51 protein-coding genes and 1 riboswitch are annotated in these 56,836 nt (G+C 71.9%); of the genes, 33 read left to right on the top strand and 18 right to left on the bottom strand.

Going from position 1 to position 56,836, the window contains the following annotated elements; all coding sequences use genetic code 11:
• Positions 1–76 precede the first annotated feature (76 nt).
• Together ACZ32T_RS29920 and ACZ32T_RS29915 are read left to right on the top strand one after the other, a co-directional pair.
• Positions 77–1,666 (top strand): pectate lyase family protein, encoded by a 1,590-nt coding sequence (locus ACZ32T_RS29920; protein WP_467370085.1) that lies wholly within the window; start codon positions 77–79, stop codon positions 1,664–1,666.
• Positions 1,667–2,054: 388 nt separating this feature from the next.
• Positions 2,055–3,263, top strand: coding sequence for a cysteine desulfurase-like protein (locus tag ACZ32T_RS29915; RefSeq protein WP_467370081.1), 1,209 nt, complete (start codon positions 2,055–2,057; stop codon positions 3,261–3,263).
• 45 nt (positions 3,264–3,308) lie between these two features.
• Here the strand turns inward: ACZ32T_RS29915 and ACZ32T_RS29910 are convergent, their stop codons facing one another.
• Positions 3,309–4,097: an IclR family transcriptional regulator gene (locus tag ACZ32T_RS29910; RefSeq protein ID WP_467267950.1), complete on the bottom strand. Its 789-nt coding sequence runs from the start codon at positions 4,095–4,097 to the stop codon at positions 3,309–3,311.
• A gap of 209 nt (positions 4,098–4,306) precedes the next feature.
• On the opposite strand from ACZ32T_RS29910, the gene ACZ32T_RS29905 reads away from it, so the two are divergent.
• Together ACZ32T_RS29905 and ACZ32T_RS29900 are read left to right on the top strand one after the other, a co-directional pair.
• On the top strand, positions 4,307–5,644 hold the full coding sequence (locus tag ACZ32T_RS29905; protein WP_467370079.1) for a gluconate:H+ symporter: 1,338 nt from the start codon (positions 4,307–4,309) through the stop codon (positions 5,642–5,644).
• Positions 5,645–5,690: 46 nt separating this feature from the next.
• Positions 5,691–7,019: an enolase C-terminal domain-like protein gene (locus ACZ32T_RS29900; RefSeq protein ID WP_467267947.1), complete on the top strand. Its 1,329-nt coding sequence runs from the start codon at positions 5,691–5,693 to the stop codon at positions 7,017–7,019.
• 14 nt (positions 7,020–7,033) lie between these two features.
• On the opposite strand, the gene ACZ32T_RS29895 is transcribed toward ACZ32T_RS29900, so the two are convergent.
• Positions 7,034–7,909, bottom strand: coding sequence for an SDR family NAD(P)-dependent oxidoreductase (locus ACZ32T_RS29895; protein ID WP_467267946.1), 876 nt, complete (start codon positions 7,907–7,909; stop codon positions 7,034–7,036).
• Between the two features lie 148 nt (positions 7,910–8,057).
• On the opposite strand from ACZ32T_RS29895, the gene ACZ32T_RS29890 reads away from it, so the two are divergent.
• A complete protein-coding gene (locus tag ACZ32T_RS29890; RefSeq protein WP_467267945.1) occupies positions 8,058–8,963 on the top strand; it encodes a LysR family transcriptional regulator in 906 nt (301 codons plus the stop codon).
• Here ACZ32T_RS29890 and ACZ32T_RS29885 read toward each other — a convergent pair.
• The gene (locus tag ACZ32T_RS29885) at positions 8,902–9,711 is read right to left on the bottom strand and encodes an ABC transporter ATP-binding protein (protein WP_467370077.1); all 810 of its coding nucleotides are present in this window, start codon (positions 9,709–9,711) and stop codon (positions 8,902–8,904) included. The genes ACZ32T_RS29890 and ACZ32T_RS29885 overlap by 62 nt on opposite strands.
• Complete coding sequence (gene leuA / locus ACZ32T_RS29880) at positions 9,708–11,525, bottom strand: 2-isopropylmalate synthase (protein WP_467370074.1); 1,818 nt, start codon at positions 11,523–11,525, stop codon at positions 9,708–9,710. The genes ACZ32T_RS29885 and leuA overlap by 4 nt, the downstream gene beginning before the upstream one ends.
• Before the next feature lie 192 nt (positions 11,526–11,717).
• Between leuA and ACZ32T_RS29875 the strand changes: the two genes are divergently transcribed.
• Both ACZ32T_RS29875 and ACZ32T_RS29870 read left to right on the top strand, forming a co-directional pair.
• On the top strand, positions 11,718–12,407 hold the full coding sequence (locus ACZ32T_RS29875) for a FadR/GntR family transcriptional regulator (protein ID WP_467267940.1): 690 nt from the start codon (positions 11,718–11,720) through the stop codon (positions 12,405–12,407).
• Positions 12,408–12,443: 36 nt separating this feature from the next.
• Positions 12,444–12,872, top strand: coding sequence for an NUDIX hydrolase (locus tag ACZ32T_RS29870; protein ID WP_467267938.1), 429 nt, complete (start codon positions 12,444–12,446; stop codon positions 12,870–12,872).
• A 35-nt stretch (positions 12,873–12,907) separates the two neighbouring features.
• On the opposite strand, the gene ACZ32T_RS29865 is transcribed toward ACZ32T_RS29870, so the two are convergent.
• Positions 12,908–13,855 (bottom strand): hypothetical protein, encoded by a 948-nt coding sequence (locus ACZ32T_RS29865; RefSeq protein WP_467370071.1) that lies wholly within the window; start codon positions 13,853–13,855, stop codon positions 12,908–12,910.
• A 187-nt stretch (positions 13,856–14,042) separates the two neighbouring features.
• On the opposite strand from ACZ32T_RS29865, the gene ACZ32T_RS29860 reads away from it, so the two are divergent.
• A complete protein-coding gene (locus ACZ32T_RS29860; protein ID WP_467370069.1) occupies positions 14,043–16,316 on the top strand; it encodes a heavy metal translocating P-type ATPase in 2,274 nt (757 codons plus the stop codon).
• Between the two features lie 73 nt (positions 16,317–16,389).
• Positions 16,390–16,842: a flavodoxin family protein gene (locus ACZ32T_RS29855; protein WP_356710459.1), complete on the top strand. Its 453-nt coding sequence runs from the start codon at positions 16,390–16,392 to the stop codon at positions 16,840–16,842.
• A 76-nt stretch (positions 16,843–16,918) separates the two neighbouring features.
• Here the strand turns inward: ACZ32T_RS29855 and ACZ32T_RS29850 are convergent, their stop codons facing one another.
• Both ACZ32T_RS29850 and ACZ32T_RS29845 read right to left on the bottom strand, forming a co-directional pair.
• The gene (locus tag ACZ32T_RS29850; RefSeq protein WP_467267932.1) at positions 16,919–17,314 is read right to left on the bottom strand and encodes a TOBE domain-containing protein; all 396 of its coding nucleotides are present in this window, start codon (positions 17,312–17,314) and stop codon (positions 16,919–16,921) included.
• A gap of 17 nt (positions 17,315–17,331) precedes the next feature.
• Positions 17,332–17,562: a hypothetical protein gene (locus tag ACZ32T_RS29845; RefSeq protein WP_362931166.1), complete on the bottom strand. Its 231-nt coding sequence runs from the start codon at positions 17,560–17,562 to the stop codon at positions 17,332–17,334.
• Positions 17,563–17,922: 360 nt separating this feature from the next.
• Positions 17,923–18,107, top strand: a riboswitch (cyclic di-AMP (ydaO/yuaA leader).
• Positions 18,108–18,109: 2 nt separating this feature from the next.
• Between ACZ32T_RS29845 and ACZ32T_RS29840 the strand changes: the two genes are divergently transcribed.
• Both ACZ32T_RS29840 and ACZ32T_RS29835 read left to right on the top strand, forming a co-directional pair.
• Positions 18,110–18,976, top strand: coding sequence for a transglycosylase SLT domain-containing protein (locus ACZ32T_RS29840; RefSeq protein WP_467267929.1), 867 nt, complete (start codon positions 18,110–18,112; stop codon positions 18,974–18,976).
• Positions 18,977–19,202: 226 nt separating this feature from the next.
• Entirely contained in the window at positions 19,203–19,808 is a 606-nt protein-coding gene (locus ACZ32T_RS29835) for a hypothetical protein (RefSeq protein WP_467370066.1), read from the top strand.
• 147 nt (positions 19,809–19,955) lie between these two features.
• Here ACZ32T_RS29835 and ACZ32T_RS29830 read toward each other — a convergent pair whose 3' ends face one another.
• A complete protein-coding gene (locus tag ACZ32T_RS29830; protein WP_467370064.1) occupies positions 19,956–20,849 on the bottom strand; it encodes an SIS domain-containing protein in 894 nt (297 codons plus the stop codon).
• A gap of 407 nt (positions 20,850–21,256) precedes the next feature.
• On the opposite strand from ACZ32T_RS29830, the gene ACZ32T_RS29825 reads away from it, so the two are divergent.
• The 17 genes from ACZ32T_RS29825 to ACZ32T_RS29745 all read left to right on the top strand — a co-directional run bounded on the left by ACZ32T_RS29825 (position 21,257) and on the right by ACZ32T_RS29745 (position 39,450).
• On the top strand, positions 21,257–22,246 hold the full coding sequence (locus tag ACZ32T_RS29825; protein ID WP_467267923.1) for an MBL fold metallo-hydrolase: 990 nt from the start codon (positions 21,257–21,259) through the stop codon (positions 22,244–22,246).
• A gap of 81 nt (positions 22,247–22,327) precedes the next feature.
• Positions 22,328–23,758: an ATP-binding protein gene (locus ACZ32T_RS29820; RefSeq protein ID WP_467370060.1), complete on the top strand. Its 1,431-nt coding sequence runs from the start codon at positions 22,328–22,330 to the stop codon at positions 23,756–23,758.
• Positions 23,755–24,177 carry a roadblock/LC7 domain-containing protein gene (locus ACZ32T_RS29815; RefSeq protein ID WP_467267920.1) on the top strand — a complete coding sequence of 141 codons (423 nt, stop codon included), beginning with the start codon at positions 23,755–23,757 and terminating at the stop codon, positions 24,175–24,177. Before ACZ32T_RS29820 ends, ACZ32T_RS29815 begins: the two co-directional genes overlap by 4 nt.
• Complete coding sequence (locus ACZ32T_RS29810) at positions 24,174–24,527, top strand: DUF742 domain-containing protein (protein ID WP_467267918.1); 354 nt, start codon at positions 24,174–24,176, stop codon at positions 24,525–24,527. Before ACZ32T_RS29815 ends, ACZ32T_RS29810 begins: the two co-directional genes overlap by 4 nt.
• Complete coding sequence (locus ACZ32T_RS29805; RefSeq protein WP_467370058.1) at positions 24,505–25,119, top strand: GTP-binding protein; 615 nt, start codon at positions 24,505–24,507, stop codon at positions 25,117–25,119. The genes ACZ32T_RS29810 and ACZ32T_RS29805 overlap by 23 nt, the downstream gene beginning before the upstream one ends.
• Entirely contained in the window at positions 25,116–26,423 is a 1,308-nt protein-coding gene (locus tag ACZ32T_RS29800; protein ID WP_467370056.1) for a cytochrome P450 family protein, read from the top strand. Before ACZ32T_RS29805 ends, ACZ32T_RS29800 begins: the two co-directional genes overlap by 4 nt.
• Before the next feature lie 75 nt (positions 26,424–26,498).
• Complete coding sequence (locus ACZ32T_RS29795; RefSeq protein ID WP_467267912.1) at positions 26,499–26,906, top strand: cell division protein SepF; 408 nt, start codon at positions 26,499–26,501, stop codon at positions 26,904–26,906.
• Positions 26,907–26,913: 7 nt separating this feature from the next.
• Positions 26,914–28,137, top strand: coding sequence for an AAA family ATPase (locus tag ACZ32T_RS29790; protein ID WP_467370053.1), 1,224 nt, complete (start codon positions 26,914–26,916; stop codon positions 28,135–28,137).
• Complete coding sequence (locus ACZ32T_RS29785; protein ID WP_467370050.1) at positions 28,134–28,544, top strand: nucleotide pyrophosphohydrolase; 411 nt, start codon at positions 28,134–28,136, stop codon at positions 28,542–28,544. Before ACZ32T_RS29790 ends, ACZ32T_RS29785 begins: the two co-directional genes overlap by 4 nt.
• Before the next feature lie 135 nt (positions 28,545–28,679).
• Positions 28,680–29,210, top strand: coding sequence for a DUF6099 family protein (locus ACZ32T_RS29780; protein WP_467370048.1), 531 nt, complete (start codon positions 28,680–28,682; stop codon positions 29,208–29,210).
• Positions 29,211–29,320: 110 nt separating this feature from the next.
• Positions 29,321–30,244: an LLM class F420-dependent oxidoreductase gene (locus tag ACZ32T_RS29775; RefSeq protein ID WP_467267905.1), complete on the top strand. Its 924-nt coding sequence runs from the start codon at positions 29,321–29,323 to the stop codon at positions 30,242–30,244.
• Between the two features lie 80 nt (positions 30,245–30,324).
• Positions 30,325–31,260 carry a homocysteine S-methyltransferase gene (gene mmuM / locus ACZ32T_RS29770; protein WP_467267903.1) on the top strand — a complete coding sequence of 312 codons (936 nt, stop codon included), beginning with the start codon at positions 30,325–30,327 and terminating at the stop codon, positions 31,258–31,260.
• Positions 31,261–31,303: 43 nt separating this feature from the next.
• Positions 31,304–32,779: a 3' terminal RNA ribose 2'-O-methyltransferase Hen1 gene (locus tag ACZ32T_RS29765; protein ID WP_467267901.1), complete on the top strand. Its 1,476-nt coding sequence runs from the start codon at positions 31,304–31,306 to the stop codon at positions 32,777–32,779.
• Positions 32,776–35,349, top strand: a complete 2,574-nt coding sequence (locus tag ACZ32T_RS29760) for a polynucleotide kinase-phosphatase (protein ID WP_467267899.1) — start codon at positions 32,776–32,778, stop codon at positions 35,347–35,349. Before ACZ32T_RS29765 ends, ACZ32T_RS29760 begins: the two co-directional genes overlap by 4 nt.
• 76 nt (positions 35,350–35,425) lie before the next feature.
• Complete coding sequence (locus ACZ32T_RS29755) at positions 35,426–36,658, top strand: arginine deiminase (protein WP_467267898.1); 1,233 nt, start codon at positions 35,426–35,428, stop codon at positions 36,656–36,658.
• Positions 36,659–36,779: 121 nt separating this feature from the next.
• Positions 36,780–37,796: an ornithine carbamoyltransferase gene (gene argF / locus ACZ32T_RS29750; protein WP_467267896.1), complete on the top strand. Its 1,017-nt coding sequence runs from the start codon at positions 36,780–36,782 to the stop codon at positions 37,794–37,796.
• 175 nt (positions 37,797–37,971) lie between these two features.
• Positions 37,972–39,450 carry an amino acid permease gene (locus ACZ32T_RS29745; RefSeq protein ID WP_467370046.1) on the top strand — a complete coding sequence of 493 codons (1,479 nt, stop codon included), beginning with the start codon at positions 37,972–37,974 and terminating at the stop codon, positions 39,448–39,450.
• On the opposite strand, the gene ACZ32T_RS29740 is transcribed toward ACZ32T_RS29745, so the two are convergent.
• A complete protein-coding gene (locus tag ACZ32T_RS29740; RefSeq protein WP_467370044.1) occupies positions 39,398–39,856 on the bottom strand; it encodes an ATP-binding protein in 459 nt (152 codons plus the stop codon). The two genes, ACZ32T_RS29745 and ACZ32T_RS29740, sit on opposite strands and share 53 nt — an antisense overlap.
• A gap of 286 nt (positions 39,857–40,142) precedes the next feature.
• Between ACZ32T_RS29740 and ACZ32T_RS29735 the strand changes: the two genes are divergently transcribed.
• Together ACZ32T_RS29735 and ACZ32T_RS29730 are read left to right on the top strand one after the other, a co-directional pair.
• A complete protein-coding gene (locus ACZ32T_RS29735; RefSeq protein ID WP_467370042.1) occupies positions 40,143–40,970 on the top strand; it encodes an enoyl-CoA hydratase family protein in 828 nt (275 codons plus the stop codon).
• Positions 40,971–40,974: 4 nt separating this feature from the next.
• A complete protein-coding gene (locus ACZ32T_RS29730; RefSeq protein ID WP_467370040.1) occupies positions 40,975–43,317 on the top strand; it encodes a bifunctional salicylyl-CoA 5-hydroxylase/oxidoreductase in 2,343 nt (780 codons plus the stop codon).
• Here the strand turns inward: ACZ32T_RS29730 and ACZ32T_RS29725 are convergent.
• The 4 genes from ACZ32T_RS29725 to ACZ32T_RS29710 all read right to left on the bottom strand — a co-directional run bounded on the left by ACZ32T_RS29725 (position 43,304) and on the right by ACZ32T_RS29710 (position 47,076).
• Complete coding sequence (locus ACZ32T_RS29725; protein WP_467267890.1) at positions 43,304–43,762, bottom strand: hypothetical protein; 459 nt, start codon at positions 43,760–43,762, stop codon at positions 43,304–43,306. The two genes, ACZ32T_RS29730 and ACZ32T_RS29725, sit on opposite strands and share 14 nt — an antisense overlap.
• Positions 43,759–44,580, bottom strand: coding sequence for a GNAT family N-acetyltransferase (locus tag ACZ32T_RS29720; RefSeq protein WP_467370038.1), 822 nt, complete (start codon positions 44,578–44,580; stop codon positions 43,759–43,761). The genes ACZ32T_RS29725 and ACZ32T_RS29720 overlap by 4 nt, the downstream gene beginning before the upstream one ends.
• Before the next feature lie 62 nt (positions 44,581–44,642).
• Positions 44,643–45,455 (bottom strand): PaaX family transcriptional regulator, encoded by an 813-nt coding sequence (locus ACZ32T_RS29715; RefSeq protein ID WP_467370036.1) that lies wholly within the window; start codon positions 45,453–45,455, stop codon positions 44,643–44,645.
• A gap of 4 nt (positions 45,456–45,459) precedes the next feature.
• Positions 45,460–47,076 (bottom strand): AMP-binding protein, encoded by a 1,617-nt coding sequence (locus ACZ32T_RS29710; protein WP_467370034.1) that lies wholly within the window; start codon positions 47,074–47,076, stop codon positions 45,460–45,462.
• 120 nt (positions 47,077–47,196) lie between these two features.
• Between ACZ32T_RS29710 and ACZ32T_RS29705 the strand changes: the two genes are divergently transcribed.
• Both ACZ32T_RS29705 and ACZ32T_RS29700 read left to right on the top strand, forming a co-directional pair.
• Entirely contained in the window at positions 47,197–48,309 is a 1,113-nt protein-coding gene (locus ACZ32T_RS29705) for an acyl-CoA dehydrogenase family protein (RefSeq protein WP_467267882.1), read from the top strand.
• 172 nt (positions 48,310–48,481) lie between these two features.
• Entirely contained in the window at positions 48,482–48,883 is a 402-nt protein-coding gene (locus ACZ32T_RS29700) for a RidA family protein (protein WP_467267880.1), read from the top strand.
• Between the two features lie 64 nt (positions 48,884–48,947).
• Here ACZ32T_RS29700 and ACZ32T_RS29695 read toward each other — a convergent pair whose 3' ends face one another.
• From ACZ32T_RS29695 to ACZ32T_RS29675, 5 genes are read right to left on the bottom strand one after another with little or no spacing between them, the layout of a single operon-like run.
• Positions 48,948–50,081, bottom strand: coding sequence for an FAD-dependent monooxygenase (locus ACZ32T_RS29695; RefSeq protein WP_467370032.1), 1,134 nt, complete (start codon positions 50,079–50,081; stop codon positions 48,948–48,950).
• Positions 50,082–50,133: 52 nt separating this feature from the next.
• Positions 50,134–50,703: a GTP-binding protein gene (locus tag ACZ32T_RS29690; RefSeq protein ID WP_356710519.1), complete on the bottom strand. Its 570-nt coding sequence runs from the start codon at positions 50,701–50,703 to the stop codon at positions 50,134–50,136.
• Between the two features lie 6 nt (positions 50,704–50,709).
• Positions 50,710–51,126 (bottom strand): DUF742 domain-containing protein, encoded by a 417-nt coding sequence (locus tag ACZ32T_RS29685; RefSeq protein ID WP_467370030.1) that lies wholly within the window; start codon positions 51,124–51,126, stop codon positions 50,710–50,712.
• Positions 51,123–51,560, bottom strand: coding sequence for a roadblock/LC7 domain-containing protein (locus tag ACZ32T_RS29680; RefSeq protein WP_145808438.1), 438 nt, complete (start codon positions 51,558–51,560; stop codon positions 51,123–51,125). Before ACZ32T_RS29680 ends, ACZ32T_RS29685 begins: the two co-directional genes overlap by 4 nt.
• Positions 51,557–54,370, bottom strand: coding sequence for a sensor histidine kinase (locus tag ACZ32T_RS29675; protein ID WP_467267872.1), 2,814 nt, complete (start codon positions 54,368–54,370; stop codon positions 51,557–51,559). Before ACZ32T_RS29675 ends, ACZ32T_RS29680 begins: the two co-directional genes overlap by 4 nt.
• Positions 54,371–55,061: 691 nt before the next feature.
• Here ACZ32T_RS29675 and ACZ32T_RS29670 point away from each other — a divergent pair.
• The coding region (locus ACZ32T_RS29670; RefSeq protein WP_467370027.1) for a proton-conducting transporter transmembrane domain-containing protein at positions 55,062–56,836 on the top strand (1,775 nt) is incomplete at its 3' end.

Raw genomic sequence — 56,836 nt, 5'->3', positions numbered from 1 at the left:
ACCACCGGGGGTCCCGCCGGTCCGCCGTTGCGACCGCGGCGAAACCCAGCACGTGAAGACGAATGGGGACACGAACATGAGACGACCTGTCGCACTGCGACTCAACGCCGCGCTGGCCACGATGGCCGTGGCGGCCGCGACCGGTGTGGTGATGTCGATGCCCGAGGCCTCGGCGGCGGTGGCCGGCAGCGCCACCGGCTACGCGAGCCAGAACGGCGGGACCACCGGAGGAGCCGGCGGTGAGACGGTGCGGGCCACCACGGGTACCGCGATCCACGCGGCCCTGTGCGGCCGGGCGAGCAGCAGCACCCCGATCACCATCGAGGTGCAGGGCACCATCAACCACGGCAACACCGCGAAGGTGTCGGGCGACAGCTGCAACACCGCCGCCGGCGTGATCGAGCTGAAGCAGATCAGCAACGTCACGATCGTCGGTGTCGGAAGCGGCGCGGTCTTCGATCAGCTGGGCATCCACATCCGGGAGTCCAGCAACATCATCATCCAGAACGTGACCGTCAAGAACGTCAAGAAGTCCGGCTCGCCGACCTCCAACGGCGGTGACGCCATCAGCATGGAGAGCGATGTCCGCAACGTCTGGGTCGATCACACGACCCTGGAGGCGTCGGGCGGGGAGTCGGAGGGCTACGACGGCCTCTTCGACATGAAGGACAACACCCAGTACGTCACGCTGTCCTACAGCACCCTGCGCAACTCCGGCCGCGGCGGCCTCATCGGGTCCAGTGAGTCCGACGTCTCGAACGGCTACGTCACCTTCCACCACAACCTGTACGAGAACCTCGACTCACGCACCCCCCTGCTGCGTGGCGGCATCTCGCACATCTACAACAACTACTACGTGAAGCTCAACGAGTCCGGTATCAACTCCCGGGCAGGCGCCAAGGCCAAGGTGGACAACAACTACTTCAAGGACTCCAAGGACGTCCTGGGCACGTTCTACACCGATGCGGCCGGATACTGGCAGGTCAGCGGGAACACCTTCGACAACGTGACCTGGTCGGCCCGTAGCGGCGACAACCAGCCCGCCGGGCCGAACCCGACGTCGAACACCACCGTCAGCATCCCCTACTCCTACAAGCTCGACGGTGCGAGCTGCGTGCCGGGGATCGTGGCCGAGACCGCCGGGGCGAACAAGGGCCTGAAGGTGTCGGACGGCAACTGCTCGCCGCAGACGCCGGACCCGACCGACCCCACGCCGGACCCGACCGACCCGACGCCGGACCCGACCGACCCGACGCCGGACCCGACCGACCCGACGCCGAACCCGACGGAGCCGCCCACCGGGACCAACCTCAGCATCGGCGCGGGCGCGGACGGTTCCAGCAAGGCCGACGGGACGAGTTACGGCAACGTGCGGGACGGTGACATGAGCACCTTCTGGTCACCGGCCGGCTCGACCGGTTCCGTATCGGTCAAGTGGGGGACCGCCACCTCGGTCGCCAAGATCAACATCCGCGAGGCGTCGGGCTCCACCGGCAGCATCGGAACCTGGAGGGTCGTCAACGGGGACACCGGCGCCGTCCTGACCTCCGGCAGCGGTGCGGGTGTCATCACGGTCCCGCGGACCTCGCTGAAGAAGATCACCTTCCAGATCACCGGCTCGACCGGTACGCCGAAGGTCGCCGAATTCGAGACGTACGCCGGATGACGTACCGCCGGATGACGTACGCCGGAAAGCGGTGAGTGAACGGGGGCCGTCGGACGCGACGGCCCCCGTTCCGTGTGGTGGTCCCCCCGGGAGGGACGCCGCACCTGAGCCCTGTGGTGGGATCGGCGGCACTCCTGGGCCCCGCCCGGCACCGAGGTCGACGTACGCCGCGTCACGCGCGGTACCGAGTCCGTCGGGTCCGAGCACGACGAGGCGCTCGCCGGCGTCCCTGTCGTCGACCCGACCGGTGCTGCCATCATGAGCCCCGAGTCCCAGGTCCGGCTCGGTGTCCGTCCGAGCCGCGTCTGCTACCTGCCGCCCCGGGCGAAGGAGCGTGTCGGCTGACGCGCACCGTTCCGGCCGCCGCCCTTCCCCTACGGAGTACCCCTTGAGCAGCGACACCCTCGACGTGCAGGCGATCCGTGCCTGCTTCCCCGCGCTGGAGGCGGGCAGCGCCCGCTTCGACGCCCCGGGCGGCACCCAGACGCCCCGGCAGGTCATCGACGCGATCACCGAGGCCCTCACCCGTCCGCTGGCCAACCGCGGCCCGCTCACGGAGGGCGGACGCAACGCGGAGGCGATCGTGACCGGCGCGCGGCGGGCGCTGGCCGACCTGCTCGGCTCGGAGGCCGGGTCGGTGGTGTTCGGGCGCAGCGCCACGCAGCTCGTCTACGACCTGGCGCGCACCCTGGCCAAGGACTGGGGCCCGGGGGACGAGGTGGTGGTCTCCCGGCTGGACCACGACTCGAACATACGTCCCTGGGTGCAGGCCGCCGAGGCCGTGGGAGCGACGGTCCGGTGGGCCGACTTCGACCCCGCGACGGGCGAGCTCGGCGCCGAGCACATCGAGGCCGTGCTGTCCGGCCGTACCCGGCTCGTCGCCGTCACGGCCGCATCCAACCTCATCGGCACCTGCCCCGACATCCCGGCCCTCGCGGCGCTGGTGCACGGAGCCGGAGCGCTCTTCCACGTCGACGCGGTGCACTACGCCTCGCACGCCACGGTCGACCTGGCCGCGCTCGGCGCGGACACCCTGGTCTGCTCGCCGTACAAATTCCTCGGACCGCACCTCGGCGTGCTCACCGGGCGGCGGGAACTGCTCCACAGCCTGCGGCCGGACAAGCTGCTGCCCTCCAGCGACGCCGTCCCCGAGCGTTTCGAACTGGGCACGCTGCCCTACGAACTGCTGGCGGGCGCGACGGCGGCCGTGGACTTCCTCTCCGCGCTCGTCCCGGGAACGGGCAGCCGGCGGGAGGATCTGCGCCGGGCGTTCACCGCGCTCGCCGCGCACGAGGACCGGCTGCACGGCCGCATGGAGGAGGGCCTGGCGACGCTGGACGGCGTCACGGTGTACTCGCGCGCGGCACGGCGCACCCCGACGACGCTGTTCACGGTGGCGGGCAGGAAACCCGAGGAGGTCTCCCGGCACCTGGCCGGACGCGGTGTCGACGCGCCGGCGGGCTCCTTCTACGCGTGGGAGGCGTCCCACCGTCTCGGACTGGGCGAGGAGGGCGGCGTACGGGCCGGTCTCGCGCCCTACTCGTGCGACGAGGACGTCGACCGCCTCCTGAACGCGCTCGACGTGCCCCGCCGCTGACAGGGCGGCAGGCACCGCGCGAGCGGCGCTCCCGGACGGCGCCGGTCAGCGCCAGTCGGGGGCGCCGGACGCGGGGGACGGGACGCTCTCGATCTTCGTCCGGATCTCCCGCATGACCGCCACGACCCGGGTCTCGTGCTCCTCGCTGAGCCGCGCCACCGGCACCGAGCAGCTGATGGCGTCGATGGCCGGGGAGTCGTACCGGAGGGCGAAACCGAAGCCCGCGATGCCCTTCACCGTCTCCTCGCGGTCGATGGAGTAGCCGCGCTCGCGCACCCCGGCGAGGTCGGCGACCAGGGTGGAGCGCTCGGTGTGGGTGTTCTCCGTACGGGCCGTCAGCGGGCCGTCGGGCAGCGGCAGGCGGTGGTCGGGGCGCTCGGCGAGCAGGGCCTTGCCGAGCGCTCCCGCATGGGCCGGGATCCGGCGGCCGACCCGGCTGATGGTGCGCGGGTACTCGTGGGACTCGCGCGTCGCGAGATAGACGACGTTGGTGCCGTCGAGCCGGGCCAGATGGATGGTCTCGCCGAGCGCGTCCGAGGCCTCGGCCAGATAGGGGCGGGCCGCGCGCACGTGCGGGTCGCTGTCCAGATAGCTCGTCCCCGTGTGCAGGGCGCGGATGCCGATGCCGTAGAGCGAGCCGGTGGTGTCGGTGCGCACCCATCCGCAGTCGACGAGGGTCCGCAGCAGCTGGTACATGCTGCTGCGCGGTACGCCCAGTTCCCCGGCGAGTTCGTCCAGGCGGGCCGGCCGGTCGCCCCGGGCGGCGAGGAGTTCGAGCAGCGCGACGGTGCGGGACGCCGACTTCACCCCACGTACCCCGTTGTTCTCCGGCATGTCCACATCCTAAATCCGCGTGGTCGGACCCATTGACCGCGTCGCGTTCACACGCCTAACCTCCGTTCTCATACATGTACGTCATCTGCATACAGGGATGAGCCCACGCGGTCACCGAAGGCGTGCCCCACGTCGGCGGCGCCGACGAGGAGCCTCCGCGGGCCGGGGTTCCACAGCCCGACAGTCCGACAGTTCAAAGGGGAACTGACATGCCGCTCCTCGTGGTCGGGATCAGCGTTCTGGTGCTGCTGCTCCTGATGACCCGCATGAAGCTCAACGGCTTCGCCGCACTCCTGCTCGTGGCGGTCGGCGTCGCGCTGGTCCAGGGCATTCCGGCGGTCGAGATCCCGGACGTCCTCTCGGCCGGCATCGGGGACCAGATCGGCGACACCATGCTCACGATCGGCCTGGGCGCCATGGTCGGCCGGGTCATGGGCGACTCGGGCGCCGCCCAGCGGATCGCGGGCAAGCTGCTCGACGCCTTCGGGCCGCGCGGTGTCCAGGTGGCCATGGTGGTCACGTCCATGCTCATCGGCGTGACCATGTTCTACGAGGTCGCCTTCATCATCATCGTGCCCATCGCGTTCACGCTGGTCAGGGTCACCGGGGTGAACCTGCTCTGGGTGGGCCTTCCGATGTCGATCGCCCTGTCCACCATGCACAGCTTCCTGCCGCCGCACCCCGGCCCGACCGCCGTCGCCGCGACCTTCCACGCCTCCGTGGGCCACACCCTCTTCTACGGTCTCTTCATCGCCGTGCCGGCCGGTGCGCTCATCGCGCTCCTGTGGCCGCGGCTGCCGTTCGTCAGGGCGATGAACCCCTCCATACCCAAGGGCCTGGTCAGTGAGCGCGAGTTCACCGACCAGGAGATGCCCGGCATGGGCTGGTCGCTCTTCGTGGCCCTCTTCCCGGTGGTCCTGATCGCCGGCGCCGCCGTCACCGACATGCTCACCTCCGGCGAAAGCGCCTTCCTGCACGGGGTCGCCTTCATCGGCTCGGCACCGGTCGCACTGCTGCTGGCCCTCCTCCTGGCGGCCTGGGCGTTCGGCCCGCGCATCGGCCGCAGCCTGGCCGACGTCAGCGCCTCCTGTGCCTCGGCGGCCCAGGCCATGGCGATGATCCTCCTGGTCATCGGCGCGGGAGGTGCCTTCAAGAACGTCCTCGTCGAAGGCGGGATATCCGACTACATCAAGGACATCACCGAGCACTGGGCCGTCTCACCGATCATCCTCGCCTGGCTCATCGCCGCCATCCTCCGCATCGCGCTCGGCTCCGCCACGGTCGCCGTGGTCACCGCCTCCGGCGTCGTGCTGCCGCTACTCGCGGGCAGTGGCGTCCACCCGGAGATGATGGTGCTCGCCGTCTCGTGCGGATCGATCGCCTTCTCCCACGTCAACGACCCCGGATTCTGGCTGTTCAAGGAGTACTTCAACCTCTCGGTCATCCAGGCCATCAAGGTCCGCACCGGCTACACGACGGTGCTCGCGGTCCTGGGTCTCGGTGGCGTCCTGGCAGCCGAGTGGGCCCTCGACGTCATCGGCCTCTGAACGCCCCGCCCCCAGCCCCCTCCCGTACCCAAGGAAACGGACCAGCATGAACCAGCCGACCGTCACCCACTTCGCCGTCTATCCCGTCGCGGGCCGCGACTGCATGGAGCTGAACCTCTCCGGCGCCCACGGCCCCTTCTTCACCCGCAACGTCGTCGTCCTCAAGGACTCCGAAGGCCGTACGGGGCTGGGCGAGGTGCCCGGGGGCGAGAGGATCACCCGCACCCTGCGGGACGCCGAACGGCTGGTCGTCGGCGCGAAGGTGGGCGACTACAAGCGCGTCCTGCGCGAGATCGGGAGCCGGTTCGCGGACCGCGACGCGGGCGGACGGGGCGCGCAGACCTTCGACCTGCGGACCACGGTGCACGCCGTCACGGCCGTCGAATCGGCCCTTCTCGACCTGCTGGGCCAGCACCTCGACGTACCGGTCGCGGCGCTGTTGGGCGACGGCCTGCAGCGGGACTCCGTACGCGTGCTGGGCTACCTCTTCTACGTCGGCGACCCGGACCGCACCGACCTGGACTACGTCCGCGAACCCGGCTCCGACGTCGACTGGTACCGCGTCCGGCACGAGGAGGCACTCACGCCCGGGGCGATCGTCCGCCAGGCCGAGGCCGCCCACGGCCTGTACGGCTTCCGTGACTTCAAGCTCAAGGGCGGGGTCCTGGCCGGCGCGGAGGAGGTCCGGGCCGTACGCGCGCTCAAGGACCGCTTCCCCGAGGCGCGGATCACCCTGGACCCGAACGGTGCCTGGTCGCTGCGCGAGGCGGTCGAGCTGTGCACCCCGCTGGTGGGCACGCTCGCCTACGCCGAGGACCCCTGCGGGGCGGAGGACGGCTACTCGGGGCGCGAGGTCCTCGCCGAGTTCCGCCGCGCCACGGGCCTTCCGACCGCGACGAACATGATCGCCACCGACTGGCGGCAGCTGACCCACGCCCTGGCCCTCCAGTCGGTCTCCATCCCGCTGGCCGACCCGCACTTCTGGACCATGCAGGGGTCCGTGCGGGTGGCGCAGTTGTGCAACGCGATGGGCCTCACCTGGGGCTGCCACTCCAACAACCACTTCGACATCTCGCTCGCCATGATCACGCACTGCGGCGCCGCCGCCCCCGGCGAGTACAACGCCCTCGACACACACTGGATCTGGCAGGAGGGACTGGAACGGCTCACCGTCGAACCGCCGCGCATCGCCGGTGGCGAGATCGCCGTCCCGGACGCCCCCGGCCTGGGGGTCGAACTCGACATGGACCGCCTCCTGGCGGCCCACGAGCTCTACCGCGAGCAGGCGCTGGGGGCGCGGGACGACGCCGAGGCCATGCGGTACCTCGTGCCCGGCTGGACCTTCGACGCCAAGCGGCCCTGCCTGGTGCGGTAGGGCGGACCGCCCCGTCAGGAGGCGCGTGCCGCCGTCGCCAGGAGCTGCGCCGTCCACCTGCGCACGGCCTCGGTGAGCTCCGGTGTGACGAACGCCAGGAGCGTGTCGTCCACGGTGCCGTCGGGCCCTACGACCAGGCCGGTCCGCCCTTCCAGGGCAGGATCGGTGGCGGCGGCCAGCGGGCCCCTCGCGGCCGAGGTGACCGGAGCCGAGACGCCCTTCAGGATCTGCTCCCAGTGAGGACGCAGCGCCGGCGGCAGGATGTCGATGGTCATGAGCGCGGCGTTGTCGGTCGCGGCCGCCCCGGGGTCCGCCGCGAACACCGCGACACCTCTGGACTCCAGACGCCCGGCCAGCTCCACGGAGTGTGCGAGATGGGCCAGCTTGGCCCGCCCCGTGGTGGCCAGACCGTAGTGGGGGCCCGCTGGTTCGGCGTCCTCGAACACGGTCTGGGCCGCGGCGATCGCGCTCGACGTGACGTTCACGATGCGGCTCGGGGCAGCGGCGGCCAGCGCGTCGAGAAGCGTCTCGGTGAGGACGTAGGGCGAAAGGTGGTTCAGGGCGATGCTCGCCTCGATGCCCTCGGGGCTCTCCCACCGCTCGGTCCACATGCCGCCCACGTTGTTCACCAGGAGGTCCAGGGCACCTTCGCCGGCGAGGCGCTCCCCGAGCCGCCGGGTCCCGGCGAGTGACGACAGGTCCGCGCGGACGAAACGTCCCGCGCCGCGCCCGGCGGCCTCGTCGACACGGGCCACCGCCGCCTCTCCCCGGGCCGGGTCGCGGGCGACGAGGGTGACGTCCCATCCTCGCCGTGCCAGCCCGACGGCGGTCTCCAGGCCTATGCCTCCGGTGCCGGCCGTCACCACTGCCTTCGGGGTGTGCTCAGTCATGTCCCTGCTCCTGTTTCGCCGTGTCGTCCGCGGGGCGGGTGGGCCCCGTCCGTGCCTCCAGCAGACAGGCTCCGCGCCGGTCATGGAAGTTCCGGTCCGGCATGGCCCCATGCGGCCGCGGCATGGCCTCAGGTGGGAGGATGTGCGCATGGGTGATGTGGAGATCCGGCAGGTCCACTACTTCGTCGCTGTGGCGGAGGAGGGCAACTTCACCCGCGCCGCTGAGCGGCTGTCGATGACGCAGCCCGCACTCTCCCGCGCGATCCTGGCCCTCGAGAGGACCGTCGGCACCACCCTGCTGCTGCGCACCCCGAAGGGCGTCACACCCACGGCCGCCGGTCACGCCATGCTCGAAGAGGGCAGGTCACTGCTGGCCCAGGCGGGGAACGTCACCTCGCGGGTACGCCGGGCGGCGGAGCAGCGGACCTCGGTGACGGTGACCGGGCCCGGCTGCGACGCGGCTCTGCTGGACGGCATGATCCGGGCGTACAACGGGACCGGTCCGCGGGACCCGGCCCGTATGACCGTCGGCACGATCGACGACCAGCTCGGCCGGCTGCGGTCGGGGCAGGCGGACGTCGCGCTCCTGCGCGCCGCCCTGCCCGGCCCCGGACTGGACAGTGTGGTGCTCCGCCACGAGCGCCTCAGCGTGCTGATGGGGAACCGGCACCGGCTGGCGGACCGGGAGACCCTGACGGTCGCCGACCTCGCGGGTGAACCGCTGCTCGGCTGGGTGGGCCCGGGCGCCCAGCTCGACGACCCGGTCCTCTGGCCTGACGGGCTGCCGGGCACACCGGGGCCGCAGGTGAGCGACGGCCTGCAGATGCTGGCGGTGGTCCGGCTCGGGCAGGCCGTCGCGCTCGCCTCCCCGCCGGCGGACGGCACCGGTGCGCCCGAGGGAACCGTCGGGATCCTCCTGGAGGACGGGCCTGCCGTACCCGTGCGGCTGGTCTGGCCGCGGGAGCGTACGACGCCGGCCGTGCGGCGCTTCGTCAGGTACGCCGTGGCGTCGGCCGGCTCGTCCGCACGCTCCACCGGCCCTCGAAACGGGTGAGACGGACCGGATGGTCGAAGCACTTGCTGATCTGATCGCTGGTCAGTACCTCGTCGACGGGGCCTGAAGCCAGGCACCGCCCGTCACGCAGCAGCATCACATGGGTCGTGCCGGGAGGAAGCTCCTCCAGGTGGTGCGTGACCAGGACCGACGCGAGCTCCGGTGAGCTCTGCTGAAGGGTGTCGATCCGTTCGATCAGCTGCTCACGGCCCGCGAGGTCCAGCCCCGTCGCCGGTTCGTCCAGGAGCAGCAGCCGGGGCCGCGGCATGAGCGCCCGGGCGATCAGGGCGCGCCCCCGTTCGCCCTGGGACAGGGTCGGCCACCTCGCCTCGCGCCGTCCGGCGAGCCCGAGCAGACCGGCGAGGCTGTCGGCCAGAGCCAGTTGTTCCGCTGTCGGCCGCCAACGGGGCACCGGCTCGATGCTGTTGGTCAGGCCCGTCAGGACGACGTCCCTGACCTTCAGCGGTGAGCGCAGCGCGTGACGCGGGTCCACGTGGCCGACGTACGTGCGCAACTGGCGCAGGTCGACGCGCCCCAGCTCGTGTCCGAGCACCTCGACCGTGCCCCGGGAGGGGTGCGCGAGGGCTCCGAGGAGACTGAGGAGCGTGCTCTTGCCGGCGCCGTTCGCGCCGAGCAGGGCCCAGTGCTCGCCGGCCCGTACGGTCAGCGACACCTCGCTGAGGATGTGGTTCCCGTCGCGTACGAGGTCCACCTCGTGGACGCGGAGGACGGGGGGCGTGTCGTTCATCGGGTCTGTGCTCCGGTGCGGTTGACGGCGGCCATGACGGCGTGGACGGAAGCGGCGAGGACCGAGGTGTCCCAGCCGGATCCCCAGCGGGTGACCCCGTCCACGCGGCACTCGGCGTAGGCGACGGCGGGGCTGCCCGGCCCGGTGGTGGTGGAGTGCTCGGCGTAGCCCAGGACGTCGACCGTGACACCGGCCGGGCGCAGGGCGTCCGTCAGGGCGGAGAGCGGGCCGTTGCCGGTGCCCCGGCAGGAGCGGGTCAGGCCGTCGGCCCGCAGCTCGCAGACGAACTCGTGCTCACCGGGCCCGGTCTCCGAGGTGGTCCAGGACTCCAGTGTGAGCGGACCGTCCTGCGCGGGGGCGATGTAGGTGGCGCGGAAGAGGTCCCACAGCTCCTTGTGGGAGAGCTCGCGCCCGGTGCTGTCCGTGACGTGCTGAACCGTACGCGAGAAGTCCGGGCGCATCGCCTGCGGCAGGTCGAGCCCGTGGCGGGTGCGGAGCAGATGCGCGATTCCTCCCTTCCCGGACTGGGAGTTGATGCGGATGACCTCCTCGTACGTACGGCCGATGTCCCCCGGGTCGATGGGCAGGTACGGCACCTCCCAGGGTGCCTCCCCGGCGCTCACCCCGGACTCGGCCGCCCGCTTGGCGTGGCGGGCCATGCCCTTGGAGATGGCGTCCTGGTGGGTGCCGGAGAACGCCGTGTGCACGAGTTCACCGCCGTAGGGGTGCCTGGGGTGGACCGGGAGCCGGTTGCAGTGCTCCACCACGTCACGGACCGCGTCGATGTCGGAGAAGTCGATCATCGGGTCGACGCCCTGCGCGTGGAGATTGAGCGCCAGGGTCACCAGGTCGACGTTCCCGGTGCGCTCGCCGTTGCCGAACAGGCAGCCCTCCACCCGCTGCGCGCCTGCCAGCACGGCGAGTTCGGCGCAGGCGACGCCGGTGCCCCGGTCGTTGTGCGGGTGCACGGAGAGGATCACGGAGTCGCGGCGTGCCAGATGACGGTGCATGTACTCGATCTGGTCGGCGTAGACGTTCGGCGTGGCGATCTCCACCGTGGCCGGCAGGTTGTGGATCACCGGCCGGTCCGGGCTCGCCTCCCACAGCTCGGTGAGGCCGTCGCAGATCTCCAGGACGAAGTCCGGCTCGGTGAGGTTGAAGACCTCGGGGGAGAACTCGAACCGGACGTCCCCGCCCCGCCGCTCCTCCACCCGGCGCATCAGGTGCGTGGCGGCGTCCCTGATCAGCGCCTGGACCTCGGCGCGGGACCGGCCCAGGACGACGTCCCGCCACACGGGCGCGGTGGCGGTGTAGAGGTGGATCAGAGTGCGGGGGAGCCCTTCGACGGAGTCGACGGTCCGGTCGATCAGGTCCTTGCGGGCCGGGGTGAACACGGAGACCGTCACGTCGTCGGGCACCGCACCGCTCCGCGCGAGGTGGCGTACGAAGTCGAAGTCGGTCCGGCTGGCGGACGGGTAGCCGACCTCGATCTCCTTGAAGCCCATGGTGACCAGGAGATCGAAGAGGCGGCGCTTGCGCTCGGTGTCCATGGGCTCGGCCAGCGCCTGATTGCCGTCCCGCAGGTCGACGGGGACCCACAGGGGAGCGTGCCGGAGCCGGCGCGAGGGCCAGGTGCGGTCGGTCAGGGGCAGCGCCACCCGGTCGTGGGCGGGACGGTAGCGGTGGTGGGGCATGGCGCTCGGGCGCTGGGGATTCCAGGCCGGCGCGGCCGCCGGGAGGTCACCGGACGGCGTGCGCAGGGTGGGGAAGGCCGTGGTCCCCGAGGGGGACGGAGTACCGGAGGAAGAAGTCATCGCGGGAGCACTGCTTTCGGTCGGCCATGAGATGACCGGCACAGCCCGACACCCGCTGCGGGGGGCCGGTCGGTCGTGTCAGGCCCCGCAGCGGCGGACGAGGAGAAGGAGCTCGTTCAGCGGCATGCCGGGTACAGTAGCCGGAAGCAACTCCTCAGACAACCTGAGGTGTAAACCGGGAAGTGACCTCACATGCCGTTGGGACCCCTGAGACCTTCGCCCCTGGTCGAGCAGGCCGCTGAACATCTGCGCGAGCAGATCAGCACGGGTGCCTGGCCGGTGGGGACGAAACTCCCCGGTGAGACGAGCCTGGCGGCCTCCCTGGGAGTCGGGCGTTCCACGGTCCGTGAGGCGCTGCGCGCACTCGCGGGGGCGGGGCTGGTGCGGGCGAGACAGGGGGCGGGCGTCTTCGTCATCGCGGCCGAGCCCGAGGAGGACTGGGCCACGCGGCTGCGCCGGGCGGCCGTCACGGACGTCTACGAGGTCCGTATCGGTATCGAGGTCGAGGCCGCGCGGCTGGCCGGGCGACGCAGGACGGACGACGACGTCGCGGCCCTCACCGCCGCCCTGGCCGGACGTCGCGCCTCCGCCGGCGCGGGCGACGCCGCGTTCGTCGACGCGGACATCGCCCTGCACGCGGCCGTGGTCGCGGCGGCACACAACCCCGTCCTCTCGGCGCTGTTCACCGAATTCGTCCCCACGCTGCGCCAGGGGCTGATCGACATGCTCGCACTGCTGGAACTGCGCTCAGGGGATCCGAACCACGGCGACGAGGGCCACGCCTCGCTGGTGGACGCCGTCGCACGGGGGGACGGCGACGCGGCGGGCCGTACGCTCCGCGAGGAGCTGGAGCAGACCCTGGCCCGGCTCACGTCGCTGTAGCGGGACTCACCGGGAACCGAGAGGAAGGGGCCGGGGATGGACAGGCCGAGAATCCGTGTCGCCGCGTATGTGATCCGTCGTCGCGAGTGCGCGGAGCTGCTGGTGTTCGATCACGTCGGCATGGCCGAGGCCGGGACCCAGATCCCCGCCGGGGGAGTCGAGCCGGGTGAGGCGCTGCCCCGCGCCGTCCTGCGGGAGGTCGCCGAGGAGACCGGCCTGCTGACCGCCGCCGTGGTCCGGCCGACAGCCGTCGACGAGAGGCCGCACCCGCAGACGCGGCAGCCGCGCCGGACCACCTTCTTCCTGCTGCGGGCACCGGAGGACACCCCCGACGCATGGGTCCACCGGGTCCGGGGCGACGGCGCTGACGCCGGCCTCACCTTCGCCTGCCGGTTCGAGGCCCTTCCACTGCGGCACCCTCTGGCCGACGGGCAGGACGCGTGGCTGGGGGACCTGGAGCTCTGAGCGGGACCGGGGAGCGCACCGCCGGCCGCCGTACGTCAGTGGCCGTGGCCCCCGTCCTCGTGCCCGTCCGAAGGCGTCGCCGGACGGGGGGTGTCCGCCGCCGCACCGGACCGGACGGTGAAGGCCGCCGTCCGGACGGTGTCGTCGTGCTTGAAGTCCAGGAACAGCCGGTAGGTGGCGGAGCCGGGTGCCGTCGCGGTGAACGAGACGTCCGGCCCGGGCTCCGTGGAACCGTCGCCGGGCTCCCCGTCCGGGTGCACGTGGAGATAGGCGAGGTCACCGGCGCGCAGGGCGACGAGATGTCCGTACGCCCCCAGGTGGGGCTGCAGATCGGTGACGGGCCGGCCGCCCTTCTGCACCGTGAAGGCGAGGTGCTCCGGCACGCCGGGGCGCAGGGTGCCGTTCAGGGAGACCGTGTACCCGTCGACCTCGGCCGTCAGGGCGGGCTTCGGGAGCTCCGCCGCCTTGTAGGGCCCGGACACGGCCAGATCCGCGCCCAGGGTCAGGTCCGAGGCGTTCCTGCCGGCGGGCGTGAAATCGGCGAAGACCCGGTAGTCGCCGGCCGCGGGCAGCTCCACCGGGGTGCTCCACGTGCCGTCGGCCGCCAGCGTGGGGTGCAGGTGGCGGTAGGTCGCCAGGTCGCGGGAGGCGAGGATCAGATGCATCTCCTTGTCGTGCTCACGCTGGAAGTCGGTGACCGGCCTGCCTGACCGGTCGAGAACGGCGAAGCGCAGTTCGCCGCGCCGGTCCGCCTCCACGCGTGGGCTCCTGAGGTCGAGCGTGTAACCGCCCTCGGAGATCTGGAGGCCCCCGGCCGGAGATCCGTTGCGACTGCCCTCGGCGTGCGGCGCCGCGCTCTCCGTGGGGGCGGAGGCCCGGGCGGTGCCGGCCCCGGGGGCCGTGACGGCTCCGATGCCGTATGCGGCGCCGAACGAAGCGGCGAGTGCGGCGGTGAACGCGGTGATCTTCACGACGGGATTCATGACTGCTCCTGGTGCCTTCTGTGCGGAGGGCTCGCAACGGTCCGACGTCTCACACCATATACCCGAGGGGGGTATGTGGATGTGGCGCTCCGGAGACTTGCCAAGTATACGGGTGGGGGGTATACCTGGCCGAGGTGGGGATACCCATGAGGGGTATAGTGGACACCGTTCGGACGAGGAGCAGTAAATGACTACAGCCACTCCCGGCGCCGACAGGGTCGAGCTCGCCATCGGCGGCATGACCTGTGCCTCGTGCGCGGCGCGGATCGAGAAGAAGCTCAACCGTATGGAGGGGGTCGAGGCCACGGTCAACTACGCCACGGAGAAGGCCAGAGTCGCCTTCGCCGAGGACATCTCGGTCGACGACCTGATCGCCATGGTCGAGGCCACCGGCTACACCGCCCAGCGCCCGGTCCCGCCCCTCCCCGAGCCCGGCGACTCCGGCGAGCCCGCCGCCGGCCGGGGCGAGGACGAGCGCGCCGACGGCGAACTGCGGTCCTTGCGCCAGCGGCTCGTCACCGCGGTGCTGCTCGCCGCGCCGGTCATCGCGATGGCCATGATCCCGGCCCTCCAGTTCGAGTACTGGCAGTGGCTCTCCCTCACGCTGGCCGCCCCGGTCGTCACCTACGCGGCCTGGCCCTTCCACCGCGCGGCCTGGACCAACGCCCGGCACGGTGCGGCCACCATGGACACCCTGATCTCGGTCGGTACGTCGGCGGCGTTCCTCTGGTCACTGTGGGCGCTCTTCTTCGGAACCGCCGGGATGCCGGGCATGACGCATCCATTCGAATTCACGATCAGCCGCGGCGACGGAGCGGGGAACATCTACCTGGAGGCCGCCGCCGGTGTCACGGCCTTCATCCTTGCCGGCCGGTATTTCGAGGCGCGCTCGAAGCGCAAGGCGGGCGCCGCTCTCAAGGCGCTCATGGAGTTGGGCGCCAGGGAAGTCACCGTGCTGCGCGAGGGCCGCGAGATCACCCTGCCCACGGCCGGTCTGCACGTGGGGGACCGCTTCCTGGTCCGCCCCGGCGAGAAGATCGCCACGGACGGGACCGTCGTCGAGGGGGCCTCCGCCGTCGACGTCTCGATGCTCACCGGCGAGTCGGTGCCCGTCGAGGTCTCCGTCGGTGACTCCGTCACCGGCGCGACGCTCAACGCCGGCGGCCGCCTGGTCGTCGAGGCCACCAGGGTCGGCGCCGACACCCAGCTGGCCCGGATGGCCACGCTCGTGGAAGAGGCCCAGAGCGGCAAGGCCTCCGCCCAGCGCCTGGCCGACAGGATCTCCGCGGTCTTCGTGCCCGTCGTCATCGGGCTGGCGCTCGCCACGCTCGGCTTCTGGCTCGGCTCGGGCGCCGGACTCACCGCGGCCTTCACGGCGGCCGTCTCCGTACTGATCATCGCCTGCCCCTGCGCACTGGGCCTGGCCACGCCCACCGCCCTGCTCGTCGGCACCGGCCGTGGGGCCCAGCTCGGCATCCTGATCAAGGGACCGGAGGTCCTGGAGAACACCCGCAGGGCCGACACGATCCTCCTCGACAAGACGGGCACCGTCACCACGGGCCGCATGACGCTGCTGAAGGTCCACGCGGCCGCCTCCACGGACGAGACCGAGGTGCTGCGCCTCGGAGGCGCACTGGAGCACTCCTCCGAACACCCGATCGCCCGGGCGGTCGCCGAGGGCGCCGCCGGGACCGTGGGCACGCTGCCCACGCCCGAGGACTTCGCGAACGTCCCCGGCCTCGGTGTGCAGGGCGTCGTCGAGGGCCACGCGGTCCTCGTCGGCCGGGAGAGGCTGCTGGCCGACTGGTCCATCGAGCTTCCCGAAGAGCTCAGGAAGGCCAAGGACCTGGCCGAGCAGGACGGGCGGACCGTGATCGCGGTGGCCTGGGACGGCGAGGCGCGTGCGGTCCTGGAGGTCGCCGACGCCGTCAAGGAGACCAGCGCCGAAGCGGTCCGGCGGCTGCGCGGCCTCGGGCTGACCCCCGTCCTGCTGACCGGCGACAACAAGGCGGTCGCCGCATCCGTCGCCGCCGAGGTCGGCATCGACGAGGTCATCGCCGAGGTGATGCCGCAGGACAAGGTCGAGGTCGTCAAGAGGCTCCAGGCGGAAGGACGCAGCGTCGCCATGGTCGGCGACGGGGTCAACGACGCGGCCGCGCTCGCCCAGGCCGACCTGGGCCTGTCCATGGGGACGGGCACGGACGCCGCCATCGAGGCCGGCGACCTGACTCTCGTACGCGGGGACCTGCGGGTGGCCGCCGACGCCATCCGGCTCTCCCGCCGGACGCTGGGCACCATCCGCTCGAACCTGTTCTGGGCCTTCGCCTACAACGTGGCGGCCCTCCCGCTCGCCGCCGCCGGCCTGCTCAACCCCATGATCGCCGGTGCTGCCATGGCGTTCTCGTCGGTCTTCGTCGTCGGCAACAGCCTCCGGCTGCGCGGCTTCCGCCCCGCCGGCTGAGAAGGAGCCACGCCCCGCCGCCCGCGCCCCTCGACAGGGGCGCGGGCGGCGGTGTGCGGGTAGGTTCGGGAGCGTGGCCACTCTGCTGATCGTGCATCACACGCCCTCGCCCAACTGTCAGGCGCTGTTCGAGGCGGTGGTCTCCGGCGCGACGACGGAGGACATCGAAGGGGTCCGGGTCGTGCGACGGGCGGCGCTCTCCGCCACGGCCTCCGATGTGCTCGCGGCCGACGGCTACCTGCTCGGTACCCCGGCGAACCTCGGGTACATGTCAGGGGCCCTGAAACACTTCTTCGACCAGGTCTACTACCCGTGCCTGGACGCGACGAAGGGCCGGCCCTTCGGCTACTACGTGCACGGCGGCAACGACGTCACCGGCGCCGTACGGGGCATCGAGACGATCACCACGGGCCTCGGATGGCGTCGCACGGCCGACGCCGTGACCGTCACCGGCGAGCCGGGCAAGGCCGACACGGAGGCGTGCTGGGAGCTGGGGGCGACCCTCGCCGCAGGGCTGATGGACTGACCGACTCCCGGCGCGCGCGCCTCCACGCTGTCGCACCGTCGGCGGGGACGGCCGCCACCCGGCGGCGGATGCCGCGTCAGGTGCGGTCGATGTGCACGCTGGTCGACTTCACTCGGGCCGTGGCCTGCATGCCGACCTCGAGTCCCAGTTCCTCCACTGCTTCCCGGGTCAGCAGCGAGACGAGGCGGTGCGGGCCGGCCTGGATCTCGACCTGGGCCGCCACGTCGCCCAGCTTCACCGCCGTGACGATGCCGGGGAAGGCGTTGCGCGCCGAGGTGTAGGGCACCTCCTCCTCGCCGGGGGTGGCCTGTCCGACCTCGATCGAGAACGCGGCCAGATCGCGGCCCTCGATGAGGCGGCGCCCGCCCTCGTCGCGATGCGTCGCGACGCGGCCGGCGTCCGCCCAGCGGCGGGCGGTGTCCGGGCTCACGCCGAGAAGACGTGCCGCCTGCCCGATGGTGTAGGTCTGCATGCGCTGCACCATATGTCTCAGCGCGGCTTCCAGGTGAGCTTGCCCCCGCCCACCCACCGGATGACGGCCGGGTCGTCGAGGTCGTGGACGGGAATGCCGGCCGCCGCCGCGGCGATCAGCACGTCCGTCATCGCCGTCGCGCTTCCGATCACCTCTCCGTCGATCTCCACGATCCGGAAGGGGGGATCCCCGGGCTGGACGGGCAGGACGGTGATCCGGGGTGCCGAGGCGAGAGGGCTTTCAGTCATAGGCGGATCGGTTCCACGCGGGCGCCCCCGGTATGCGTCTGGGTCCCAGCTGTGAGCCCTATGCCCGATTTGAAATAGTTTTTTGTAATTAATCCTGTAATCCATAAAAGGCCATTTCGTGCGACCTGGGGCCTTCGCGCGGGCGCAAATCGCCCGAATCGGACTCCGTGACCAGCGTCACCTCCGGGGCCCCGGACGCGGGGGCGTGGCAGTCGGTTCCCTTCTGCGCCAAGAGAAATGGCCGACGGGATGTGGGGTGGATTACATGAATTCCCGAGAATTGATCTTGCGAATGAATTGTGATCACCGTGCCAGGCTTGTTCCTTTCCCTATTTCTCGCCTACGGTCACCATCACTCCGGGCGGAACGCCGAATCCTGCCGCCGTCCGGTTACCCGACCACTTCTCGTACGGCAGGAGCGGGGGACCCAAGTAAGCGCCGATCCGGTTTCCGGAGCGGCTCGGGGTGAAGTCGCATTCGTGTGCGGCCGGGCATCTCCAGCCCGAACCCGACAGCTGACTTCGCAGGCGACGGAGAGGAATTCAGCATGCCCGAAAACGGTAAGCACCGTCGTTTCAGGACCAGTTCGTTCACCCGCGGCATCATCGCCGTGAGCACGGGCGGAGCCGCCCTGGCCCTCCCCGTGATCGGTGCGACCGGCGCCTTCGCGGCCCCGGCCCAGCCGGTCGCCGTGGAAAAGGCTGCGACGTCGACTGCCGCGTCCGGCAAGGGAATTGCCGCGCAGAAGTCCGAGTCCGCCACCTATTCCGTGATCTTGGGTGACACCCTTGCAAAGATCGCCCGCGAGCATTCCGTGGGCGGCGGCTGGAAGGCCCTGTACGAGGACAACGAGAAGGTTGTCGGCGGAAACCCGGACCTGATTCACCCCGGTCTGAAGCTGACCATCGGCGGCAAGGCCGAGAACAAGTCGGCGGACAAGGGTGAGAAGGCCGAATCCAAGGCCTCGGCCTCGTCCGACCGCGCCGCGGAGAGCGCCGACCGCGCCGACCGTTCGGAGCGCACGAGCACGCCCGTCGCCGCAGAGGGCGCACCCGCCGCAGAGGCCGCTCCGGCCGCCGAGCCGGTCTCGTACACGGACGACCTCGACGGCTGGATCAAGGAGTCGCTCGCCGTCATGGCCGAGCACGGTATCCCCGGCAGCTACGAGGGCATCCACCGCAACATCATCCGCGAGTCCGCGGGTGACCCCCAGGCCATCAACAACTGGGACATCAACGCCATCAACGGGGTCCCGTCCAAGGGTCTGCTCCAGGTCATCGACCCGACCTTCCAGGCCTACCACGTGCCCGGCACGTCGATGGACAGCTACGACCCGGTCGCCAACATCACGGCCGCGTGCAACTACGCCGCGGACCGGTACGGCTCCATCGACAACGTCTTCGGGGCCTACTGAGCCGTGCCGAGGCGGGACCGCTGACACACGGACCTGTGTGACAGGGGGACAGAAGTGACGGGTGGTGCGGGTTCGGCGGAACCCGCACCACCCGTCGTCCGTTTCCGGCGCCGGTCGGTCCGAAGGCCCCGCGCCGTCCGCGTCACGGCGGCCGAGGCGGCGCCGACAGGCCCGGTGGGGCACGGGTGACTGGTCTCGTACAGGTTCGTCGTCCATACTGCCCGCCGTGGAGCAGCGTATAGATTCGAAGACCAAGCCCGAGTTCGCCGCGGGGACAGACCCGGCGTACATCCCCGGCCTGACGGCCCCTGCCCCCGCGCGGACGGAGGCGGAGGCGGAGAAGGAGGAGACGGCGCCCCGGAAGGCCGAGAAGGCCGAGGAGACCCGGGAGACCGGGGCCGCGGACGCGCTCGGCGAGGAGGCCGTGGACGATGCCGCGGCCGCCCCCGACGACACCGCCGTGGACGCCGCGGCCTCGGACGGCGCGGCCGGGGACGGCGCCGCCCCGGCCGACGGAACGGCCCGGGAGGCCGGGACCGAGGGTGCCGTGGACGGCCCCGTCTTCGAGGTCAGCGACCGGCGCGGATCCATCAGAGTGGACGCGGACGGTGTCCGCTTCCGGCTCGACGACCAGGAGGCGGAGTTCGACTGGCCCGAGATCGGCGCGGTCGAGGTCAAGACCGGCCGCTTCGGGCGCCGGTTCACCGTGACGGTCCATCTGTCGAGCCGCCGGTGGTTCAACGCCGAGGTCGAGGCCGGGTCCCGGAGCGACCTCAAGGGGTGGACCGCGGAGCTCGACGAGGTGCTGGACGCCTACTTCGAAGAGGCCTGACCTCGTCGGGTACGCCTGTCACCGGGCCGGGCCACCGGCCCGGTGCTCAGTGCCGCTCGCCCGGACCATGCCGGACTCGCGTGCCGGCACCGCACTCGCGGCGCCGCCGTCGGCCGGCGGGGCTCCTTCCCGTGCCCCACGGGCACGTCAGGCTCCCGGAGCCGTGCCGAGCACCACCGACCGGGTCAGATGGCGCGGCAGGTCGGGGTCGAGGCCACGGGCCGCCGCGCGGGCGATCGCCAGCCGCTGGACCCGGACCAGGTCGGCCAGCGGGTCCAGTCCGCTCTCCACCCAGCGGGCCCCGGTCGCCTCGACCTGCTCCCGCAGCCCCTCCGGAGCGGTGCCGAACATCCAGGTCGCGGTCCCCGCCGTGGCGATGCTGATGGGGCCGTGGCGGTACTCCATCGCCGGATACGACTCCGTCCAGGACAGGGACGCCTCCTTCATCTTGAGCGCTGCCTCGTTGGCGATCCCCACCGTCCACCCCTGCCCCAGAAAGCTGAACTGGCCGCATTCCAGGAGGCCCTCGGGCAGCGGCTCCGCCAGCGCGGTCTCCGCGTCCCGTACGACGTCCTCGGTGTGCAGCCCGAGACGGGCGCGGAAGAGCGTCAGCGCGGTGGTCGCGAACCTCGTCTGCACCACGGACCGTTCGTCGGCGAAGTCGAGGACGACCACGTCGTCGGCCGCGTCCATCACCGGGGTCCGCGGGTCGGCGGTGACGGCGACGGTCCTGGTGGTGCCCCGCAGCCGTGTCAGCAGGCCGAGGACCTCCGTGGTCGTCCCCGACCGGGTCAGCGCGACGACCCGGTCGTACGAGCGCCCGAAGGGGAACTCCGAGGCGGCGAACGCGTCCGACTCGCCCTGCCCGGAATCCTCGCGGAGCGAGGCGTACGCCTGCGCCATGTAATACGACGTTCCGCAGCCGACGACGGCGATGCGTTCACCGGCGGCGGGCAGGGCCGTCTTCCGGTCGACGGCGACCTCCGCGGCGCGGCGCCAGCACTCGGGCTGGCCGGCTGTCTCGTTCTCGACATGCGACATATCCGCACTCCGCTTCCACTGCTGCTCGCACCTGGTGGGACGGGGGTGTGTGAAATCGACGCCCGCTTGTTTGATTCTGCATGTTACATGGGTCAATTGAGCAAGAACAAGCAAAGTGTTGACGCCGACGTCATGCGAGCAGGGTCGGTTTTCAGCCATGCTCGGTGGGTAGCCGACTCGATGCGGTTCTGTCGTGGCTGTGTGGGTATCCGTCGCGTGGCGCGAACTCCACGGCCGACATCCCGTACATCGGGCGGAAAAGCCCCCGGAGTGCGGCTCCTGGGCAACCCCCGGACGGTCGCCGGGTGGCGGCGGGTGGCTTCCCGGAGAGGCGATTTCACGTCATCCGGTCAGCGCGTTGGCCGAGTTCGAACACGCGGCCGGAATGTGGTCGGCATAATCAGCCCATGTCGATCACGGGGGACATCGTGGACCTCGGCAGAGGTCTGTACGCCTGGCTGCCGCCGGAGCGGGGCTGGGGCCTGGCCAACTGCGGTCTGCTCGTGTCGCCGCGCGGAGGGCTGTGGATCGACGCTCCCTACGACACGATGACGGCCGGTCAGTTCCTGGTGGAGAGCGAGAAACGGCTGCCCGACGGGGTGGGCGTCGACCGCGTGATCGTCACCCACGCCAACGGCGACCACTTCTGGGGCGCCGGGGTGCTCCCGGACGCGGAGATCATCGCGACCCGTGAGGCCCGGGAGCACATCCACTACGACCCCACCCCGCAGGAACAGCACGCCCTGGTGGCCGGAAGTGATCCCTCCACTCCCCTCGGCGCCTACCTCCGCCGTCACTTCGGCGTCTTCGACTGGTCCGCCACCGAGGCGGTGTCCCCGACGACCTACTTCACCGGAGAGCTCGAACTGACCCTGGGGGAGCACACGGTCCAGGTGTCGTCCCTGCCGCCCGCCCACACGGGGGGAGACCTGATCGTGTATCTGCCCGCCCAGCGGGCGGTGTTCAGCGGAGACGTCATCTTCTCGTCCACCCCTCAGCGACCCGGGGACCACCCGGTGCACTGGGCGGGACCCCTGGACAACGTGATCGACGCCTGCGAACGCGTCCTGGCCACCGGCGCCGAGGTGATCGTGCCGGGGCACGGGCCGGTGCTCGGCCCTGCCGGAGTGCGCGGGCACATGGACTACCTGGCGTACGTACGCGACCGTGCGCACGCCCTCCACGCGGCGGGCCTGCCCGTGGTCGAGGCGGCCCGCCGGGTGATCGCCGAGGGCCGGTACCCGGAGCTCGGCCTGTCCGAGCGGCTCGTGGTGACCATCGGGAGCGAGTACCGCCATCTGGACGGCACCGAACTCCCCGGCGTCCTCCAGGTGATGGCCGACGTGGCAGCCGTCGCCCGGGAGACCGACGCGGCGTGTACCGGGAGGCCGGCGTGACGGCCCGTCGGCACGGCAGCCGGACGCCCCGCACCGGCGCGGGCTGTCGACCTTCCCCGACAACAGAGACGCGGTGACGCCGTGGTGGCATGGATCGTGGCCCTCATCGCCGTCGTGGTGGCGGTCTGGTCGGCAGTACGCACGCACCGGGCCGGGCTGGACGCGTACGCCGCCTCGGCCCGCGCGGAGCTCACCGAGCGGCAGGCCAGGGCGGCCGACGCCCGGACACTCGCCCTCACCGAGGAGATCCGCCAGCTGGCCCGGAACCGGATACCCGCCGCGGCCACCGCACTCTCCCACCGCTCCGCACCCGTTCCCGGACTCCGGGAGGCAGCCGGGATCGAGGGTGACGCCGCGCGCCTGCTGACCGAGGCCGTGCAGGCCGCGCGCACAGCGGTCCTGGAGGAACGCCGACGCGTCGACGCGGCAGCGCGGTCGGCCATGCGCGGCACCTCCGCCAAGATCCAGTCGCTGCTCAACCAGTCGCAGCACCTGCTGCACGAGCTCCAGCACGAGTACGACGACCCGCGGATCCTCCAGCTCGACTTCCGTAACGAACTGGCGCTGCGCCGCACCCAGGCCACGGCCGTGCTGTGCGACGCCTGGCCCGGACTCGCCCGGCAGAACTCCTCACTCGTCGAGGTCGTGCTGGGCGCCCAGTCCCGGGTCCCGGGGTACGAGCGGATCAAGGTCGCGAACCATCTGCGCCAGGAGCGGCTCGCGCTGGCAGCCCGGGCCGCCGAACCCCTCGCGATCGCGCTCGCCGAGCTGCTGGCCAATGCCACGGCGTACTCGCACCCGGACACCGAGGTGCCGGTGACGGTCCAGCAGACCGCGGGGCGCGGCGCCATGATCCTGGTCGACGACGCCGGGATCGGCATGGACGACGACGCTCTCAAGCGGGCCCGCGCACTGCTGTCGGGCCCCTCCGAGGTGCTGCTCACCGAGCTGGGGGACCCGCCGCAGACCGGCTTCGCGGTGGTGGGGCGGCTCATCGCGCGCTACGGCTTCAGCTGCCACATCGAGTCGTCGCCGTACGGCGGGATGCGCGCGATGCTTCGCATTCCGGCCCATCTGCTGACCGTGATCGACGACGACCGCACCCTGTCCGTGCTCGCGCCCAAGCCGGTGCAGGCGCGCGCCGAGGGTGCCAAGCGGAGCGCCGTGACCACCGGGCCCCCGGCGGCCGCCCCCGCTGCACCCACTGCACCCGCTGAACCCGCAAGGCCCGCAGGGCCCGCAGAACCCGCAGGGCCCGAGCCCGCCCCCCAGGAAGCCGCGCGTCCGGCAGAGCTGCCCACCCGGCGGCGCAGATCCCGCCGGACGGCTGCCCCGGAGGCGTCGGCGGTCCGGCAGCAGCCGGCCGAGGAGCCCGTGCTCCGTACACCCGAGCAGGCCGGAGCGGCCTGGGCCGCCCTTCAGGAGGGCACCCTCAGCGGCCGGAACGCCCCCGCGCCCCCGGCGCCACCCTCAGCATCCCCATCGGACGACCAAGGAGACGACGAGACGTGAGCACCACCCCCACCGCCGGTGACCTCGCCTGGGTGCTGACCCCGCTGCTGGAACTGCCCGGTGTGCAGCACGCCGTGGTCGCCACCGGCGACGGACTCGTCGAGGGCGCGTCGCCCGGCCTGGACCGTGCGTCCGCCGAGCGCGTCGCCGCGATGACGGCCACCCTGCACGCGGCAGCCCGTGCCTTCACCACCGCGTTCACCGAGGCCGAGTCCCCGCGACTGGCGCAGACGGTCGTGGAGTCCGACCTGGGCTTCGCCGTCGTCGTACCGGCCGGCAAGAACACCACTCTGGCCCTGTTCGCGGCCCCCGACGCGCATCTGGGGAACATCGCCTACCAGATGCAGGTGCAGGTCACCGCGCTGACCAGGGCCATGCGCGCCCCCGCCCGCCAACCGGACGCTGCCACCCGGCCATGACCCCCGGCCCGGGCCGCCGCCTGATTCCCCCCTACCTGGTCACCGGTGGCCGCTCCACGCCCACCGGCCCCGCGCTCGACCGGCTCGCCGTGCTCGTCCGTACGGACTCGGCCCTGCCGGCGCACGCCGGTTCGGAGCAGCGCAGGCTGTGCGAGCTCCTCGAGCCGGGAGCCCTCACCGTCGTCGAGTGCGCTGCCCATCTGGACCTGCCGGTCAGTGCCACCGTCTTCCTGGCCACGGACCTCGTGGCCGCAGGACATCTGCTCGCTCGACCACCGATTCCCAGTGCCGGTGAGATCGACCGGTCGCTCGTCGAGAGGCTGCTCGTTGGACTCCGTTCCCTCCACTGACCGGGGCGGCATCGGCTATCTGCCGAGCGCCGCCGAGACCCTGATGAAGCTCGTCGTCACGGGTCCCTTCGGCGTGGGCAAGACGACCCTGATCCGTACCCTGTCGGAGATCCCGACCCTCCACACGGAAGAGGCGATGACGCAGTCCAGTACGGGACTCGACGACACCGCCGGGCTGCCGGAGAAGACCACGACCACGGTCGCCGTCGACTTCGGCCGGCTGACCGTCCAGGACGATCTGGTGCTGTACATGTTCGGCACGCCGGGCCAGGAGCGTTTCTTCCCCCTCTGGGAGGACATCGCGCGGGGTGCGCTCGGCGCCCTCGTCATGGTCGACACCCGACGGCTCGAGGACTCCTTCGCCGTGATGGACATGGTGGAGGAGCAGGGCCTCCCGTACGCCGTCGCCGTGAACCGCTTCCCCGATGCCCCCGCCCACCCGGACGAGGTCCTGCGCAAGCACCTCGACCTCGATCCCCGCACGCCGCTGGTGCAGTGCGACGCACGCGAGCGCGGGGGCGGCATCGGCGCCCTGATCGCCCTCGCCGAGCACGCGCTGACCTGCCTGCCCGCGCCCCAGGAATCGTCATGACGCCTCCCGTGACCGGCACTTCACCGGGCACCGCCCCTTCTCTCCACGAGCCCCTCGCGCTGTACGGAGCCGGCTTCGCCGCCGATCCGCACGGCCACTACCGCATGCTGCGCGACCAGGGGCCGCTGGCCAGGGTGCGGGTCGCCCCGGACGTCGACGCGCTGCTGGTCACCGACTACCACGCGGCCGTCGACCTGCTGCGGGACACCGAGACCTTCACCAAGGACCCACGTGCCTGGCAGGCGGGCGTGCCCGCCGACTCGCCGGTCCTGCCGGTGCTCGGTTACCGGCCCACCGCGCTCTTCACCGACGGCGCGGTCCACGCCCGTTACCGCGACGCCATCAACGACACCCTCGCCCTGATCGAACCGCACCTGCTGCGCGCGGAGGTCGCCCGGGTCGCCCAGCGGCTCGTCGCCGGGTTCTCGGCCACCGGCACCGGTGACCTCATCGCCCAGTACGCCCGCAGGCTGCCCCTGCACGTCTTCACCGCCTCCTTCGGCGTCGCTCCCGAGGACACCGAGCGGGTGGTCCGCGGTACGGCGGGAATGATGGACTCCGCGGGGGACGCGACAGCGGCCTACGACGACCTCGTCGGCGTCGTCACCGCTCTCGTCTCCGCACGGCGGCGCAACCCGGGCCGTGATCTCACCTCGTACCTGCTGGCGCACCCGGCCGGTCTCGACGACAACGAGGCCGTGCGTCAGATCACGCTCATCATGAGCACGGGGCACGACCCCACGACCAATCTGATCGGCAACGCGCTGCTGCGCATGCTCAGCGACACCGGTTACGGCGGCTCGCTGCACGGCGGCGCGATGACCGCGCACGAGGCGGTCGACGACGTGCTCTGGCGCGATCCGCCGCTGGCCAGCATGGGGGCGCACTTCCCGCGCCACGACACCGAGTTCCACGGCGTCCCGCTCCGCGCCGGGCAGTTGGTGCTGGTCTCCTTCGCCGCCGCCAACACCCAGTCGCCGCCGTCCGGCTCGGACCCCGCGCTGCGCTCCGGCGACGGTGCGCACCTGGCGTGGTCGACGGGTCCGCACCGCTGCCCCGCCAAGCAGCCCGCCCTGCTGATGGCGACGACCGCGATCGAACAGCTCACCAGCCAGCTCTGTGACCTGGAGCTCGCCGTCGAACCCGGCACACTGGTCTGGCGTCCGGGCCCCTTCCACCGCGCACTGGCCCACCTACCGGTCCGTTTCACACCGCTCGACACGCTCCCCGGACCGGACGGCGGGGACCCTCCGGACGCCGCCGATCCCGTTCCGACCCGTGTCGGTGGTACGCCGAACGGGTGAGGGGCGAGAGAATTGCCCGATGAACAGCGAGCGCAGCCGGCGCACAGCCAACCGGCATACGGACGGGGTGGTTCTGTGAGCAGGTACGACAGGTACGACAGGTACGACGCCACCGACGAACAGTGGGAGGGGCTCGCCCAGGTCGTACCCCTGAGGGGCCGCAACGAATGGCCCTCCCGGGTCGACCACAGGACGGTCCCTGACCAGCAGGAGTCGGCCGAGCAGCGGCGCATGGTCGTCCTGCGCGTCCAGGTGTTCGCGGACGCGCGCGAGGTGGCCGAATACCTGGTCGCCCAGATCCCGGTCCTGCTGGACCTGACCGGCGCCGAGAACGATGTGGCCAAGCGGATCCTGGACTTCAGCAGCGGCGTGGTCTTCGGGCTCGGCAGCGGGATGCACCGGGTGGACCGCAACGTCTTCCTGCTCGCGCCGGCCGGCATGGAGGTCGAGGGGGTCACCGCGGCGGGCGTACCTCAATCGTAGGCAGCTCGTGCGGGTGGAACGGTTCGCCGCTCACGGGCGTGCGTACGGTCCGCTCATGACTGTTGTGATCTCCACGGGGAGGGCGGCCTCCGCGCCGTCCGGCGCGGGCCGGCCCGCCCGCCCCTTCGTCAGCGAACTCCGCCTCCACGCCTTCGCCTCGCACCGCCGCACCGTCATCCCGCTCGGACCGCTGACACTGCTCACCGGAGGCAGCGGAAGCGGGAAGTCGACCGCCCTGCGCGGTTACGAGGCGCTCGCGCGCCTGGCCGCCGGTGATCCGCTGGAGGACGTCTTCCCCGAGCCGGCGGCCTGGGTGCCCGAAGGGGCCGGGGCCGACGAGCAGGGCCGGCGCGGATTCCGGCTGGGCTGCACGGTGGAGGGCCCGGCCGGCCCGGTGGGACTGGACATCGCCGTGCAGGCCGAGCCCACGCTGCGCGTCGTCGGCGAGCGGATGGCCGACAGCGGCGAGACGCTGCTGAGCACGGCGCTGCGGGATCCCCGGAGTTCCGCCGTCCAGGCAGCTTGGTACACGGCGGGAGCGGTGCCGGTGACGCGTGCTCCCTTCCCCGACGACCGGCTCGGCACGGCGCTTCTGCCGTTGCGGGTGGCGGGGACCACGGACGGGCAGCTCAGGGTGCTGGCCGCCGCTGAGCAGGTGGTGGTGGCCCTGCGGTCCGCGTTCGTCTGCGATCCTCAGCCGAACCGGATGCGTGCGCCGGTGCCGGTCGCGGAAGGGCGGCTGACCTCGTCCTGCGACAACCTCGCCGACGTACTGCTGCGTACCCACAGCCGGTACGCGCAGCCGCACGCCCGGTTGGTCGCCGGCGCGGACGCCGGGTGCGCGGGTCCGGTGACGGGGCTGACCGCCGAGCGACTGGAGGACGGCACCGTGCGGGCCCTGACGGTGCGCGGTTCCGGCCGGAGCACGCCCATCGGGCGCCTCGGTGACGGCGAGCTCCGGTATCTGGCTCTCACACTCGTCCTGCTGACGGGCCCCCATGTGCTGGCGGTGGACCCGGCGGCAGAAGTGCCCCCGGCCATGCAGGGCCTCACCGTGCTGGCCGACGGACTCGACCGGAGCCTGGACGCGCGGCAGACCGGGGAACTGCTGGCGCTGGCGGCCTCGACCTGTGTGAGCGGCCACATGCGTCTGCTGGGGACCGTCGGTGAGGCGGCCGCGGCGGTGGCCCGGCAGACGGCCGGTGCGACAGTGGTAGACCTGGCACGGTGAGCGAACTCGATGTAGCACAACTGCAGCGGCGGCTGGCCGACTTCGCGGCGGCCCGGGCCTGGGAGCCGTACCACACCCCCAAGAACCTCGGCGCCGCGCTGAGCGTGGAGGCCTCGGAACTCCTGGAGATCTTCCAGTGGCTGACGCCGGAGCAGTCGGCGAGGGTGATGGAGGACCCCGACACGGCGTTCCGGGTGAGGGACGAGGTCGCGGACGTCCTGGCGTATCTGCTGCAGTTCTGCGAGGTCCTGGGCATCGACGCGCTGGCGGCGCTGGCCGCCAAGATCGACCGGAACGAGGAGCGCTTCCCGGTGGTGGCGGCGGCGGACGCGGAGCCGGTACAGCCGGATGCCGCCGAACGGGGGCAGGCCGGGGCCGACATGACTGACTGTCACTCTTCGGAGTGATCGATTTGTTCACAATCGACTTCCTGTCCACAGATTTCCGATTTCCTCTGGCTTTCGTGTGCCACGGCCCTCACTGTGGGTAATGAAGAAGTGAGCGGGTTCTTCTACCGGTGGTGTCGGCGACGGGGGAGTGGCATGGAAGCGGAGCGACTGATCGAGGCGGGCCGGAGCGCGCTGGCGGAAAGCCGGTGGGTGCCGGCCGTCATGGCGGAGGCATGGCAGGCCCAGGCGCTGGCCCGGGCGGTCGGCGGCCATCTGGCGAGGTGCGGACCGGCGGAGTTACGGGCGGAGGCGCGCGAGCTCAGCGAGACCTGCGCCCTGGGAAGCGCCGTGCTCGACCACCCGATGGTTCCGGCCGGAGGTGTGCGGGCGTCCCAGCTCACCGAAGTGGATCATGTGCCCAGGGCGTTGGCCGCGCTCGCGCAGCTGCTCGGGGAGGCGGGCATCGCACTGGTGGGTGTTGCCTGCGGCACGGAGGAGGAAGGGCTCTACTGGCAGTGCATCGAGGCGATAGACGCCGTCGACGAGTCCGTGGACCGGGTGCACGGGATGCTGAGACGGCTTGCCGAGCAGGAGCGTGAGCACGAACAGGAGTTGGACCGGGAGCGGGACGGCCCCTTCGGAGTGGTCCACGGACCGGCGGGCTTCGTCGCCGGCCAGCCGTGAGTCGTGAGTCGTGAGCCGGGGGCCGGGGACCGGGGACCCGTCGGCCGCCCGGCGCGGGGGGAGAGGCCGAGAGAGGAGGCGCAGCGGTTTCGAAGGTGCAGGATGGAGGCATGGATCTTCGAATCTTCACCGAGCCCCAGCAAGGGGCGAGCTACGACACCCTGCTCACCGTCGCCAAGGCCACCGAGGACCTCGGCTTCGACGCCTTCTACCGATCCGACCACTATCTGCACATGGGCTCCGGGGACGGTCTGCCCGGCCCGACCGACGCGTGGATCACCTTGGCCGGACTGGCCCGCGAGACCAAGAGGATCCGCCTCGGCACGCTGATGACCGCGGGCACCTTCCGTCTGCCCGGCGTGCTGGCCATCCAGGTCGCCCAGGTCGACCAGATGTCCGGCGGCCGGGTCGAGCTGGGCCTGGGTGCGGGCTGGTTCGAGGAGGAGCACAAGGCGTACGGCATCCCGTTCCCGAGGGAGAAGTTCGGCCGGCTCGAGGAGCAGCTGGCGATCATCACGGGTCTGTGGGAGACGGAGACCGGCAAGACGTTCAGCTACGACGGGACGTACTACCAGCTCACCGACTCGCCCGCTCTGCCGAAGCCCGCGCAGACGAAGGTGCCGGTCCTGATCGGAGGCCACGGCGCGGTCCGGACGCCGCGGCTGGCCGCGCGGTACGCGGACGAGTTCAACATCCCCTTCGCGTCGATCGAGGACAGCGCGAAGCAGTTCCGCCGGGTCAGGGACGCGGCCACGGCGGCCGGGCGGACCCCCGACGACCTGGTGTACTCCAACGCCCTGGTGGTGTGCGTCGGGAAGAACGACGCGGAGGTGGCGCGGCGCGCGTCCGCCATCGGAAGGGAGGTCGAGGAGATCAAGGCGAACGGGCTGGCGGGCTCACCCGCCGAGGTGGTCGACAAGATCGGGCGGTACGCCGCCATCGGCTCGTCGCGGGTCTACCTCCAGTTCCTGGACCTGCACGACCTGGACCACCTGGAGCTGATCTCGTCGCAGGTCCAGTCGCAGCTGGGCTGACGGAAGGGGACCGGCCGCTGCGGGGCCGGGCCCGTGCGGCCGCAGGACCGCCAGGAACCACCCGACAGCGAGGAGCAGCTGTGCATTCCGCCCGGACACCGGACGCCCCGCCCGGCCGTACGCTCGGCGACGCGCTCGCCGAGGGGACGGTCCTGCTGGACGGTGGCCTCTCCAACCAGCTGGAGGCGCAGGGCTGTGATCTGTCCGACGCCCTGTGGTCGGCCCGGCTGCTGAGCGACGCGCCCCAGCAGATCGAGGCCGCCCACGCCGCCTATGCCCGGGCGGGCGCGCAGGTACTGATCACGGCCAGCTACCAGGCGACCTTCGAGGGATTCGCGCGGCGCGGGATCGGGCGGGCCCGCGCCGCGGAGCTGATGGCCCGCAGCGTGGAGTCGGCGCGCCGGGCGGGTACGGCGACGGGACGCGAGCTCTGGGTCGCCGCCTCGGTCGGACCGTACGGGGCGATGCTCGCGGACGGCAGCGAGTACCGGGGCCGCTACGGACTCACCGTCCGGGAGCTGGAGCGCTTCCACCGGCCCCGGGTCCGGACGCTGGCAGAGGCGGGGCCCGACGTGATGGCGCTGGAGACGGTGCCGGACATCGACGAGGCCGAGGCCCTGCTGCGGGCGGTCGAGGGGCTCGGGGTGCCGGTCTGGCTCTCGTACAGCGTGGCGGGGGACCGGACCAGGGCCGGGCAGCCGCTGGCGGAGGCGTTCGAGGTCGCCGCCGGCATCGACCAGGTGGTGGCCGTCGGGGTCAACTGCTGCGATCCCGCCGACGCGGACCGTGCGGTGGAGGTCGCGGCGTCGGCCACCGGCAAGCCGGTGGTGGTGTACCCGAACAGTGGGGAGGAGTGGGACGCCGGCGGCCGGGGCTGGACCGGGAGAGAGACGTTCGAAGCGGGCAGGGTGCGGGACTGGCAGCGGGCGGGCGCGCGGCTGGTCGGCGGCTGCTGCCGGGTCGGCCCCTCCAGGATCGCGGCGCTGGCCGAGCGACTGGAAGCTTCAGGAGTGTGAAAATCCCTGGTGGGAGGCCGGTCGCCGGACCATACTCGGACGCGTGTTCCTGACTATCAGTACGACCGGCACCCCTGAGCGTCCCGCCACCGATCTGGGATACCTGCTGCACAAGCATCCCGACAAGGCGCAGACGTTCTCCACCTCGCACGGGACCGCGCACGTCTTCTACCCCGAGGCGTCCGGTGAGCGCTGCACCGCCGCCCTGCTGCTCGAAGTGGATCCGGTGGCGCTGGTGAGGCGCGGGAAGGGCAAGGGCCGGGGCGGAGCCCCCGACGCGGCACTCGCGCAGTACGTCAACGACCGTCCGTACGCGGCGTCTTCGCTGCTCTCGGTCGCGATGACGACGGTGTTCAAGTCCGCGCTGAGCGGGGCGTGCCGGGCGATGCCCGAACGGGCCGAGCAGCCGATGCCGTTGCGGATCGAGGTGCCCGCGCTGCCCGCACGCGGTGGCGCCGAGCTGGTGCACAAGCTCTTCGCGCCGCTCGGCTGGACACGGGTGGAGGCAGCGGCCGTACCGCTGGACGAGCAGTTCCCGGAGTGGGGCGACTCGCGCTACGTACGGCTGGTGCTGGAGGGGGAGCTGCGGCTCGCGGACGCCTTGCGCCAGCTGTATGTGCTGCTCCCGGTGCTCGACGACGCCAAGCACTACTGGGTGGCGCCCGACGAGGTGGACAAGCTGCTCCGTGCCGGGGAGGGCTGGCTGGCCGGCCACCCCGAGCAGAAGCTGATCACCAGCCGCTACCTCTCCCGTCGCTGGGGGCTCACCCGGCAGGCGATGGAGCGGCTGGAGCTGGTGCGGCTGGCGGAGTCGGACGACCTCGAGGTGGAGAGCGTCGACAACGCGGTGGACGAGACGACCGACACGGAGGAGAAGCCGGTGCCGCTGGCGGAGCAGCGACGCGCGGCGGTCCTGGATACGCTCGGCGCGGCAGGGGCGACCCGCGTGCTCGACCTCGGCTGCGGGCAGGGCCAGTTGGTGCAGGCGCTGCTCAAGGACGCGCGCTTCACGGAGATCGTCGGGGTCGACGTGTCGATGCGTGCCCTGACCGTCGCCGCACGCCGGCTGAAGCTGGACCGCATGGGCGAGCGGCAGGCCGGGCGGGTCACCCTCCGCCAGGGCGCGCTCACCTACACCGACAAGCAGCTGAAGGGGTACGACGCCGCGGTGCTGAGCGAGGTGATCGAGCATCTCGACCTGCCGCGGCTCCCCGCCCTGGAGTACGCGGTGTTCGGCTCCGCACGGCCGCGCACCGTGCTGGTGACGACGCCCAACGTCGAGTACAACGTCCGCTGGGAGACGCTCCCCGCCGGGCACGTACGCCACGGCGACCACCGCTTCGAGTGGACCAGGGAGGAATTCCGGGACTGGGCGGAGCAGGTGGCCGGGCGCCACGGCTACACGGTGACGTTCGTGCCCGTGGGCCCGGAGGACCCCGAGGTGGGGCCTCCCACACAGATGGCCGTGTTCACGATGACCTCGGCCCAGGAGCCGACGAAGGAGGCGAAGGCCGCATGACCAGTACCTCATCCACGTTGCCGGTGACCGATCTGTCCCTCGTCGTCCTCGTGGGCGCCAGCGGGTCGGGCAAGTCCACCTTCGCCCGCAAGCACTTCAAGCCGACCGAGATCCTCTCCTCCGATTTCTGCCGGGGCCTCGTCGCCGACGACGAGAACGACCAGAGCGCCAGCCGCGACGCCTTCGACGTGCTCCACTACATCGCGGGCAAGCGCCTCGCCGCCGGCCGGCTCACCGTCGTGGACGCGACCAACGTCCAGCCCGAGAGCCGTAAACAGCTCGTCCAGCTGGCCCGGCAGTACGACGTGCTGCCCATCGCCGTCGTGCTCGACCTGCCGGAGGAGGTCTGCCAGGCCCGTAACGCCTCCCGGCCCGACCGCGCCTCCATGCCCCGCCATGTCGTGCAGCGCCACCGCCGTGAGCTGCGCCGGTCGCTGCGCGGACTGGAGCGCGAGGGCTTTCGCAAGGTGCACATCCTGCGGACCGAGGAGGAGGCCGACACCGCCGAAGTCGTCCTGGAGCGCCGCTACAACGACCTTCGGCACCTCACCGGCCCCTTCGACGTCATCGGCGACATCCACGGCTGCAGCTCCGAGCTGGACACCCTCCTCGGCAAGCTGGGATACAAGGACGGCACGCACCCCGAGGGGCGTACCGCCGTGTTCGTGGGTGACCTCGTCGACCGGGGGCCCGACAGCCCGGGGGTGCTGCGCCGCGTCATGTCCATGGTGGCGTCGGGCGACGCGCTGTGCGTGCCCGGCAACCACGAGAACAAGCTGGGGCGTTACCTCAAGGGGCGCAAGGTCCAGCACAGCCACGGTCTCGCCGAGACGGTCGAGCAGCTGGAGCGGGAGGACGCCGAGCACCCCGAGTTCCGCGGACAGGTCGTGGAGTTCATCGACGGACTCGTCAGCCACTACGTCCTGGACGGGGGCAAGCTGGTCGTCTGCCACGCGGGACTGCCCGAGAAGTACCACGGCCGCACCTCCGGGCGGGTCCGTTCGCACGCGCTGTACGGGGACACGACCGGCGAGACCGACGAGTTCGGTCTGCCCGTGCGCTATCCGTGGGCGGAGGAGTACCGGGGCAGCGCCGCGGTGGTCTACGGCCACACGCCCGTGCCCACCGCCTCCTGGGTGAACAACACCCTGTGCCTGGACACCGGGGCGGTCTTCGGCGGGAAGATGACCGCGCTGCGCTGGCCGGAGCGCGAGATCGTCGACGTACCGGCCGAGCGCGTCTGGTACGAGCCGGTGAAGCCGCTGACCACCGAGGCCCCCGGAGGCCGGGACGGCCGGCCGCTCGACCTCGCCGACGTACAGGGCCGCCGCATCGTGGAGACGCGGCACATGGGCCGCGTCGCGGTGCGTGAGGAGAACGCCGCGGCGGCACTCGAAGTCATGAGCCGCTTCGCCGTCGACCCCAGGCTGCTGGCCTACCTCCCGCCGACCATGGCCCCGACGGCGACCTCGCGCGAGGAGGGTTTCCTGGAGCACCCGGCCGAGGCCTTCGCGCAGTACCGCGCGGACGGCGTCGCCAGGGTCGTCTGCGAGGAGAAGCACATGGGCTCGCGCGCCGTGGCGCTGGTCTGCCGCGACGCCGAGACCGCCCGCGAGCGCTTCGGCACGGGGGACGTCCCGGACGCCCCCGGCGGTGGGGGAGGTCCCACCGGCGCCCTGTACACCCGCACCGGGCGGCCGTTCCTGGACGACACCGCACTCACCGAGGTCATCCTCGGCCGGCTCCGCGCCGCCGTCACCGCCGCCGGGCTCTGGGAGGAGTGGAACACCGACTGGGTGGTGCTCGACGCCGAGCTGATGCCCTGGTCCCTCAAGGCGGCCGGGCTGCTGCGCTCGCAGTACGCGGCGGTGGGCGCGGCCGCCGGCGCCGCCCTGCCCGTGGCCGAGGAGGCCCTGGCCGCGGCGGCCGCCCGCGGTGTCGACGTCGGCGCCCTGGCCGGCCGCCAGCGGGAGCGCGCCGAGGACGCCTCCGCGTTCACGGAGGCGTACCGCCGCTACTGCTGGAGCACCGAAGGGCTCGACGGCGTCCGGCTCGCACCGTTCCAGATCCTCGCGGTGCAGGGCCGCTCGCTCGCCTCCGTGCCGCACGACGAGCAGCTGGCGTGGCTGGACCGCCTCGTCGAGCACGACCCGACCGGCCTTCTCCAGGTCACCCGGCGCCTCGTCGTCGACACGGGTGACGAGGCCTCTGTGCGCTCCGGCATCGACTGGTGGCTGGAGATGACCGGCCGCGGCGGCGAGGGCATGGTCGTCAAGCCGCTCGGCGCCCTCGTCCGGGACGGGAAGGGCAGGCTCGTCCAGCCGGGCATCAAGGTGCGCGGCCGGGAGTACCTGCGGATCATCTACGGCCCCGAGTACACGCGACCGGAGAATCTGGAGAGGCTGCGCTCCCGGTTCCTCGGCCACAAGCGGTCGCTGGCCCTGCGGGAGTACGCCCTCGGGCTGGAGGCCCTCGACCGGTTGGCCGACGGCGAGCCGCTGTGGCGGATCCACGAGGCGGTCTTCGCCGTGCTGGCCCTGGAGTCGGAGCCGGTCGACCCCAGGCTGTAGGTGCCGCGGGACGGGCGACCGGAATCGGGTGGTGGTTCGCGGGGTGAACGGCGCTCCGCGCGGTGAGGATGAAGGCATGGGATTCCATGTCGATTCCGAGGCCGGGCGGCTGCGCCGCGTCATCCTGCACCGCCCCGATCTGGAGCTGAAGCGGCTCACACCCAGCAACAAGGACGCGCTCCTCTTCGACGACGTGCTGTGGGTGCGCCGCGCCAGGGAGGAGCACGACGGTCTGGCCGATGTGCTGCGCGACCGGGGGGTGGAGGTGCATCTCTTCGGGAAGCTGCTCCGGGAGTCCCTCGACATCCCGGTGGCGAGGAGGCTCGTCCTGGACCGGGTCTTCGCCGAGAAGGAGTACGGTCCGCTCGCGACCGAGCACCTGCGCGCCGCTTTCGAGGAGCTGCCCTCGGGGGAGCTGGCGGAGGCACTGGTCGGCGGGATGACGAAGCGGGAGTTCCTGGAACGGCACAACGAGCCGACCTCGGTCCGCTTCCACGTCATGGATCTGGACGACTTCCTGCTCAGCCCCCTGCCCAACCACATCTTCACCCGCGACACCTCCGCCTGGATCTACGACGGTGTGTCCATCAACGCGATGCGCTGGCCGGCGAGACAGCGCGAGACCGTGCACTTCGAGGCGATCTACCAGCACCACCCCCTCTTCACCGGCCCCGAGGCAGGCGTCTTCCACCACTGGTCACAGGGCCAGGAGGACTACCCGTCCACCATCGAGGGCGGCGACGTCCTGGTCATCGGACGGGGCGCCGTCCTGATCGGGATGAGTGAGCGCACCACCCCCCAGGCCGTGGAGATGCTGGCCAGGGGGCTCTTCGACGCCGGGTCGGCCCGGACGATCGTGGCACTCGACATGCCCAAGCGGCGGGCGTTCATGCACCTCGACACGGTGATGACCATGGTCGACGGGGACACGTTCACCAAGTACGCCGGGCTCGGCATGCTGCGCTCGTACACGATCGAGCCCGGTGCCGGCCCACGTGAGCTGAAGGTCACCGACCACCCCCCGGAGCACATGCACCGTGCCATCGCCGCCGCGCTCGGCCTCGACGGCATCCGGGTGCTCACCGCCACCCAGGACGTGCACGCCGCCGAGCGGGAGCAGTGGGACGACGGCTGCAACGTGCTGGCCGTGGAGCCCGGGGTCGTCGTCGCGTACGAGCGCAACGCGACCACCAACACGTATCTGCGCAAGGAAGGCATCGAGGTCATCGAGATCCGGGGCAGCGAGCTGGGGCGGGGCAGAGGCGGTCCCCGCTGTATGAGCTGCCCCGTGGTGCGCGATCCGGTGTGAGGCGGGGCCGGAGGCGCGGAGCGTGGGGAGGCGCGGTGCCCCTGTATAGCAATGCGGTTGCTCGTATACACTTCCAGGACGTCCGTCCGTATGCCCTCAGCCCGACCCAGGAGCAGTCACCATGGCCATAGACCTCACAGGCCGCCATTTCCTCAAGGAGCTGGACTTCACGGCCGAGGAGTTCCGCGGTCTGATCGCCCTGTCCGCCGAGCTCAAGGCCGCCAAGAAGGCGGGCGGCGAGGTGCAGCGGCTGCGTGGCAGGAACATCGCGCTGATCTTCGAGAAGACCTCGACGCGCACCCGCTGCGCCTTCGAGGTGGCAGCCGCCGACCAGGGCGCGTCCACGACGTACCTCGACCCCTCCGGCTCCCAGATGGGGCACAAGGAGTCGGTCAAGGACACCGCCCGGGTGCTCGGCCGGATGTTCGACGCGATCGAATACCGGGGTGACAGCCAGCGGGCCGTCGAGGAACTGGCGGCGTACGGCGGTGTGCCCGTCTTCAACGGGCTCACCGACGACTGGCACCCCACCCAGATGCTCGCCGACGTCCTCACGATGACCGAGCACAGCGCGAAGCCCCTGGAGGAGATCACCTTCGCCTACCTGGGCGACGCCCGCTTCAACATGGGCAACTCCTACCTGATCACCGGGGCCCTGCTCGGTATGGACGTGCGAATCGTCGCCCCCGCCGCCTACTGGCCGGTGCCGGAGATCGTGGACCGGGCCCACGAGCTCGCGAAGTCCAGCGGGGCGCGCATCACCCTCACCGAGGACGTCACTGAGGGCGTCCTGGGCGCCGACTTCGTCGTCACCGACGTCTGGGTCTCCATGGGGGAGCCCAAGGAGGTCTGGGGCGAGCGCATCGCGGCGCTCTCGCCGTACGCGGTGACCATGGACGTCCTGCGCGCCACGGGCAACGACGACGTGAAGTTCATGCACTGCCTCCCCGCCTACCACGACCTCGGCACGGAGGTCGCGAGGGAGATCCACGAGCGGCACGGCCTCTCCGAGCTGGAGGTCACCGACGAGGTCTTCGAGTCCTCCCACTCGGTCGTCTTCGACGAGGCCGAGAACCGGATGCACACGATCAAGGCGGTCCTCGTCGCGACGCTGGCAGGCGGCACGCACACCGCATGAACATGCACCCGATTGGGTGAACATGCGAACAAGTGGCTACGATAGTGGTACTTGGTGGGGTTCGGGCTCGCACGCCCGAGCCCCTTTTCATGTGCCCGTCAGCGCGCGTGCCCAGGCGCGAGCCTCCCCACAGGCTCATTCCCCCGCACCACCAGAGAAGAGACCCCGTCCCCCCATGAGTCCCGCCTCCTCCACCCCGCAGAGCCCCCCGCGCAGGACAGGGGCACGCGTCAAGAGCCCCGAACTGCTGCTCGCCGAGTCCGGAGCCGACCTGGAAGGACACGGCCTGCGGCGCACCATGGGCCTGTTCCAGCTCGTCTGCTTCGGTGTCGGGGCGATCGTCGGTACCGGGATCTTCGTCGGGCTGTCCGACAGCGTCGCCGAGGCCGGCCCCGCCGTGGTGATCTCGTTCGTCCTCGCCGCCGTGACCTGCATCTTCACCGCCTTCTCGTTCGCCGAGCTCGGTGGCGCCATTCCGGTCTCCGGCAGCTCCTACTCCTTCGCCTACGCCACCCTCGGGGAGCGGGTCGCGTTCCTCGTCGGCTGGTGCCTGCTGCTGGAGTACGGCGTCTCGGTCTCCGCCGTAGCGGTCGGGTGGAGCCAGTACGTCAACGAGCTGCTGGACAGCCTCATCGGCTGGAACCTCCCCGAGGCGCTCTCCTCCGGTCCCGGCGACGGTGGTGTGATCAACCTGCCGGCGGTCGTCGTGGTCATGATGGCGGCCACCCTGCTGGTGCGCGGCATCAGGGAGAGCGCGGGCGCCACGGCGGCGATGGCGGTGCTGAAGATCGGCATTCTCATCGCGTTCTGCGTGATCGCCTTCACCGCGTTCCAGGACGGACACCTCTCGCCGTTCGCCTCGCACGGCATGGCCGGGATCACCGCCGGCGCGTCGGTGGCGTTCTTCTCGTACATCGGCTTCGACGCGATCACGACCGCCGGTGAAGAGGTCAGGAACCCCCGCCGGAACATTCCGATCGCGATCATGATCTGCATCGGCGTGGTCACGCTGCTCTACTGCGCGGTCGCCCTTGGTGCCATCGGCGCACTCGGCGCGGACGCCGTCTCCGACAAGCCGGCCGCGCTCTCGCTGGTCGTGGACAAAGTCACCGAATCGAGCGTCGGCGGTGGGATCATCGCCTTCGGCGCGGTCGTCGCGATCGCGTCGGTCGTCCTCGCGGTGATGTACGGCCAGACCCGCATCCTGATGTCGATGTCCCGCGACGGGCTGATCCCCCGGGTCTTCGAGCGGGTGTCGCCCAAGACCCGTACGCCGGTCGCCAACACCTGGATCGTGGCCGTCGTCTTCGCTGTCCCCGCCGCGTTCTCGTCCCTGGACGTCGTCGTGAACCTGACGACCATCGGCACACTCGCCACCATGGCGGTGGTCAATGTCGCCGTCATCGCGCTGCGCCGCCGCAACCCGGAGCTGAAGCGTTCCTTCCGGGTGCCGCTCTACCCCGTCAGCCCGGTCCTGGGTGTCGGCTTCTGCGTGTACCTCATGTACGGGACGGGCTGGACGACCTGGGTGCAGTTCGTGGTCTTCCTCGCGGTGGGAGCCCTGGTGTACGCGGGATACGGACGCAGCCGCTCCCGGCTCGTCAGCCCCGGGGAGCCGGGGGACCGGGCGGAACGGGACCCGGCGACAGGGTGAACCAGACCGCCTTGCCGTGCTCGGTGGGGCGGTGACCGCAGGACGAGCTGAGGGCGCGGATCAGGAGCAGTCCCCGGCCGTGCTCCTGCCACGGGTCCGGCGCGGAGCCGGGCAGCAGGCGGGACAGGTCGCCGGGCGGCCCCGGGTCGTGGTCGTGCACCTCCACCTGGCAGCCGGACGCCAGGAGCTCGACCACCAGCTCGATGGGCCCCGAGCCGTCGGTGTGCTCCACGGCGTTGGCGACCAGTTCCGCGGTCAGCAGCTCGGCGGTGTCGCTGTCCGCGGGCGCGTCGAGGTCCGCCAGCGCCGTTCGGACGAGGGCGCGGGCGATCGGCACGGCGGCCGTCGAGTGCGGCAGGGCGATCCGCCAGGACGGGGGCGGGGGCGCGGGGGCGTCGGGCGGCAAGGCGGGAGTTTCCGTTCGGGAGCGGGACTTCCGGCGGGGGAGCTTCGTTCCGGGGCGACTGCGTCCGGGAGGCGTCCTCCGGCGCCGGAGGGTACGGGGGTCCGCACCAGGACTTCCTGCGCTCAACCATACGAAGCACGACGCCGCAGACATAGAGCCGGTCGACCATGACAAAGGGGACGTTCGCCACAGGACCGCTCTATCGCGTACTCCTGACGGTAGTCACAGATCAGTGATAGCTTCGAAGTGCATCACCATCGGCCCGACGGCTGGAGGGGAACCTTCCATGAGCCCGTTCACCGGCTCCGCCCCGCGCACGGAGCGCTGGGAGCATCTGCGCCTCACCACGGACGACGGTGTGGCGACCGTGACGCTCGCCCGTCCCGAGAAGCTCAACGCGCTCACCTTCGGCGCCTACGCCGACCTGCGGGACCTTCTTGCCGAGCTCTCCCGCGAACGCTCCGTGCGGGCCCTCGTGCTCGCCGGGGAGGGGCGCGGCTTCTGCTCGGGCGGTGACGTCGACGAGATCATCGGCGCCACGCTCGCCATGGACACGGCGCAGCTCCTGGACTTCAACCGGATGACCGGGCAGGTCGTACGGGCCCTCCGTGAGTGTCCCTTTCCCGTCATCGCCGCCGTCCACGGAGTGGCCGCCGGAGCCGGTGCGGTCCTCGCCCTGGCCGCCGACTTCCGGGTGGCCGCCCCGTCCGCACGCTTCGCCTTCCTCTTCACCGCCGTCGGCCTGTCCGGTGGCGACATGGGCGCCGCCTATCTCCTGCCCCGGGTCGTCGGGCTGGGCCACGCCACCCGCATCCTCATGCTCGGTGAACCGGTCCGCGCCCCCGAGGCCGAGCGCATCGGGCTGATCAGCGAGCTGACCGGCGAAGGGGAGGCCGACGCCCGCGCCGCCGCCCTGGCCAGGCGGCTCGCCGACGGGCCGGCCCTCGCCCTCGCCCAGACGAAGGCGCTGCTCACCGCCGAGCTCGACATGCCGCTCGCCGCCGCCGTGGAGATGGACGCCGCCACCCAGGCCCTCCTGATGAACGGCGAGGACTACGCGGAGTTCCACGCCGCCTTCACCGAGAAGCGTCCGCCGAAGTGGCGGGGCAGGTAGCGCCATGTCCTCCTCCGGCACGGGGCGCATAGCGGTCATCGGCGGCGGACCCGGCGGGCTCTACGCCGCCGCCCTCCTGAAGCGGCTGGACCCCGGCCGCGAGATCACCGTGTGGGAGCGCAACGGCCCCGACGACACCTTCGGCTTCGGCGTGGTCCTCTCCGACGAGACGCTCGGCGGCATCGAGCACGCCGACCCCGTCGTGTTCCGGGCGCTCAGCGACGCCTTCGTCCGCTGGGACCGCATCGACGTCGTGCACCGGGGCACCACCCTGACCTCGGACGGCCACGGCTTCGCCGCACTGGGCCGACGCACGCTCCTGCGGATCCTGCAGGAGCGCTGCGCGTCCCTCGGCGTACGGCTCCGCTTCCGGACCGAGGCGCCGCCCGCCGCCGAGCTCGCCGCCCGTCACGACCTGGTCATCGCCGCCGACGGGGTGCACAGCGCCACCCGCGAGGCCCACGCCCGTCACTTCCGCCCCACCGTCGCCGGCCACCGCAACCGCTACATCTGGCTCGCCGCCGACTTTGCCTTCGACGCCTTCCGCTTCGTGATCGCCGAGACCGAGTACGGCGTGATGCAGCTGCACGCCTACCCGTTTTCCCGCCCGTCGCCCGACCACCACCCCTTGACGAGGCACTCCGGGCCGCCGCCGAGTGAATCCGGGGCCTCGACCGTCATCGTCGAGATGCGCGAAGAGGTCTGGCGGGCCGCCGGCCTCGACACCTGCGACACCGCCCGGTCGGCCGAGCACTGCGCCAAGGTCTTCGCCGAGGCCCTCGGCGGCCGGCCGCTGCGCTCCAACAAGTCCTCGTGGCTCACCTTCGCCACCGTCACCAACGCGCACTGGTCGCACGGCAACACGGTCCTGCTCGGCGACGCCGCACACACCGCCCACTTCTCCATCGGCTCCGGCACCAAGCTCGCCGTCGAGGACGCCCTCGCCCTGGCCGCCTGCGTCGGGGAACAGCCCGACCTGCCCACCGCCCTGGCCGCGTACGAGGCCGAGCGCCGCCCCGTCGTCCTGTCCACCCAGCGCGCCGCCGCGGCCAGTCTCCGCTGGTTCGAGGAACTCCCGCAGTACGTGGACCAGCCGCCCCTGCGGTTCGCCTTCAACCTCCTCACCCGAAGCCGCCGCGTCACCCACGACAACCTGCGGCTGCGCGACCCCGCCTTCACCCAGGCGGTCGAGGACGAGTTCGGCTGCCCGCCCGGCACCCCGCCGATGTTCACCCCGCTGCGGCTGCGCGGCCTCGAACTCCGTAACCGTGTCGTCGTCTCGCCCATGGACATGTACTCCGCGGTCGACGGGCTGCCCGGCGACTTCCACCTCGTCCACCTCGGCGGCCGTGCGCTCGGCGGCGCCGGTCTCGTCATGACCGAGATGGTCTGCGTGAGCCCCGAGGGCCGCATCACGCCGGGCTGCACCGGCCTCTGGACCGACGAACAGGCCGACGCCTGGGCGAGGATCACGCGATTCGTGCACGACTCCGCCCCCGGCGCCGCGATCGGCGTCCAGCTGGGCCACTCCGGCCGCAAGGGATCCACCCAGCTGATGTGGGAGGGTATCGACCAGCCGCTGGACGAAGGGAACTGGCCGCTCAGCGCCGCCTCGCCCCTCCCGTACGCGCAGGGCGTCAACCAGATCCCGCAGGAGCTCGACCGAGCCGGGATGGACGCGGTCAGGGACCGGTTCGCCGAGGCCGCCCGACGGGCCGCCCGCTGCGGCTTCGACCTCCTCGAACTGCACTGCGCCCACGGCTACCTGCTCTCAGGCTTCCTCTCCCCGCTCACCAACCTGCGCACCGACGCCTACGGCGGGACCCTGGACAACCGGCTCCGCTTCCCCCTGGAGGTCTTCGACGCGGTCCGCGCCGCCTGGCCCCACGACCGGCCCATGAGCGTACGGATCTCCGCCACGGACTGGGCGCAGGGCGGCACGAGCGACGAGGACTCCGTGACGGCCGCCCGCGCCTTCGCTGCCCACGGCGCGGACGCCGTCGACGTCTCCACGGGCCAGGTCGTCTCCGACGAACGCCCCGAGTACGGCCGTTCCTACCAGACCCCGTACGCCGACCGGATCCGCAACGCCCTGGACGTGCCCGTCATCGCCGTCGGCGCCATCTCCTCCTGGGACGACGTCAACTCGCTGCTGCTCGCCGGCCGGGCCGACCTCTGCGCCCTGGCCCGCCCCCACCTGTACGACCCGCACTGGACGCTGCACGCGGCGGCCGAGCAGGGCTACACGGGACCGGGTGTCTCCTGGCCGCTGCCGTACCGCGCGGGCAGCCGGACCCCGCCGACCGGCCGCACCGACGGCCCGAAACCCCGGCTCACGCTGGACTGAGGGTCAGGCACTCGTGACAGCGGCACGGGTCGGGGTGCGGCAGGGCCCAGTGTGTGGTGCGGTACTCGACGGACAGCCGGCCGAGCAGGGACGCGAGCTCCTCGGCGTCCTGACGGGACGTCCGCCGGCCGTCCACGCCCGCCTCCTCGCACAGCCGCAGCACCGCCGGGCTGTGGACCTGCACGGCCCGGAAGGTGTGCAGATTGCGGGTCGACATGTCGACCGAGATGTACGTGCCGGTATGGCGGCCGCGCCCGATCGTGGTCAGCTGCTCGTGGCCCGTGCCCGCGTAGGTCTCAATCACATACACCTTGGAGCCGCCCCGGTAGGACTTGGTCCCGGGCCTCAACTCCTGGCCGCCCTCGCCGTACCGCCGCCACCGCACGACGTTCGCAGCGATGAGCCATGCCTGCCCGGCCGGTGTCTCCCCGGCCCCGGCCGTCATTCCGGCTCCGCGGTGATGAGCAGCCGGTCGCCGACGGCCTCGTAACCGATGCGCCGGTACACGCCGTTGCTCGTCGGATTCGTGAGGTCGGTGAAGAGCAGCACCTCCCCTGCCCCCGCCTCCCGTGCCGCGCGGCTGACCTCCGCGGTCACCGCCGCCGCGTATCCCCGGCCGCGGTGCTCCGGCGGCGTGTAGACGTTCGCCACCCGCACCGTGTCCGCGACCATGCGTGAGACGCCCGCCACCGAGACCGGTTCCCCGCCGGTCTCCCAGAGCGTCAGCCCGCCGTGCGCGGTGCGTTCGTCCACGATCCGTTCCACCCGGTCGCCCGACTGGCCGGTCTCCTCACCGAAGGCGCGGATCCAGTCGACCAGCAGCGTCCGGTCGGCCGTGGTCGCTGTCCTGGGCCGGCCCGCGGGCGCGGGGGACGGCGCCACCAACGTGCCCAGCCGGTACAGCCGGTGCTCCTCGTCGACGCGGTGGCGCGGCCACCGGGCGGCCAGGATCCGGGCGGTGTCACGGTCCGCGTCGACACCGGGGAGCGGCAGAGCGTCGGCCAGCGGACCGAGCGCCGCCGGATCCACCGTGCCCAGGATCGGCACCAAGGGCGGTGTGCGAACCAGCGCCCCGGCCACCTCCCCGCCCGCCCCGCGCCACCATCCCAGCACCGGCGGCTCGGTGCCGTACGCGTGCGGCCCGCTCACCCTCAGGGTGGCGGTGACGGTCAGCAGCAGGGTGTTCTCGACGGGGCGGGCGGCCAGGGACGCTCCGGCCGCGGCCAGGAAGGCGTCCACATCATCGGTGAAGGTCCAGGGCATTACCTCATCCTGGCGGGTCCCACGGCCTCGGGTCATCTTGATTTCGCGGGTGGATCAGGGCTCTACCCGACGAACCGGGCGCCTGCGTCCCGCAGTTGCGCGTGCAGCAGCCCGAACACCTCCGCCGAGCGCCCGCCCGGCCAGTCCTTCGGCAGCAGCTCCCCGGGCAGCCCCGGGTCGGCGTACGGCAACTGCCGCCAGGAGTCCAGCGCGCGGAGGTAGTCCCGGTAGGCCTCCTCCGGGTCCGGGGCTTCTCCGCCGGCCCGTGCCTGCCAGGAACGCAGCACCGGCTCCTGCCGTTCCAGGAAGTCCAGGTGGAGCCGGGCGATCGCGTCCAGGTCCCACCAGCGCGCCACCGCCTCCGCCGTGGCGGCGAATCCGAGGTGTTCCCCGCGGAACAGATCGACGTACGGGGCGAGTCCGAGGCGCTCCAGCGTGTGCCGGGTCTCCTCGTACAGACCGGCGGGCGCGATCCACACCCCGGGTGCCGCCGTGCCGAAGCCGAGCCGGCCGAGGCGGGAGCGCAGCAGGTGGCGCTTGTGGCGCTCGGCCTCCGGTACGGAGAAGACGGCCAGCACCCAGCCGTCGCCGGGCAGGGGCGCCGGCCGCCGGTAGATCCGCCGGTCGCCGTTGTCCAACAGCTGTCGGGCGTCGGACGACAGGGCGTATCCGGCCGTGCCGTCCGCCGTGCGGGCGGGGGCGAGCAGCCCCCGGCGCTTGAGGCGGGACACGGACGAGCGCACGGACGGGGCGTCGACCCCGACCGCGTGCAGCAGCCGGATCAGCTCGGACACCGCCAGCGGCGCGTTGCCGGGGCGACGGCCGTACGCGCCGTAGAGGCTGACGATCAGGGAACGGGGAGTGTGCTCGGCCACGTGATCACTCTAGAGCGGTGCCGCGCAGCAGGAAGCGCTGGAGCTTGCCCGTCGCGGTCCTCGGGAGCGCGGGCAGGAATGCGATGGCGCGCGGGCACTTGTGCGGTGCCAGCTCGGCCTTCATGTGCGCGCGCAGACCGTCGGCCGACAGCAGCGCGCCCTCGCGCGGCACGACGTACGCGGCCACGATCTGTCCGCGCAGATCGTCGTCCCGGCCCACCACCGCGGCCTCGGCCACGCCGGGGTGGCGCAGGAGGGCCTCTTCGACCTCGGGACCGGCGATGTTGTACCCGGCGGAGATGATCATGTCGTCGGCGCGGGCGACGTAGCGGAAGTAGCCGTCGGGCTCGCGGACGTAGGTGTCGCCGGTGATGTTCCAGCCGTGGCGTACGTACGCCCGCTGACGTTCGTCGGCGAGGTACCGGCAGCCGACCGGGCCGCGCACGGCCAGCAGGCCCGGTTCGCCGTCGGGCAGCTCCTCGCCGTCGTCGTCCACCACCCGCGCCTGCCAGCCGGGCACGGGGACGCCGGTGGTGCCGGGCCGGATGGCGCCGTCGGCGGCGGAGATGAAGATGTGCAGCAGCTCGGTGGCCCCGATGCCGTTGATGATGCGCAGCCCCGTCCGTTCGTACCAGGACTCCCAGGTCGCGGCGGGGAGGTTCTCCCCGGCCGACACGCAGCGGCGCAGCGCGGACAGGTCGTGGCCGTCGAGCGCGTCGAGCATCACGCGGTACGCGGTCGGCGCGGTGAACAGGACGGAGACGTGGTGTTCGGCGAGCGCGGGCAGCAGCTGTCTGGGACCGGCCTGTTCCAGCAGCAGGGCACAGGCACCGGCCCGCAGCGGGAAGACGACCAGGCCGCCGAGTCCGAAGGTGAAGCCGAGCGGCGGGCTGCCCGCGAACACGTCGTCGGGTTCCGGCCTCAGGACGTGGCGGGCGAAGGTGTCGGCGACGGCCAGCACGTCGCGGTGGGCGTGCATGCAGCCCTTGGGCCGCCCGGTGGTGCCCGAGGTGAAGGCGATGAGCGCGATGTCGTCGGCGGCGGTGTCCACCGCCGGGCAGGGCCCCTGCCGGGCGGCCGCGAGCGCCGTCAGGTCGTCGGGGGAGCCGCCTCCGTACGTCGTGACGCGCAGCCCGGGCACCCCGGCCGCGGCCAGGTCGTCGACGGACCTGATGTCGCAGAGGGCGTGGCCGACACGGGCGAGGGAGCAGATGGTGGCGAGCTCCGACGCCCGCTGCTGCGCCAGCACCGTCACCGCGACCGCGCCGGCTTTCGTCACGGCGAGCCAGCAGGCCGCGAGCCAGGGCGAGGTGGGGCCGCGCAGCAGCACGCGGTTGCCCGGTACGACGCCGAGATCGTGCGTCAGCACCAGGGCGATGCGGTCCACCCGGTCCCGCAGCTCCCCGTAGCTCCAGACGCCTCCGTCGGCGCTCCTGAAGGCCGGGCGGTCGGGGCCGAAGCGTTCGACGGTGCGGTCGAGCAGCTCGTACCCGCAGTTCAGCCGGGCCGGGTAGGCCAGTTCGGGGAGGTCGAAGACCAGCTCGGGCCAGTCCTCGGCGGGTGGGAGGTGGTCGCGCGCGAAGGTGTCGGTGTGCGCGCTGGCGGTACCTGACGGCTTCATGAAGCATCGCTCCCTGATCCGGCCTGACCCGAACGAAAGACCCTGGTCGCCCTTGGAGCGTATCGTTTGAGTGACGGTAGTCAATGGTCCGCGATAAGTCGTGACAAGAGAGGCGCCGGTATGACGGCATTCTCCCTCGATCCCGGTCGAACCGCCTGGTGCGACGAGCTGTACACCCTCGCCCGCGACGAGCTGCGCCCCCTCGCGGAGAAGGGCGGGCCCGGCCATGTCAACCGCCCGCTCGTCGCCGCCCTCGGGGGACTGGGGCTCCTGGACAGGCTCCTCGACTCGGGAGCGCTCGACCTCTGCCTGCTGCGCGAATCGCTGGCCCGCGGCTGCACGGAGGCCGAGACCGCGCTCGCGCTCCAGGGACTCGGAGCCGGCCCGGTCCGTCTCGCGGGGACCGAGGACCAGCGCGCGCGGTGGCTCCCCGAGGTGCGCGCCGGACGCGCCGTCGCCGCCTTCGCGCTCAGCGAGCCGGGCGCCGGATCCGACGCGGCGGCGCTGGCCCTCGCCGCACAGCCGGACCGCGGCGGCTGGCGGCTCACCGGCGAGAAGTGCTGGATCTCCAACGCCCCCGAGGCCGACTTCTACACCGTCTTCGCGCGGACGGGCGAGGGCGCCGGAGCCCGCGGTGTCACCGCGTTCCTCGTCCCCGCCGACCGCCCCGGACTCACCGGGACGCCCCTGGAGATGCTCTCGCCTCACCCCATCGGGGCACTGGACTTCGACGGCGTCCCGGTGACCGCCGACGACGTGCTCGGTGAGCCGGGCCGGGGGTTCCGGGTCGCCATGGACACCCTGAACCTCTTCCGGCCCAGTGTCGGAGCGTTCGCCGTGGGCATGGCCCGTGCCGCGCTCGACGCGACCCTGGCGCACACTGCGGACCGCACCGCCTTCGGAGCACCGCTCAAGGACCTCCAGGCGGTCTCGCACCAGGTCGCCGAGATGGCCACCCGCACCGAGGCCGCCCGGCTCCTGGTCTACGCGGCGGCGGCCGCCCACGACGCGGGCGAGCCGGGTGTGCCCCGGCGCGCCGCCATGGCCAAGCTGTACGCCACCGAGACCGCGCAGTACGTCGTCGACGCGGCCGTCCAGCTGCACGGCGCCCGCGCCCTGCGCCGGGGCCATCTGCTCGAACACCTCTACCGGGAGGTCCGCGCGCCCCGGATCTACGAGGGGGCCACCGAGGTGCAGCGCACCATCATCGCCAAGGAGCTGTACGCGACCTAGGGCCTCTCGTTTGGATCATGCCGGGCTCGCGAGGCCTGGCACGCACATCTGCGGCGTTGTCGTCAATCAACAACGCTCCGCGTTGCCTCAATCCTCCGTCTTGCAGCTGCACGCACCAGACCCCGCTCCCTGATCCGGCCTGATCCAAACGAGAGACCCAGGAGACGCCCGCATGAATCCGATCACCCGGATCAACCCCGCCGAACTGGCCCCGCCCACCGGCTTCTCGCACGCGGTCACGGCCGCCGGAGGCCGCCTGGTCTTCCTGGCCGGCCAGACCGCGCTGGACGGCGCCGGAAAGATCGTCGGCTCCACCCTGCCCGAGCAGTTCGAGACGGCCCTGGGCAATCTGCTCACCGCCCTGCGTGCCGCGGGCGGCGCCCCGACCGCCCTGGCGAGGGTCACCGTCTACGCCACCGATGTCGCCGCCTACCGCACCCACGCCCCGGAACTGGGCGAGATCTGGCGGCGGCTGGCGGGGCGTGAGTACCCGGCCATGGCCGTCGTCGGCACGGCCCGGCTCTGGGACGAGCAGGCCATGGTCGAGCTCGACGGCATCGCGGTGCTGGACTGAGGCAGCACGCGCGCAGGGGGCGGTGCGACCGGCCGCACCGCCCCCTGCCGCCGCGAGGCACGGATCAGTACGGCTTGACCAGCACGTGGGCGGCGCCCGGCATACCGACCTTCAGGAGTTCGTCCTCCTCCGGTGTCGTCGCACTGCCCGTCTCCTCCTTCAGGAGGGCACGCGAGAGGTTCTGCACGAACATCGCGCGTGAACGGCGGCGGTCCTCCCAGGCGGCGAGGGCCGCCGCGACGTCGTCCTCCGCGTCCAGCGACCGGGCCAGGACCAGGGCGTCCTCCACCGCCATCGCCGCGCCCTGCGCCAGGTTCGGCGTGCTCGCGTGCGCGGCGTCACCGGCGATGACGACCCGGCCGACGTGCCAGGGCGCGTCCACCGTGACCTGCGATATGCGCGAGTACACGACCCCGTCCGCGGCCGTGACCGAGGCCAGCGCCTCGGCGACGGGCCCGCCGAACCCGGCGAGGCGCTCCTTCAGCTGCTCGTGTGCCCGCGCGGGGTCGGGACGGAAGTCCGGCTCCTCGGCGGTCACGGCGGCCAGGTACATCAGCTCGTCCGTGATCGGTGTGAGCAGTGCCTTGGTCGACGACCGGCCCGCGCTCACCACGACCCCCTGGACCTCGGGCAGACGGCCGACGGTGACCCGCCAGTTGGCGAAGCCGGTGTACTCGGGGGTGAAGCGGTCGCCGTACAGCCGGGTCCGCAGCGGCGAGCCGATGCCGTCGAAGCCGACGACGAGGTCCCAGCGGGCGGAGGAACCGTCGGACAGGGTCACCTCGACACCGGCGCCGTCGTCGGTCAGCTCGCTGATCGTCGTACCGAAGCGGACCGGCACCCCGGCGGCCGCGGTGGCCGCGCCCAGCACCTCGGCCAGGGCGGGGCGCGGGATGCCGTTGCCGGCGGGGGCGCCGTCCATGCGGGGCTGCGGGATCTTGGCGAGCGTGGCGCCGGCCGGGTCGCAGATGGTCAGCACCTCCCACGCGAAGCCGGCCGCCACACAGGCGTCGAGCACGCCGATCTCACGCATGACGTGCAGGGCGTTCGACGGCTGGATGATGCCGACGCCGAGTGCGTCCAGCTCGTCGCGGAGTTCGACGACCTCGACCGTGTGCCCGCTCCGGGCGAGTGCGACGGCAAGGGTGAGTCCGCCGATGCCGCCGCCGTGTACCAGTACACGCAGGGGTGTTGCCATCTGAGATCTCCAGGCGGGAAAGGGAGGGAAAGAGGGAGAGGGAGGAGGGCGGTCAGCCGACGGCCACGGGAAGGCTCATCAGGTGGTCGACCAGAGCGAGCAGCACGTCCCGGCCGAAGGTCCGCTCCCGGACGTCGCCGATCATGAGCGGGACGTGCGGGTCCAGGTCCAGGGCCGCCCGGATCTCCTCCGTGGTGCGGGTGTTGTGGCCGTGGAAGCAGTTGATCGCCACCACGAAGGGGATGTCCCGGCTCTCGAAGAAGTCGATCGAGGCGAAACTCGTCTCGATCCGGCGGGTGTCGGCGATGACGACTCCGCCGAGCGCGCCGCTGACCAGGTCGTTCCACATGAACCAGAAGCGTTCCTGGCCCGGTGTGCCGAAGAGGTAGACCACCAGCTCCGGACTGACCGTGATCCGGCCGAAGTCCAGTGCCACCGTGGTGGTGTCCTTCTGGCTGACGCCGGCGAGGCTGTCCACGCCGACGCTCGCCTGGGTGAGGTATTCCTCGGTGCGCAGCGGCGTCACCTCGCTGACGGCGCCCACCAGCGTGGTCTTGCCGACGCCGAAGCCACCGGCTATGAGGATCTTGACGGCGGAAGGCGCCGTCGGACTGGTTGTCATATCGGTTCAGAGTCTCCGGAGTCCGTCTCGTACTGCGGCGAGCAGGCCCATGTCCGCCCCGCCGGACGCCCGCGCCACCGACAGGGGGGCGCGGGCCAGCAGCAATCCCTGGGCCACCAGATCGGCCAGCAGGATCTTGGTGACCGAGACCGGCAGATCGAGGCCGGCGGAGACCTCGGCCACCGCTGCCGGCCGGCGGCAGCGGTCCAGGATCATGCGGTGCTCCGGCTGGAGCCGGCCCGCTCGCAGGGGTGCGCCGTGCTCGTCCAGCGCCTCCCCGGCGGTCGTGAGCACGGTGATGAGGCTGAAGTCGTCCCGCTCGGGGGCGGTCCGGCCACGGGTGATCGTGTAGGGGCGCACCATGGTGCTCGCGCCGTCCTCGGTCTCAGGCTCGTCCTCCCCTCCGTACCGGTAGGGGGTCACACCCGCTGCCCGTCCCCGGTGCCGAAGGCGTCGAAGTCACCGCGGGCCGGCGCGGTGAGCTTCTGGCCGACCTGCTGCACCAGGTTGTGCATCGCCAGCGACATCACCTCGGCGTCCACCTCCTGGGAGGCGACCACGGCGAGGTGGGTGCCCTGGCCGGCGGCGATGATGAAGAGCCAGAGGTCGGCCAGCTCGACGATCACCTGGTGGACCGATCCGCCGTCGAACAACTGGCCGACACCGCGGGCGAGACTCTGCTGGCCGGTGCATATCGCGGCGAGCCGTTCCGCGTCGGCGCGCTCGATGGTGCGTGAGTGGCTCACCACCAGCCCGTCGTCGGACAGCAGTACGGCGTTCAGTGTCTCGGCGACCGAGTCCACCAGACCGTCGAGCAGCCAGTCCAGGTCCTGGAGGGTGGCCGTTGTGCGTGTCATGACCGTTCTTCTCTCGTAGGGGAGGGGGCGGCGGGGGCGGGGCCCTGCGGCTCCTCCGCCGCACGTGCCGCGCGCGAGCGCCGCTGGAATGCCCCGATCGCCGCACCGGCCCGCCGGGGGACGGGGCGGAGCAGCGGGTTCTCGTCCCAGCTCGGGGGCTTGGGCGTGGCCGTCCGGGCGGCTGGGTCCACCCGGAGCTCGTCCACCAGGCTGGCCTGGCGAACGCGGCGGGGGAGCGGGGGCTCCCCGCCCGCCGGCGCGGGGGCCGGCTGCTCCGCCGGGCCCGCGGGAAGGGCCGGGGGCCCGGAACGGTCGGGCGCACCGTAGGAGTGCGGGCCGGTGGTGCCGTCCCCCGCCGGACAGGGCTGCGCGTAGGACGGCTCGGGCGCCGCGTACGGGTCCTCCACCGGCTCCGCGTAGGTGTGACCGGGCACGGGATACTGGCCCGCGGCCGTCATGTACTGCTGTTCCTGGGCCGCGTAGGGCTGTCCGGCGCCGGAGTACGGACTGTCCGCCTCGGCGTACGGCTGACCGGGCACGGAGTACGAGCCGTCGGTGTACGCGTGCCCGGGCGCGGGGTACGAGCCGGCCGCGTACGGCTGGTCCGCCCCGGGGTACGGCGTGTGGGCCGGCCCGTCCGGCGGGAAGGGCTGTCCGGGCACGGGGAACGGGTCATCGGCCCCGGCGTACGGCTGTCCGGCCCCGGCGTACGGCTGCTCGGAAGCAGGCTGTTCGTCTTCGGCGGGCCGCGATCTGGCGGTGTGGTCGGCCAGGGCCGTGACCCCGGCCATCGCCCGGCCCTGCACCCGGGTCGGCAGCGCGCCGGGAGCCGCGGGCGCGGCGGCCGGGGAGTGCTCCGCCGCCGGTGGAGCGGTGGCGGCCGTGGGTACGCCGACGGGCCCTGAGCCGGGCTCGGGCACGGTCAGCTCGTCCGGGACGAGGACGACCACGCGGGTGCCGCCGAAGGCGGACGGCCGGAACTCGACCCTCAGCCCGTGCTGGTCCGCGAGGCGCGAGATCACGTAGAGGCCGAGCCGGATGTCCTCCGCGTGGGCCAGCACGTCCATCCGCGGCGGACGGCTCATCAGCTCGTTCGCGTCGGCCAGCTGTTGCTCGTCCATGCCCAGGCCGCGGTCCTCGACCTCGATGGCCAGGCCCCGGCTCACCTTCGCCGCGCGGACCTCGACCGGGCTGGGCGGCCGGGAGAAGGTCAACGCGTTCTCGATCAGCTCCGCCAGGACGTGGGAGACCGGACCCACGGCCCGTTCGGCCAGCCACGGAGCACCGTCGAGGTCCAGCACCACCCTGCGGTAGTCCTGCACCTCGCCCTGGGCCGAGCGCATGACGTCCAGCAGCGGGACCGGCTTGCGCCAGCGGCGGTGCGGCGAGCCGCCCGCGAGGATCACCAGGTTCTCCTCGTAACGGCGCAGACGCGCCGTCAGGTGGTCGAGGTCGAAGAGACCGTCGAGCACCTCGGGGTCCTCGTGCTTGCGCTCCAGCTCGTCCAGCTTCTTGAGCTGCTGGCCGATCAGCTGCTGCGTACGGCGCGCGATGCGCTGCAGCAGCCGCTCGAAGCCACGGTGCTGGTCCGCTTGCCGGACGGCCGCCTGGAGGGCGCTGGTGCGGGCCTGGTTGAGCGCGCCGCCGAGCCGGGTGAGTTCGTCACCGCCCCCGTCCGGTGCGTCGATCGCGCGGGCCTCGGCCTCGACATCGATCTTCTCCCCCTGGGCCAGCCGCTCGACGACGTCCGGCAGCGCCTTCTCCAGCTCCTCGGCCCGTTCCTGGAGTCCGGAGATGCGCCGGCGCAGGTTACGGGTGAGGCGCCAGGTGGTCCAGACGACCGCGACGACCGCGAGCAGACCGATCACCGAGGTGAGGACCATCTTGAGCAGCAGGGACATGACCGTGTCCTTGCCGGTCACCACCACGGCGTCGGTGCGCTTCTCCAGCATCTCGACCAGCTGGGGGGTGACACCGTCCATGGCCTCGCGCCAGGTCTCCTCCTCGGCCTCGAGCTCGACGAAGCCGGACCGGTCGGCCTCCGCGGGGCGCAGGACCTGTTCCTCGACCTGGGTCTTGGCCTTCCAGGCGGAGCTCTCGGTCAGCTCCTTCCACCGGGCCTGTTCGTCCTCGGGGAGATACGGGACCACCTTGGTGCCGGCCTGGAAGGACTGGCCGGAGACCGCGTTCCGGAGCTCCTGGAGGTCCTCCGTGCCGAGCTTGCCCTCGGGCCAGCCGCGCGTGAGGATCGCGTCCGAGCGGGAGATCATCTCCTTGGCCCAGAACAGGTCCACGAGAGGCTGGCCCAGGGTGGTCACCTCGCCGTTGTCCACATGGCTGAGGGCCGAGAACAGCTCCAGGTCCACGGCGATCAGGTCGGTGTAGTAGTCGTAGACGACCGCCTGCTGGTCGCTGTCGCCCTCGTCGACGAGGGTGCGCTGGGCGGGCAGTTGGCTGATGGCCTCCCGCGCCCTGCCGACGGCGTCCAGCACCTCGTCGGGTGCGTCGTCCGCGCTCACGTCCGAGAGCGACTCGAAGGTCCTGATCGCCTTGTCGGTGAGCGTGCGCTGCTGCTTCAGCGCCGTTCCGGAGTCACCGGGCCGGGCCAGCGCCTCCGCGCTGAGCCGGCGTTCCTCCTGCAGGTTGTAGTACACGATGTTGGACGGTTGGCCTGCTTTCTCGGCCAAGAGTCCCTGGGCTGCCTGGCGCTGGAAGTCCAGGAAGGTCTGACCACTGGTGACGGCCCACAGGGCCCCCAGTGCGACTCCGGGGACGATCGCCAGTACGAGAAGGGCCGTCCGCAACGACATGGGTGCCGAGTCGGTCCGCCGTGACGCGCGCGTGCGCAGGGGATGCTCCTTGACGATGATGCCAGCCGGTGACTGGTCAAATACGTTGAGAACTTGGACACATGGATATTAGCCACAGTGCAAAAGAGAAGAAAAAGTGGCCTCACATGTGCAACACAGGACACGCACCGGAAGCACACGCTCGCCCGCCGAAGCATCGGGAATGCCGGTCCCGTCCCGGTAGCGGTATGCGCGCTCCGGGGCGAGCCTGAGGGTGCGCGTATACGTTCTCCGGCGCACCCAGGAGGCGACGGCGATGACCGGCGGACCGTCCCCGTGCCCCGTGCGGAGGTCTTCCGACGGCGAAGGTCTCACGGTCGGTGACGGCCCGCCCCGCCGCCCGCAGGTCGCCGGAGGCGGCCGGGGTCTGCCCGGCGAGGTGCCCGACGAGCCGCGCCATCTGCCGATCGAGGCCGACCGGGTGCTGCGGAACGGGCGGGGCGCCGGAGCGGAAGCGTCGGAAAGGTCCCACGTCATACCGTGTGACCGCGGGCGGACAGGGCAGACGCCGTCCTGTGACGACAGCGGGGCGAGTACCGACCACAGCCGCCGACCGTAAGCAGCGGGCCGACCGCCGCGCGGCGCGCCGGACGGGTGAACCGGGCCGGGGGATATATCTGTATTCGGTGCCCTTTGTTCCGGACCGCCTGTCGTGATCGCACTCGTCCTCAGCCATTTCGCACTCGCGGCGTGCTCCGTGCCGCTCGTGCGGCGGCTCGGCAGATACGCCTTCCTCGTGCTCGCGCTGCCCCCGGCGGCCACCACGGTGTGGGCGGCCACCGAGTGGGGCGGCACGGAAGCGGGCCGGGCGGTCACCTGGTCATGGGAGTGGATCAGCACCTACGACGTGTCCGTCGCCCTTCGCCTGGACGCGCTCGCCGAACTGATGGTGCTGCTCGCGGCCGGGGTGGGCACGCTCGTCCTGCTGTACTGCGCGTACTACTTCACCGACGACTCACCCCAACTGGCGCCCTTCGCCGGGAACCTGCTGGCCTTCGCCGGTGCCATGCTCGCCCTCGTCCTCGCGGACGACCTGATCTCGCTCTACGTGTTCTGGGAACTGACCACGGTCTTCTCGTACCTGCTGATCGGTCACACCAGCCAACGCAAACAGAACCGCCGCTCCGCCCTCCAGGCACTGACGGTCACCACCATGGGCGGCCTGGCCATGCTGGTCGGCTTTCTGATCCTCGGCGAGGCGGCGGGCACCTACCGGATCTCCGCGCTCGTCGCCGAACCGCCGGAGCCGACCCTCGCCGTGTCCGTCGCCCTCGTCCTCGTGCTGTGCGGGGCCCTCTCCAAGTCGGCGATCTGGCCGTTCAGCCTCTGGCTGCCGAACGCCATGGCCGCGCCCACGCCCGTCAGTGCCTACCTGCACGCCGCGGCCATGGTGAAGGCCGGCGTCTACCTGGTGGCACGGCTCGCGCCCGGCTTCGCGGACGTCCCCGTCTGGCGGCCGGTCGTCCTGGTCCTGGGGGGAGCGACGATGCTCCTCGGCGCCTGGCGCGCCCTGCGCCTGAACGACCTGAAGCTCGTCCTCGCCTACGGCACGGTCAGCCAGCTCGGCTTCCTCGTCGTGCTCGCCGGGGCGGGGAACCGGAACGCCGCGCTCGCGGCCGTCGCGATGATCCTGGGGCACGCCCTGTTCAAGGCGGCGCTGTTCCTCGTCACCGGCATCGTGGACCACGCGGCCGGCTCCCGGGACCTGCGGCGGCTCTCCGGCCTCGGCCGCACCATGCCGTACGTCTGCGGGGTCGCGGTGCTCGCCGCCGCGTCCATGGCGGCCCTGCCGCCGTTCCTCGGGTTCGCGGCCAAGGAGGCCGCCTTCGACGCGCTGCTGCACGGTGACACCGCCGACCGCTGGGTGCTGGCCGTCACCGTCGTGGGCTCCGTACTGACCGTCGCGTACACCCTGCGCTTCCTCTGGGGTGCGTTCGCCCGTAAGCCGGGTGTCCCCGACACCCCCGCCCACCGCGTCGGCGCCGGCCTCCTGGCTCCGCCCGCCGTCCTCGCCGTCGCCGGGCTGGTGCTCGGCCCCGGCGTCGGATGGACGGACCGTCTGTTCGCCGCGTACGCCGACACCTTCCCCGCCCCCGCGCACCCCTACCATCTCGCGCTCTGGCACGGCTTCGGGACTGTCCTGCTGCTGTCCGCCCTGACCTGGGCGGGCGGCGCGGTGCTCTTCGCGGGACGTACGACGGTCACCCGCTTCTCCCGCCGTGTCGCCTGGCCCACCGCGGACAGCGTGTTCGGGCACCTCCTGCTGGGCCTGGAGCGTGTCGCCCTCCAGGTCACCGGCTTCGTCCAGCGCGGCTCCCTCTCCGGCTACCTGGCCATCACGCTGCTGGTGATGCTCTTCGGCCAGCTGGCGGTCCTGGCCGTGGACCACCCCTGGGAAGGAGCGGTCGCCCCCCGGGTGTGGGACAC

The organism is Streptomyces sp. NPDC023573 (assembly GCF_055559735.1).
Note: the sequence above shows the minus strand (reverse complement) of the source record. Positions and strands in the feature narration are given on the sequence as shown.

Excerpts from the sequence above, each read along its gene's own strand:
- ACZ32T_RS29775 (WP_467267905.1), top strand. The coding sequence starts at position 29,321 with ATGGATCTTCGAATCTTCACCGAGCCCCAGCAAGGGGCGAGCTACGAC.
- ACZ32T_RS29885 (WP_467370077.1), bottom strand. The coding sequence starts at position 9,711 with ATGAACGACACGCCCCCCGTCCTCCGCGTCCACGAGGTGGACCTCGTA.
- ACZ32T_RS29690 (WP_356710519.1), bottom strand. The coding sequence starts at position 50,703 with ATGACAACCAGTCCGACGGCGCCTTCCGCCGTCAAGATCCTCATAGCC.
- ACZ32T_RS29730 (WP_467370040.1), top strand. The coding sequence starts at position 40,975 with ATGTCCTCCTCCGGCACGGGGCGCATAGCGGTCATCGGCGGCGGACCC.
- ACZ32T_RS29695 (WP_467370032.1), bottom strand. The coding sequence starts at position 50,081 with ATGGCAACACCCCTGCGTGTACTGGTACACGGCGGCGGCATCGGCGGA.
- ACZ32T_RS29825 (WP_467267923.1), top strand. The coding sequence starts at position 21,257 with ATGTCGATCACGGGGGACATCGTGGACCTCGGCAGAGGTCTGTACGCC.
- ACZ32T_RS29720 (WP_467370038.1), bottom strand. The coding sequence starts at position 44,580 with ATGCCCTGGACCTTCACCGATGATGTGGACGCCTTCCTGGCCGCGGCC.
- ACZ32T_RS29895 (WP_467267946.1), bottom strand. The coding sequence starts at position 7,909 with ATGACTGAGCACACCCCGAAGGCAGTGGTGACGGCCGGCACCGGAGGC.
- ACZ32T_RS29830 (WP_467370064.1), bottom strand. The coding sequence starts at position 20,849 with ATGTCGCATGTCGAGAACGAGACAGCCGGCCAGCCCGAGTGCTGGCGC.
- ACZ32T_RS29680 (WP_145808438.1), bottom strand. The coding sequence starts at position 51,560 with ATGACACGCACAACGGCCACCCTCCAGGACCTGGACTGGCTGCTCGAC.
- ACZ32T_RS29810 (WP_467267918.1), top strand. The coding sequence starts at position 24,174 with ATGACCCCCGGCCCGGGCCGCCGCCTGATTCCCCCCTACCTGGTCACC.
- ACZ32T_RS29725 (WP_467267890.1), bottom strand. The coding sequence starts at position 43,762 with ATGACGGCCGGGGCCGGGGAGACACCGGCCGGGCAGGCATGGCTCATC.
- ACZ32T_RS29780 (WP_467370048.1), top strand. The coding sequence starts at position 28,680 with ATGGAAGCGGAGCGACTGATCGAGGCGGGCCGGAGCGCGCTGGCGGAA.
- ACZ32T_RS29675 (WP_467267872.1), bottom strand. The coding sequence starts at position 54,370 with ATGTCGTTGCGGACGGCCCTTCTCGTACTGGCGATCGTCCCCGGAGTC.
- ACZ32T_RS29845 (WP_362931166.1), bottom strand. The coding sequence starts at position 17,562 with ATGACTGAAAGCCCTCTCGCCTCGGCACCCCGGATCACCGTCCTGCCC.
- ACZ32T_RS29920 (WP_467370085.1), top strand. The coding sequence starts at position 77 with ATGAGACGACCTGTCGCACTGCGACTCAACGCCGCGCTGGCCACGATG.
- ACZ32T_RS29840 (WP_467267929.1), top strand. The coding sequence starts at position 18,110 with ATGCCCGAAAACGGTAAGCACCGTCGTTTCAGGACCAGTTCGTTCACC.
- ACZ32T_RS29905 (WP_467370079.1), top strand. The coding sequence starts at position 4,307 with ATGCCGCTCCTCGTGGTCGGGATCAGCGTTCTGGTGCTGCTGCTCCTG.
- ACZ32T_RS29865 (WP_467370071.1), bottom strand. The coding sequence starts at position 13,855 with ATGAATCCCGTCGTGAAGATCACCGCGTTCACCGCCGCACTCGCCGCT.
- ACZ32T_RS29735 (WP_467370042.1), top strand. The coding sequence starts at position 40,143 with ATGAGCCCGTTCACCGGCTCCGCCCCGCGCACGGAGCGCTGGGAGCAT.
- leuA (WP_467370074.1), bottom strand. The coding sequence starts at position 11,525 with ATGACTTCTTCCTCCGGTACTCCGTCCCCCTCGGGGACCACGGCCTTC.
- ACZ32T_RS29710 (WP_467370034.1), bottom strand. The coding sequence starts at position 47,076 with ATGAAGCCGTCAGGTACCGCCAGCGCGCACACCGACACCTTCGCGCGC.
- ACZ32T_RS29910 (WP_467267950.1), bottom strand. The coding sequence starts at position 4,097 with ATGCCGGAGAACAACGGGGTACGTGGGGTGAAGTCGGCGTCCCGCACC.
- ACZ32T_RS29870 (WP_467267938.1), top strand. The coding sequence starts at position 12,444 with ATGGACAGGCCGAGAATCCGTGTCGCCGCGTATGTGATCCGTCGTCGC.
- ACZ32T_RS29890 (WP_467267945.1), top strand. The coding sequence starts at position 8,058 with ATGGGTGATGTGGAGATCCGGCAGGTCCACTACTTCGTCGCTGTGGCG.
- ACZ32T_RS29860 (WP_467370069.1), top strand. The coding sequence starts at position 14,043 with ATGACTACAGCCACTCCCGGCGCCGACAGGGTCGAGCTCGCCATCGGC.
- ACZ32T_RS29875 (WP_467267940.1), top strand. The coding sequence starts at position 11,718 with ATGCCGTTGGGACCCCTGAGACCTTCGCCCCTGGTCGAGCAGGCCGCT.
- ACZ32T_RS29900 (WP_467267947.1), top strand. The coding sequence starts at position 5,691 with ATGAACCAGCCGACCGTCACCCACTTCGCCGTCTATCCCGTCGCGGGC.
- ACZ32T_RS29850 (WP_467267932.1), bottom strand. The coding sequence starts at position 17,314 with ATGCAGACCTACACCATCGGGCAGGCGGCACGTCTTCTCGGCGTGAGC.
- ACZ32T_RS29705 (WP_467267882.1), top strand. The coding sequence starts at position 47,197 with ATGACGGCATTCTCCCTCGATCCCGGTCGAACCGCCTGGTGCGACGAG.
- ACZ32T_RS29800 (WP_467370056.1), top strand. The coding sequence starts at position 25,116 with ATGACGCCTCCCGTGACCGGCACTTCACCGGGCACCGCCCCTTCTCTC.
- ACZ32T_RS29700 (WP_467267880.1), top strand. The coding sequence starts at position 48,482 with ATGAATCCGATCACCCGGATCAACCCCGCCGAACTGGCCCCGCCCACC.
- ACZ32T_RS29745 (WP_467370046.1), top strand. The coding sequence starts at position 37,972 with ATGAGTCCCGCCTCCTCCACCCCGCAGAGCCCCCCGCGCAGGACAGGG.
- ACZ32T_RS29760 (WP_467267899.1), top strand. The coding sequence starts at position 32,776 with ATGACCAGTACCTCATCCACGTTGCCGGTGACCGATCTGTCCCTCGTC.
- argF (WP_467267896.1), top strand. The coding sequence starts at position 36,780 with ATGGCCATAGACCTCACAGGCCGCCATTTCCTCAAGGAGCTGGACTTC.
- ACZ32T_RS29755 (WP_467267898.1), top strand. The coding sequence starts at position 35,426 with ATGGGATTCCATGTCGATTCCGAGGCCGGGCGGCTGCGCCGCGTCATC.